Raw genomic sequence first — 57671 nt, 5'->3', positions numbered from 1 at the left:
ATGACTGGCGGATAATTCTTTAATATATTGAAATAACCCTTCGCCTCGAATCCCTAATGGATATATTTGTGATGTTTCTTCAAATTTTCTCAAACTACTTTCCTCAGGTGAATAAATTATAAAATTTGAGATTTCATCATTGAAGTATCTATCTTTTAGATAATAATTATTAAATATAAAATTAAAAAAATCTTTACTTTCTTTAGGGGTCCCATTTTTTTTTGCAATTTCAGTAATTTCTTTTGTGAATTTTTCAATTTTTAACACATTTTCTGGTGAACCTAAAAAACTCAAGAGTTCTTCGTCCCGACTTACGGATTTTTTTTTAAAAAGAATATCTGCTAATTTAGTTCCAAGAGATTTTTCTACAATTTCTTTAGATTCATTTATCCATTTTTTAGGGTTTTTTATATCATTTGTTAATACAAAATTTACTTTTGAAAAAATATTACTGTCTGTTTCGAAATTAATTTCAATTTTTTTGCTTTCCAAATCTGGAAAAGCCGAAGTCATAAATTCTGGATTCGTCACACGAATCCCTCTACTTCCTAAAAATTCAAAATCGAGTTTGTCTGCACTTGCTGCGGCACCAAAAGCTAATGCTTCCAAAATATTTGACTTGCCACTACCATTTTCTCCTATTAGAATATTTAAGCTTCCAAGTTCTAGAGATAGGTTGACAATTGATTTAAAATTTTTAATTTGAACCTCTTTAATCATTTTTAAAATTTAGAATTTCAAAGATACAATTTTGTTTTTATGTTTAACTTAGTTTTTTTTGTAAGTAGCATGTCTATATGTGCCTGAAAAAATTAGACGTATTAGCTTGTTTGGAATGGATAAGTATAAAAAGTATCATATTGAATTTCGAATCAATATGTATTGTATAATATTTTAGGTTAGATAATTCTTTGTCCAAATAATTTAATATGTTCAAAGAACTAATCATTAGTCCTGATAGCAGCGGCATCCTTTTTAGGTAAACGAAAAGGTCTAAATTAAAACGAAAACAATTTGCCTAAAAAGATATAGCGGATCCCGAAGTCTCGGGAGGAAACAGCTCCTAAAAACCATCATAATTCCACCAAACAATCTCAAGAAACCAACCCTAAAAAACTCAAAAAGTTAATGATAGAATTTTCAACAAAAATTTCGTAATTTTGCAGTCCAATAAAAAGGAATTAAAAAATGTTAGATAGACTTCAAATAGTAAAACAACGTTTCGACGAGATTTCGGACTTAATTATCCAGCCGGATGTTATTTCTGATCAGAAACGTTATGTGCAATTGAATCAGGAGTACAAAAACCTGAAAGCATTGGCTGAAAAGCGTGATGAATATGTGCTTTTGATGGCTAATATAGATGAGGCAAACGAAATTATTGCGGATGGAAGTGATGCAGATATGACCGAAATGGCCAAAATGCAATTAGACGAAGCAAAGGAAAGATTGCCTGAACTGGAGGAAGAAATTAAGTTTATGTTGATTCCGAAAGATCCAGAAGATGCTAAAAACGTAATGGTCGAGATTCGTGCCGGAACGGGTGGGGATGAAGCGAGTATTTTTGCCGGAGATTTGTTCAGAATGTATACTAAATATTGTGAGAATCAAGGTTGGAGAACTTCGGTTGTCGATATGAACGAAGGAACTTCCGGAGGTTTCAAAGAGGTTATTTTTGAGGTTTCGGGAGAAGATGTTTACGGTACTTTGAAATTTGAAGCAGGTGTTCACCGTGTACAACGTGTTCCGCAAACGGAAACACAAGGTCGTGTGCATACATCGGCTGCTACTGTAATGGTTTTACCGGAAGCGGAAGAATTTGATGTACAGATTGATATGAATGATGTTCGTGTAGATTTCTTCTGTTCGTCAGGACCTGGAGGACAATCGGTTAATACAACGAAATCGGCTGTACGTTTAACGCACATTCCAACCGGATTGGTGGCGCAATGTCAGGATCAGAAATCACAACACAAAAATAAAGATAAAGCCTTGAACGTTTTACGTTCTCGTTTATACGAACAGGAGTTGGCTAAGAAAGAAGCTGAAGATGCTACAAAACGTACTTCTCAGGTTAGTTCTGGTGACCGTTCAGCTAAAATTCGTACGTACAACTACGCTCAGGGTCGTGTAACCGATCACAGAGTTGGTTTGACACTTTACGATCTAGGAAACATCATGAATGGTGATATTCAGAAAATTGTAGCTGAGCTTCAGTTGGTGAATAATATGGAGAAATTGAAGGAAGCTTCTGAAGTGTTTTAATTTTTAGACTTCTTAGACTTAAGAGAATAGAGTAAAGAATATAGAAAATAGATTAAAAGCCGGACTACTTTGTAGTTCGGCTTTTTTGTTTTAAAGTTAGGCGCAATACTACATGGAATAATGACGCAGTAGGATAATTAAGATATTTTTAAAACTTAGAGCCTTAGTGTCTTAGAACCTTAGTGTCTTAGAAAAAAAACCTTTTTTTTTCGGATTTTTTTGTTAAATATTTGTAAATATTTTAAACATGACAAAATAAACCTAACCAATTATTTATGAAGAAAACTTTACTTTTATTTTGCTTCTTAGGGAGCTTTTTTTGTGCCCGGGGGCAATCTTATTTTGGATTTCGGGATGATAATTATGCCGGGATTCAGGGGGCGCTTTTTAATCCGTCTGTTATTGTAGATTCTAAATACAAGGCCGATGTTACTATTTTCTCTGCGAGTTCCACCGCACAGAATGATTTGTATGGCGTTAATTTTGCCGAAGTATTAGACGGCGGTTTTGATCTGCAGGCCGATGCCAGCAAAAATATTAAATCGAATAACAGGGGAAACTTTAATGTTGATATTTTGGGTCCATCGTTTATGATGAATATTTCGCCATTGCATAGTATTGCGCTTTTTTCACGCGTTAGAAGTATTACTAATCTTGTAGATGTAAACGGCCAGCTTGTTGATGAGGTAAATAAAGATATCGACATGTCGAATAGTTTTTTGATATCAGGAGGAAATCCAAACGGTGTTAGTAATTCCTGGGCTGAGGTTGGCGCCAGTTATGCAACTGTATTATTAGATAGTGATATGCATTTTATAAAAGGCGGAATCACAGTAAAGTATTTAATGGCTGGAGTAAACGGTTATATCAACGGAAATAACTTAAGCGTAGCTTTCACTAAAAATGAGGCTAACCCCGATTTGAGTCAATATTACTCAACAGGAACGCTTAAAACGTCTGCAAGCTACGATTATGAGAACGGAAAAGATCCGGAGTTTGATGCGACTTCAGCAGGCGTGGGTGTTGATTTAGGTTTTACTTATGAATATCGTACGAACTGCCATACTTGTACAGGAAACCGATATAAACTGAAAGCTGCAGTTTCTGTAACTGATATCGGAAAGCTGAATTATAAAAATGCGATTGAAAACACGTATAACCTTACCGGTAGCGTTTCGCAAGATGATATTGATAGTGCAGATGATATCTTCGAATTTTTTGATGCCAATTATACTAAAACAGCAACCAGAAAAGGAATGCAGGCTAATTTACCAACCGCCTTGCATACCAACTTTGACTGGAATATTGATAATAAATTTTACTTGAATTTAAGCACTGATTTTAGTCTGACAGATGCTAAAAAAATAAATTCAACTGCGATCGCAAATTCAGTAACCTTTACACCAAGATATGAAACAAGACAATTCAGTTTTTATCTTCCGGTAACGTATATGGAATACAGCGGAGTTCAGGTAGGAACTGGTTTTAGGGCTGGTCCAATATTTATTGGTTCTGGTTCTTTGGTTTCGAATTTGTTTTCGAACAATTCTAAAGCTTGTAATTTGTACGTAGGTTTGAAATTGCCGATATATCAAAATTATAAATAAAAAGGTTCTAAGGGACTAAGATGCTGAGGTGCTAAGGTTTTTTTAATTAGAGGAAAGAAGCAAGAAGCAAGAATATAGAATATAGAATATAGAGAAAGCTGGACTACTTTGTAGTTGGGTAGTGTAGAAACTTAGTATCTTTTAAAATAAAAAGAGACTATCTCACCAATGTGAAATAGTCTCTTTTGTTCTTAGAAGCTTAGCGACTTAGAGTCTTAGGATCTAAGAAAATATAGTGAAGTATTAACTGTTTAACCGTTGTTAAAGTAAAAACGTATAAACGAGTTAGATACCTAGGAATACTCTTGTGAATTCAAAACATTTATATAGATTGGAGTACATGTACACACCATTTTTTATTATTATTTCTTCTATCTTTTCCATAATACTAATATTAAGTTAGACAATTACCCCTCTGATGATTCGTGTTGTGATGATTCCTGCGGCGCAGTTTCATGTTGTGGTTTTGCGACTAGGGTGGTTACGGCAAGTTGTAAAATAGATCCCAGAATATTTTTAAATATTGAATCTGTTTTTCCAACAACTAATTTTTTTGCCAGGTAACCAATTCCGATACTGATCGCTGATTGTGCGATATCGCTTTTAAAACCAACAGTTTCATTAATTTCTGACACCGTGTTTCGAATAAGATTAAGAGGTTTTAAATTCTCTTTAATTTCATCGATTTCATCTTTAATTGCAACCCATTCAGCATCTTGTTGTGCTTCTAATTGCTTTATCCTCTGATTTAATTCATCAATAGTATAAACGGCTTCCATAACAGTCTTTTTATTAATTAGTTAAATCAGTTTTTGTTTCTTTTAAAATACTGGAAACAATCATGTTTCCGATAGGCGTTTTAATTAACTTATGTTGTGTTTTAAGCAAAACAATAGCCACAATAAGATAAAAGAGCGCCACTATAAAAAATCCGTAAAAATATTCACCAAGTTCTTTTCCAATCCATAAACTAATCCCAATATTCAGGAACAAAGTGAAAAATGCAACAACAGCGCCAACCGCAATTTTGGATGTTAATGATGATAATACATCTGCTACTGCTGATACCGTTTTGAGTTTGATTAACTCTAAGCTCGTTTTGGTATAGTTTTCAGCTTTTTCATACATATTAAGGTTTTCATTTGTTGTTGCATTTGTTTCCATGATGTAAGGGTATTTTTATGGTTGAAAAATTTCACTATTTAGTAGTTCGTTTTTACAGTTTTTGCTTCATCTTTTGCTGCGTTGAAGTCTTCTTTTACCTGATTGAATTTTGCTTTTCCTTCATCAATGATATCTTTTCCATTTGAAGTAATTGTGCTTAAAATTCCATCAACTTTCCCTTTTAGGCTATCTCCGTAATCTTTTGATTTATCTGAGATTTTTTTTCTTGTGTTTGATCCTTTGTCCGGTGCAAACAATACTCCTAAAAATGCTCCTGCCGCTGCGGCTCCTAAAATTCCTAATAATGTGCTACTCGTTTTCATAATATTTGATTTAGTGATTAATATAAATTGTTTTAATAAAATGTTTGATTTTTAAATTTCTCGACCTTTGATAAGTCTGAATAATATTGCGATAATGGCAATTACTAATAAGATGTGGATAATACTACCCGCGCTATATGCAAAGAACCCAATGGCCCAAAGAATAACTAAAATAACTGCGACTGTGTATAATAAATTTGACATGGTTTTATTATTTAATGGTTAATAATTTGTTTTTATTTTTAGTTCAGTTTATACGAAACGTATAAGGTAAGATTGCTGTTTTTTGCATCTGGAAACGTATAAGTTGTTCCGGCAACAGTTCTTTCTTTACCAACGGTTGTTAAACCATAATTGTAACGTAGTCCAACACTTATTGGGTTAAAATCTACTCCGACACCAGCTGAAAGACCAGCATCAAATTTGTTTAAGTCATCAGTGTCAACTTCTTCTTCAAAGTTAAAATCCCCGTCACCTGTTACTTTTGAACTTACCAGGTATGATGCATAACCACCGGCGTGAACATTAAAGTTTTTAGTGATATTAACTCTTACTAATAATGGAAGCTCAATATAATTTAATTTGAATTTTGCATTTCCGGTTGCAAAAGCATTGTTGTAATCTAATTCAGCACCTTTAGTAGTAAATAATAACTCTGGCTGAATTGCTATAAAATCTGAAACAGGTAGCGTTGCATAGACACCGGCATTAAAACCGTAAAGTACATTCTCGTCATCAGCATCGTTTTGATACAGATTAGACATATTGAATCCTCCTTTTACACCAAACTCGGTATTTACATTATTGTCCTGAGCGTGTAGCATTCCAAAAGAAGCTGTCATAAAAAGGGTTAAGGCGCATAAAAAATTTGATTGCATTTTCATTGTTAAAAATTTTAGTTGTTAAAAAATATATATAAAGGCATTTAATTAAATTCACTCTTAATTTGTTCTGTTTCTCGTAAAAGCTGGTATTGTTCGGGTAAATACTCAAGCACTAATTTCAAAATCAACTGATCGTTTGTTTTTTTTGAAATTTGTTCCAGCATTTTGATTTGTTGGTCTAATGCTATTGTCATCGAACTTAAATAAGTGTTGTTAAAATTGGTACCACTTGTATTATTCAACTCTGTTAACTCATCTTTATGAGAGGCGTTGATGTCGGTAATGATAATGAGCTTTTTATTAGCCATTTCGGTTACTTTCTGCAACAGTTGATTTTGATGATCCGCAATTTTTTTGCTTACTTCCAATATTTTACTTTCAGAACTTTTTTGTTGTGCAACCTGACTTTTTGAAATCATTGAATTGACAATATTTCCCATTTCGATAAAAAAAGAAGTTTCGACTTCTTCAGCTTTACTTTTATTAAAAGCTTCTTTTTTAATAGAGCTTTCCCGTTGACTTTTTTTTCCGCAAAACGGAAAACAAATTATTATAATCAATAAGGAAAGAACTTTAAAAAATGGTGCTTTTATTAGGGGCATTGTTTTCATTATTACTTCATAAAGTATTACATTACAAAGATGCTAACGAATACTTTGTTTTGCTTTACAGCATAAAAAAGAAACGTTATATAATTCCCATAACGGCTTTATATAAGGTTTTTTAAGGTGTTTTGAGAGCATAAAAAAAGCGTTTACTGCAAATGAACAATGTCATTTTTCAGTAAACGCTCTCCTACATTATTGTATAGGTTATTCCGGCAGAAAAACTGTAAAAACAGAACCAACATTTGGAGTACTGTCGGCTAAAATATGTCCTTTATGATTTTCAACAATCTTTTTGCAAATGGCTAAACCAATTCCGGTTCCCGGATAATCTGTTTTCGAATGCAAACGCTGAAAAAGTATAAAAATGGTTTCCTTGAATTGAGGATCGAATCCCATTCCGTTATCTCTAAAAGTTATCTTGTGGAATTTCTTTATTGACTGTTCTAATAAATCAGGATAATCTGCTGATAATACTTTTTCGCTTTCAATAGAAATTTCAGGCGCAATTCCAGGTCTGTTGTATTTTAAAGAATTTCCGATTAGATTGATAAAAAGCTGTTCGATCTGATAAGGTATAACAGAAAGTTTAGGCAATTTTGAAGCTGTAATAATCGCTTTCTTTTCATGTATTACTTCAGTTAGCTCAGATTCGGCATTTTGAAGTAAGTCGTTTATATTCGATTTTATGAATTCTTTTTTAGTCGTATTGGTTCTTGAGAATAAAAGTAAATCATCAATAAGTACACGCATCCTTTTTGCTGAAACTTCAATTTTTGTAATATAATCTCTGGCGCTTTGTGACATAACTGCTTTGTCAGCCTCAGAAACTCTCGAAATAAAAGTTTGAATTTTTCGAAGCGGTTCCTGTAAATCGTGACTTGCCACGTGGTTGAAAGATGCTAATTCTTTATTGCTTTTTTCTAATTCTCTGTTGCGTTCCTGAAGTTCGATATTAAGTAAATGCTCATCAGTAATATCAAAATTGATTCCGAGTAGAATTTTACTTCCCTGCTGATCGGTCAATAATTTTCCGGTTGATTTAAAATACCTGATTTCATTATTTGGACGAACAATTTTATAATAAATAAAGGGAAGATTTTTTTTCGCCATTATTTCGTCCATTGATTTTGAAACAGCTTCTTTATCATCATGGTGTACAAAATCGAGAAAAGTTTCTATTACAGGTACAAAAGAATTTGGTGTAACGCCTAATAATCGAAACTGATTGTCAGAATAAGCAATTTTATTCGAATCTAATTCCCATTGCCAGGTACTGAATTTTCCAATAATTTCAGATTCGGCCATTAAGCCTCCGGAAATTAAAAGTCTTTTGTTAAAAATTTTCAAGCGCTGAAAATCACGACTGATTTGTCTATAGGCTAATAAAATAAAAAGTAGTGCGGTTAAAAATAGAGAGATTGAAAAAATAGGACTTAACGAAATTTCCTGATCATAAATTTCCAGTCTTTTTTTAAGGTATTTTTTCTCGATATCATTCATTTTATCCACTTGAAAACGAATGTTTTCCATTAATATTCGCCCGCCAAACATATGATTGTCGAGTTTGCGTTTATCGTATGTTTTTGGATCGCTGTATTTGAGGCAATTTTCGAACGAAACAAATCGCTGAATAATTAACTTGAAAAGATTTTCGAGATTTTTTTGCTGGACCGCATTATCAACAGTTAATTTTTTGAGCGTGACAAAGGAAGCATTTACTTTGTCGCGCGAATAAAGATACGGAGTTAAAAACCTGTTGTTTCGTGTAATGATGTATCCACGCTGGCCAGTCTCAGCATCTTTAATCGCTGACATTAGTCGTTCTAATTGTAGATTTATTTCATATGTATGCATTGCCAGCTTACTGGATTCATTTAAATCCTGATTGTGCTTATAAGCAATGGAAGATAGAAATAACAGAATGAAAACTGCGATGACAAAAATAACTCTCAAAGAGTTTGAAGAATTAAAATTTGGTATCCATTTCATTTAGCATGCGTATTATTTTAGTCGTAACAAAAAGTTATCACGGTTTAAACCTGATGTATGATAGTGCCAGTTAACGGTCACGACTTCATTTATAATTTTTTTAAGCGTATTAAAATCGCTTGGTTTTTTAATATAAATATTAGCTCCTTGTACAAAAGTATCTTCAATATCTTCTTCAGATGATGAAGTGGAATAAATGGCAATAATAATGTTTTTTAGACGATCTGTTTTTTTAATTTCGATCAAACATTCCTTACCTGTTTTTTTTGGCATATTCAAATCCAGAAACAATATATCCGGTAATTTATTTTCAGGATCCATCAAATGATCCATTAACTGCATTCCATCATGAACAAATTGTACTTTGGTTTGTATTTTGATTTCTTCAAAAGCGTCTTTGAAAAAAAGACGATCATCTTCATCATCATCAGCCAATAAAATATTTAATGCGTTTTTTTGCATTTTAGTATAGTATTTAGATTTTATTTTAAATTTTCTCTTCGTTTTTTAATAATTCTCTGAAAAGCCGATGGTGTAATTCCAGTAGTGTTTTTAAACTGCGTACTTAAATGTGCCACACTTGAGTAATTTAGTAAAAAAGCAATTTCGGTCAAACTCATTTCATTAATAATAATTAATTGTTTGGCTCTTTCAATTTTTTGTAAAATAATAAAATTTTCGATAGAAGAGTAGGTTACTTCCGAAAAAACATTGGACAAGTATCCGTAACTGTGGTTTAATTTTTCTGCCAAAAAAACAGAACTTTTGTAATTGTTACTGTCTTCCAGAAAAACAAGTTCAATTATGGCATCCTTAATTTTTTGAACTAAAACACTTTTTTGATTTTCAACAACTTCAAAACCATGTGGAGCTAAGTTTTCTTTTAAAGCTTCGAGTTTTTCAACATCCAGATTATCTTCAATTTCGATCTCACCAAACCCCAAAGTTTTAAAATTTATATTTTGCTCTTCAAGATTTTGCTTTAAATAAAGAGAACAAATGGTGTTTATGTCGAACTTTATAAATAGTTTCATTTTTAAAAATTTCGTTAAAGATAATTAATTTATTTTTGGTTCTGGGGGTAATTCCCATCGGATACGTCAAAGTATCATAACAATATAGCAAAAAAAATCAAAAAAATACCGTCTAATGTTTTTTTTATTAGACGGTATCCTGGCTGACTTAGAAGATTTTACAAATCTGAAATGATTTGTTGAACTTCTTCTTTAGTCTTGCCTAATTTTTGCTGAAGTTTTCCATACATTTCATCTTCTTTACCTTCAGCGTACAATAAATCATCATCTGTAATATCTGCGTATTTTTGTTTAAGTTTTCCCTTCAACTCGTTCCAGTTCCCTTTAATTTCTGTATTATTCATGATATTTTTATTTTGTATTATTTGTAATGTAAAATTGCAAAATGTCAGTTAGTTCTTTGTTACACTTATTCACCTAACTGTTGTATAATTCACATTTGAATATTTTTTAAACTTGATAACGTCTTAAAATCCAGGCCATCTTTTCATGTTGTTGTAATAGGCCTGTAACAAAATCGGCTGAACCGATATCATTATTCTCATTTTCAAAAACAGGAATGTAATCTCTAAATTCAGTTACTAATTGTTCATGATTTTCTAAAAGCTCTTCTAACATGCTTTTTTGAGATGTATATTGTTTTGGAGATTCTTTTAAAGTAGAATTTTCAATAAATTCGTTCATGGTGCCGATCGTTTTTTCACCAAGTTGGCTAATACGTTCTGCAACTTCGTCAATATTAGCTTCTAAAATTCGATACTGATCCTCAAACAATTTATGTAATTCCATAAAGCTGTTTCCTGAAATGTTCCAATGAAATTTTCGGGTCTTAACATACAAAGTCATTTCATTTGATAAAATTGTGGCTAATATGCTCGTGCTCTTTTTCAAATTCTTTGGACTAATTCCGATATTTGGGCTCATAATTGCTTGATTTAAGGTTGTTTTACAAAAATAGCTGAGCAGTTACTTTCTATTCTTATACAATTTTAGAAAGATGTTATAGGAATTCAATGTTGTTTTGAAATTCGTAAACCAATAATATTATTTGTAATTTTGCCGCACTAGTAAACTACAATATGACAACACAACAACTACACGAACAAATTCTTCAAAAAAAATCATTTTTATGCGTTGGCTTAGATCCTGATTTAACCAAAATACCACCTCATTTATTAGAAACGGAAGATCCAATTTTCGAATTCAATAAAGCTATAATCGATGCGACACATGATTTGACTGTAGGATACAAACCGAACACTGCTTTTTTTGAAGCATATGGTATAAAAGGGTGGATGTCATTGCAAAAAACAATCAATTACATCAATGAAAATTTTCCTGAAATGTTTACCATCGCCGATGCAAAACGTGGTGATATTGGAAATACATCAAGCATGTATGCAAAAGCCTTTTTTGAAGATTTAAATTTTGATAGTGTAACCGTTGCACCTTATATGGGGAAAGATTCAGTTGAACCTTTTCTGGCTTTCGAAAACAAACATACCATCATGTTGGCCTTAACGTCTAACGAAGGGGCTTTCGATTTTCAAACTTTAACTACAAACGGAAGAGAATTATACAAACAAGTTTTAGAAACCTCTAAAACATGGAAAAATAGTGAAAATTTGATGTATGTTGTGGGCGCTACCAAAGCCGAATATTTTGCAGACATCAGAAAAATTGTTCCGGACAGTTTTTTATTAGTTCCGGGAATTGGCGCTCAGGGCGGAAGTTTATCAGAAGTATGCAAATACGGAATGAATGATAAAGTAGGTTTATTGGTAAACTCAGCAAGAGCAATTATCTATGCATCAAAAGGAACTGACTTCGCTGAAAAAGCAAGAGAAGAAGCGTTGAAGGTACAACAGGAAATGGAAGGAATTCTTAGTTTAAAGTTTCAGGTTTAAAGTTTCAGGTTGCCTTACTTTGAACATAACTTAACCGCAAAGTTCGCAAAGTTTTTTCGCAAGGCTAGCAAAGAAAAATAGCTTTGCGTTCATAGCGTAAACCTTAGCGAACTTTGCGGTTAAATAAACACCCCAATAAACCTGAAACCTGAAACAAAAATCAAATGAAACAACTCATAGATCAGCTCGGTACCATACATTCTTTTGAGACGGCTCCAAAACGAATTATTTCGTTGGTTCCTTCTCAAACCGAATTGCTATTTGATTTAGGTTTAGAAGAAAAAATAATCGGGATCACGAAGTTTTGTGTGCATCCTTATCATCTCAAATCAACGAAGAAAATTATTGGCGGAACCAAGAAGATTCATTTTGAAAAAATAAAATTATTGCAGCCCGATATTATCATCTGCAACAAAGAAGAAAACACACTCGAAATCGTAGAACAATTAAGCACCATTTGTCCGGTTTGGGTAACGAATATAGTTTCTGTTGAAGATAATTTTCAGATGATTTCGGATTTCGGTCAATTGTTTAATTGCAGAACCGAAGCCCAAAAATGGAATGATAAACTGACTTTCGCCCTGAGCGATTTCAAAAAATACATTCAGGATATTCTAGAAAAAAAAGCAGCATATTTTATTTGGAAGAATCCCTACATGGTTGCAGGAAAAGATACTTATATAAATGAATTATTAAAGCTGAATCATTTTCAGAATATCTACGAAAAGAAAGGCCGTTATCCTGAAATTGAACTTAAAAAAATGCGCTTAGAAGGCGATCCGGATTTGGTTTTCCTTTCGTCAGAACCATATCCATTTAAAGAAGAAGACGCCTTCGAAATAGGACGTTTTACACATCATGCCAAAACTGTATTCGTAGACGGAGAAATGTTCTCCTGGCATGGCAGCCGACTTTTAAAGGCCTTTCCATATTTCAAATTACTCCATGAAAGATTGAAAAATTAGTTTCAGGTTTTCTTTGTTTCAAGTTTTGTTGGAACGTTTTTTTAACCGCAAAGTGCGCTAAGATTTTACTTAACCGAGATGTTTTAAAAGCAAAGTTCGCAAAGATAGATTAACACAAAGCTTTGCGAACTTTTCGTTTCTATAAAACCAAGAGAATAAAAATCTTAGCGCACTTTGCGGTTAAAATTTATGTTCAAAGCAAGTCAACCTGAAACTTGAAACCTGAAACTAAAAAAACAAATATTCCACAAAAAAAGAATGCCGGCATCTCGAAGACGCCGGCATCATTTAACTAACCAAAACCAAAATAATAAATAACCAGTTTATTACATTACAAAGATCTAACATATATGAATGTTTTGCTGTTAAGGTTTTGTTATTACTTTGTTGGACATAAGTTAAGATTTTTTAAAACCTCATTTTGAGGATTTTATTGCTATATATAAGTTTTGGTTATTAAAATATAATACTTATCAATTTTGTTTATGAATATGATAAGGTTTAGTTTGTATATTTGGTAAAACATTAAATATCAGCAAGATGGAATCAAGCAAAAAATTAACAACTGCAACCGGAACTCCGGTTCCAGACAATCAAAACATTCAGACAGCCGGGCCTCGCGGACCTGTTTTATTACAAGATTTTTGGTTTTTAGAAAAAATGGCGCATTTTGATCGTGAAGTAATTCCGGAACGACGAATGCACGCCAAAGGATCCGGTGCTTACGGAACTTTTACGGTTACTCATGATATTACAAAATATACGAGAGCCGACTTATTTTCAGAAATTGGTAAAAAGACGGATATGTTTGTACGTTTTTCAACTGTTGCAGGTGAAAGAGGTGCCGCTGACGCCGAAAGGGATATTCGTGGCTTTGCCATGAAGTTTTATACCAATGAAGGAAATTGGGATTTGGTAGGAAATAATACACCGGTTTTCTTCTTTCGCGATCCAATGAAATTTCCCGATTTAAATCACGCCGTAAAACGTGATCCAAGAACCAATTTGAGAAGTGCTGATAACAATTGGGATTTTTGGACTTTATTACCGGAAGCCTTACACCAGATTACGATTGTTATGAGTGACAGAGGTATTCCGAGATCGTACAGACAAATGCACGGATTTGGCAGTCATACTTTTAGTTTCATAAATCATCAAAATGAAAGACATTATGTGAAATTTCATTTTGTAACACAGCAAGGAATTGATAATCTTTCTGATGAAGAAGCGGCTAAATTAGTTGGAGGCGACAGAGAAAGTCATCAAAGGGATTTGTATGATGCCATAGAAGAAGGAAACTTTCCAAAATGGAAAATGTTCGTTCAGATCATGACCGAAGAACAAGCGGAGAATTATCGTTTTCACCCTTTCGATCTAACAAAAGTTTGGTTAAAAGGCGATTTCCCTTTAATTCCGGTTGGTGAATTCGAATTAAACAAAAATCCGGAAAACTATTTCGCGGAAGTAGAACAAGCTGCTTTTAATCCGGCGCATGTAGTTCCGGGAATTAGTTTCTCTCCGGACAAAATGCTGCAAGCCCGTTTATTCTCTTATGGAGACGCACACCGTTATCGTTTAGGAGTTAATAATTATCAGATTCCGGTTAATGCCTCAAGATGTCCGTATAATACTTTTCATCGCGATGGCGCAATGCGTGTAGACGGAAATAACGGAAGCCGTAAACATTATGAGCCAAATAGTTTTGGAGAATGGCAGGAACAACCTGAATTTAAAGAACCACCTTTAAAACTTCATGGCGATGCCTATGCACATAATTTCAGGGAAGACGATAATGACTATTTTACTCAGCCAGGCCTACTGTTCCGTTTATTAACAGAAGAGAAAAAACAATTATTGTTCAAAAATACTGCAGGACAAGTAGGAGGAGCGCAACCCTTTATTCAGATTCGTCACATTAGAAATTGCTACAAAGCCGATCCTGCATACGGAGAAGGCGTAGCACGCGCTTTGGGATTAACAATGGAACAGGTAAATAACTTTGATGATCCAAGATTGTCGATTGTGGTTAGGTAAGGTTCTGAGATGCTAAGCTACTAAGGTTCTAAGTTTTTTTACTCAGCTTTAAAATAATAAACCCGATAGGTTTTAAAACCTGTCGGGTTTTGTTTTATAAAATAATTTAATTTATAATTGGTAATATTTTATTTAAACTGGACTGAAGTCCAGCCCTACAATATAATTCGTTCCTCCGGAACTATAGGAGAGAACCTTTGGTTCATGTTTTATAGGCGGATTTCGGTGCGTTTTAATTTTTTAAAGACAAGCTTTGCGAACTTTTTTAAGGTTTAGTAAAAGCCAAAAGAAAATAACCTTAGCGTACCTTGCGGTTAAAAATCTTCGGTTAAAAAAAAACTTTGAGCCTTTGTTCCTCTGCCACTTTGAACCTAAGAAAAAACAACCGTTTTATTGCTATAAACCATCGTCTTACGTTCAGCATGCAATTTAATAGCACGAGCCAAAACAATACGCTCCAGATCACGTCCTTTCATGATGAAATCATCAACAGAATGGATGTGTGAAACCCTTGCAATATCCTGCTCAATAATTGGTCCTTCGTCTAATTCTTCCGTCACATAATGACTCGTTGCGCCAATAATTTTCACTCCGCGTTTAAAAGCCGAATGATATGGTTTTGCCCCAGGAAAAGCAGGTAAGAACGAATGATGAATATTAATAATTTTATTCTCGTAAAGCGAAATCAAATTGGGTGTTATAATTTGCATATAGCGCGCCAGAACAATAAAATTGATTTGATATCTTTTCAGTAATTCAATTTGTTTGGCATCACCTTCTTCTTTATTGTCTTTCGTAAAAGGTACACAATGAAACGGAATATCAAAGCGTTCTGCGATAGATCGTAAATCATTATGATTGCTAATAATTACCGGAATTTCAACATTCAGTTCACCTGCACTGTAACGTCCTAAAATGTCAAACAAACAGTGATCGTATTTAGAGACAAACAAAGCCATTTTTGGTTTTTGTTCCTGATTGTACAAATCCCACGACATATTAAAATCGGATGCAATAGTTTGGTCAAAATCAGCTTTTAGTCCGTCAATAGTGATGTGGCTATTGGTTAATTCACATTCTAATCGCATAAAAAACACATTTTGCTCGACATCAACATGCTGATCAATGTAGGTGATATTTCCATCTACTTTGGCGATAAAAGTGGTCACTGCAGCTATAATTCCTTTTTGGTCTTTACAGTGAATCAGAATGGTAATTTTTTGCATTTTTTAGTTACTTTTTTATAGTTTTTAGTTTTGAAATCTAACCGCAAAGTTCGCAAAGGTTTACGCTATGTTCGCAAAGAAAAAATATAGCGTTTCTTTGCGTAAACCTTTGCGAACTTTGCGGTTAAATAATTTTACTTTCCGTCCTGCATCGCAAAAACACTTTTTAATAAAGGTGTTGTTCTTTCGCTAATATTATTTCGGATCTCTTTTTCTTCAACGGCAATCATTTTAAAAACACCTGCCAAAGCTTGATTGGTTGTATAATCAGTCAAATCAGGGTTTACCTTTTTGACTAATGGAATCGTATTATATTTTGTAATAATCTTTGTCCAAACCACATCGGCACCTACTTTTTCAAACGAGCTTTTAATCACCGGATTAAATTTTCCGTACAAAGCTGTTGTTGTGCTTCCTTGTAAATAACTTGTTGCAGCACTATCGTTTCCTAACAAAATATTTTTAGCATCGGCAAAAGTCATATTTTTTACAGCTGATACAAATATCGGAGTAGCTTCTTTTACCGCATCTTCAGCAGCGCGATTCAGCATTTTAACACCTTCATCGGCAAGAGAACTTAAACCAATTTTTCGCAAAGTTGCATCTACTTTTTGCAATTCGGCAGGCATTAAAATCTTTACGGCTTCATTTCTATAAAATCCATCAACGGCAGTTAATTTACTTACTTGTTGCGTAATTCCTTTATTTAAGGCTTCTTTCAATCCGCCCGCAATATCTACACCGCCAATTCCAGGGTATTGTGATGCTATTTGCGGCAATTGATTCAGTGTTTGCTGCATCTCAGCGCAAGATGTAAGTGAGAATGTAAGGGCTAATAATAAAATCTTTTTCATGATTTGGGTTTTATGAGTTTCAAAAATACTACTTATTCAAAAACAAAGCCACAATTTTATTTTAGGAGCACAAGTAATTTGTTTCAGAAATAACTTTTTCTAAGATTCTGAGGTTCTGAGATGCTAAGGTTCTGAGATTTTTAGAATATAGAATATAGAAAAAAGAGCAAAGAAGAAAGAAATAAAGAATTTCCCGAAATCTGCTAAAATCCGCATCAATCTGCTTGAAAAAATCTATAGGCAAAATCAGTTTGCTAACAAATCAATTTCTTCATCTGTCGCTTCAACATAAACAGACATTTCGCTGTATTTCCATTTGCCTTTTTTCTCGGCGACTACAAATAAGGTTCCTTTGCCTTTAGATCCTTTTATTGGAATTTGTAAATCACAGTTTCCTTTATCATTATTTATATTGATATTTCCACTGACCATTCCATCACTTTCAATATGATTTCCAAGTCTGTCGTTTACTAATTTATCATGTTGTACTATGGTCATCGCTCCTTTATAGGCATCAGAATCTTTCATCATCGAAGTGACTCCAAAAAATATTCCTGCCATAAACAATCCAAAAAGTACTAAAAGGCTTAAGCATCCCGTTGGTACAAACCATTTCCAGTTTCTGTCCCACCAACTTTTTTTAATTTCTGTATAATCTTCTTTCATAATAAAAGGGTAATTTTAGATTTGAGTTTAACGTTTTGAAAGATATTGTTTTTCTTCCAAATTCTAAATCAAATTCTAAAATTACCCTGATTCTAAAAAAGGTGTTTTTTATTAATTGCTTACAACAGTTTCTTGTGGGAAAAGGATTTTATTTAAATCTCCATCTTTGTCATAAACATCCTGAAAGAAGCTTATTTCGCCGGTTTCTTTTACCCATGTTGTAAAATAAGTAATATAGATTGGCACTTTAGTTGGCAATTTAAAGGTTGTTTCTGCCTGACCATCCATAGCTTTGTCGATTCGGTCAGCAGTCCATTCCGGATAATCTTTCAACAGTGCAATAGCAAGTTCTTTGGCTTTGCTTACATTAATACAACCGTGGCTGAAAGTTCTTTGCTCAAAATCAAATAATGTTTTGGCAGGGGTATCGTGCATATAAATATCATCTGGATTTGGAAAAATAAATTTTACTAAACCTAATGAGTTATTAGCACCTGGTTTTTGTCTTACCTGACCGTTTACCATTTCCATATTATGTTCTGCCAAATAATTAGGATCACCAGCTATTTTCATTTTTAATTCATTATCGACAATACTTTGCGGAACCGTCCAGTAAGGGCTAAAAACAACTTTTTCAATGTTTCCGCTAAAAATAGTAGTTTTAGTTAACGGAGAACCAACAAAAACTTTTGATTGCAATTCGATTTTACCGTTTTTCACATACACTAACTCATAAGAAGGAACATTAACCATTATATATTCTTTGTCCGTTAATAATGTTGGATAAATCTCTTTACAACGTTCCATGTTAATGGCGATCTTTTTTATTTTTTCCTGTATTGACTCGTTCATGTCTTTAATGTTAGCTTCAGAGATAATGTAATTTGGTTTCAAACCGTTACGTAATTTATATTTCATTACACCATCCATTAATTCCTGATCATAAAAATCACTTTTAGAGTCATTTTGCAAATCTCCCATTACAAATAATCGGTTTCTGATTTGGGCAACTGTAACTGATTTTGCGTCTGGTCTGATGTCTTTATAAGGAGTTTCTACTGTTATAGGTGTCCAGGTATTGTCTTGCTCTATTTTTTTATATTTTTTTAAAACATCCTGAAGTTTGTAGTATTGATCAAATTGTACTACTCTGGTTTTCTCCGCTACAGGTTTTGTTGTTTCCGAACCTGATAAAATTTCGCCAGATATTTTTTTCTTAGGTAATAACCATTCTGATTTTTTAACTGTTTCAATATCAACTCCTTCAAATGCATAATTAGCGTATATAACGTAAGCTGCACTTAAAAGCATATCAGAGTCTGTTTTTGAAGGTTTTTCTGTTGCTGTTTTATCGAAAATTTGATCAATCTCATTTTTATACGGAATTCCTACACCTTCGTCACTAGCGTTATTCAATTTTGCATACAATAATTGTCCATATTGGGTCATTTGTCCATTTTCAAACCAAATAGTTCCGTATGATCTGTTTTTATACAAAGAGATTACGTCTTTTTGATATTTTTTCAATTCAGTATATCTTTTGAAAAAATCAGTTAAAAGTCCACTATCTACTACGTCATCATTATTAGTAGAAGTGTAATTATAAATTAAAGCTCCTTTTCTATTTAAATCACTTTGATCACGTTTATTAAAAGATGAAATAAAGAAACTTGTAACTAAAATTATGGCGATTGGAAATGTTGTTTTCATTTTTTTTAATTTTTACATTATTACTTTAATAAGTAAGTTTTTAGGTAAAAATTTGGGGGCTTTTCTACGATGCTAAATTACTTTAGGATGCTGGTAAACACGTTGTTATATTTTATTTTAATGTTGCGAAATTGCCATGTTTTGTAGGTTTATATACATTATATAAGCTAGTGTATCAAATTGTTACCCCAGTAGAAGAAAAAACTATTCTTTTTTTTGTTAACATAAAGCTATAGCGATGATCAAATATTAAAATATTTTGTAAATTGCTCCCTTAAAATTATCATATTCATAAAATGGAACAACAAATACCATATATTCCTAAAAATAAAGTAAGAATTGTCACCGCAGCCTCTCTTTTTGACGGACACGATGCCGCGATTAATATTATGCGTCGTATTATCCAGTCAACTGGTGTAGAAGTGATTCATTTAGGGCACGACAGAAGTGTTGAAGAAGTGGTGAATACCGCTATTCAGGAAGATGCAAATGCTATTGCTATGACATCTTATCAAGGAGGTCACAATGAATACTTTAAATATATGTATGACTTGCTTCATGAAAAAGGAGCAGGGCACATTAAGATTTTTGGTGGAGGCGGGGGAGTAATCCTGCCAAGCGAAATTTCTGAATTACATGAATATGGAATTACAAGAATTTATTCTCCTGATGATGGCCGTTCTTTAGGCTTGCAGGGAATGATTAACGATTTGGTACAACGTGCCGATTATCCTATTGGTGATAAACTAAACGGAGAAATCGATCATATCGAAAATAAAACACCAACTGCAATTGCCCGTTTGATTTCGGCTGCAGAAAATTTCCCTGAAATTGCAAAACCAGTTTTTGATCAGATTCACACTAATAATGCCAATTCTAAAATACCAGTCCTTGGAATTACAGGAACGGGTGGAGCAGGAAAATCATCTTTAGTAGATGAATTGGTTCGTCGTTTTTTAATTGACTTTCCGGAGAAAACAATCGGATTAATTTCTGTCGATCCATCCAAAAGAAAAACGGGAGGCGCTTTATTAGGAGACAGAATCCGTATGAATGCTATTAATAATCCTCGTGTTTATATGCGTTCCTTGGCGACCCGTCAATCGAATTTGGCTTTATCTAAATATGTAGCCGAAGCCATTCAGGTTTTAAAAGCGGCAAAATACGATTTAATCATTTTAGAAACTTCAGGAATCGGGCAGTCTGATACTGAGATTATGGACCATTCTGATGTATCCTTATATGTAATGACTCCGGAATTTGGAGCTGCAACACAATTAGAGAAAATCGACATGCTTGATTTTGCTGATTTAGTAGCTTTAAACAAGTTTGATAAAAGAGGCGCTTTAGACGCCATTCGTGACGTTAAAAAACAATACCAGCGCAACCATAATTTATGGGATAAAAATCCGGATGAAATGCCGGTTTTCGGAACCATTGCTTCACAGTTTAATGATCCTGGAATGAACACGCTTTACAAAGCGATCATGGATAAAATTGTTGAGAAAACCGATTCTGATTTAAAATCGACTTTCGAAATCACGCGTGAAATGAGCGAGAAAATCTTTGTGATTCCGCCACACAGAACCCGTTATTTATCTGAAATTGCGGAGAACAACAGAAGTTATGATGAAATCGCACTTTCGCAACAAAAAGTAGCACAGAAATTATACGGAATTTTTAAAACGATAGAATCAGTTTCCGGGAAAATTCCACAAATAAATAAAGCAGGAATCGACGATGCAACTGTCATCCTGAGCGCAGTCGAAGCACACGACGAAAACAGAATCTTCTTAAACCTTTTACTAAATCAATTTGATAAAGTAAAAATGGATTTAGATCCGTACAATTGGGAAATTATCCTGAATTGGGATGAGAAAGTAAACAAATACAAAAACCCGGTTTATACCTTTAAGGTTCGTGATAAAGAAATTAAAATCGCGACACATACTGAGAGTTTATCACACCTACAAATTCCGAAAATTGCTTTACCTAAATATGAGGCCTGGGGCGATATTTTACGTTGGAGTTTACAGGAAAATGTTCCGGGAGAATTTCCTTTTGCTTCAGGATTATATCCTTTTAAACGTGAAGGAGAAGATCCGTCAAGAATGTTTGCCGGAGAAGGCGGACCGGAGAGAACCAACAAACGTTTTCATTATGTAAGCGCAGGATTGCCGGCAAAACGACTTTCGACGGCTTTTGACAGTGTGACTTTATACGGAAATGATCCCGATTTACGTCCGGATATTTACGGAAAAATTGGAAATGCCGGAGTTTCAATCTGTTGTTTAGATGATGCTAAAAAACTGTATTCCGGTTTTGATTTGGTTCATGCTTTAACATCAGTAAGTATGACCATCAACGGACCAGCACCGATGTTGTTAGGTTTCTTTATGAATGCGGCGATTGATCAACAATGCGAGTATTATATTAAGGAGAACGATCTAGAAAAAGAAGTTGAGGCAAAAATCAACAAAATATACAAGGAAAAAGGAACTGAACGTCCAAGATACCAAGGCGATTTACCAGAAGGAAACAATGGTTTAGGATTAATGCTTTTAGGTGTTACCGGAGATCAGGTTTTACCTTTGGAAGTTTACAATGAAATAAAAGTGAAAACATTATCACAAGTTCGTGGTACGGTTCAGGCTGATATTTTAAAAGAAGACCAGGCGCAAAATACCTGTATTTTCTCCACTGAATTTGCACTAAGATTAATGGGTGACGTTCAGGAATATTTTATTACCAAAAACGTTCGTAATTTCTATTCGGTTTCGATTTCAGGATATCATATTGCAGAGGCAGGAGCGAACCCAATTACGCAATTGGCATTCACGCTTTCAAATGGTTTCACTTACGTGGAATATTATTTGAGCCGTGGCATGAGCATTAACGATTTTGGACCAAATTTATCTTTCTTCTTCTCAAATGGAGTAGATCCGGAATATTCTGTAATTGGTCGTGTGGCCCGTAAAATCTGGGCGAAAGCCATGAAAAACAAATACGGAGCCAACGAAAGAGCGCAAATGCTGAAATACCATATTCAGACTTCTGGTCGTTCGTTACACGCGCAGGAAATTGATTTTAATGATATCAGAACGACCTTGCAGGCTTTGTATGCGATTTACGACAACTGTAATTCACTACACACGAATGCTTATGACGAAGCGATTACAACACCAACAGAAGAGTCAGTGCGTCGTGCCATGGCGATTCAGTTGATTATCAATAAAGAATTAGGTTTGGCGAAAAACGAAAACCCAATTCAGGGATCGTTTATCATCGAAGAATTAACCGATTTAGTGGAAGCAGCTGTTTTACAGGAATTCGATAGAATTACAGAAAGAGGAGGCGTTTTAGGTGCGATGGAAACCATGTACCAACGTTCTAAAATTCAGGAAGAAAGTTTGTATTACGAAACCTTAAAACACAACGGAGATTTCCCAATTGTGGGTGTAAATACTTTCCTAAGTTCAAAAGGTTCTCCAACGGTAATTCCGGCAGAAGTAATTCGCGCCACCGAAGAAGAAAAACAATATCAGATTACGATGCTGGAGAATTTACACCAATTCCACGAAGCAAAAGTAAACGAGCATTTAAACAAACTGCAGGAAGCGGCTATTAAAAACGAAAACTTATTCGACCATTTAATGGAAGCTACAAAGGTTTGTTCTTTGGGTCAGATTACTTCGGCTTTGTTTGAAGTGGGTGGGCAGTATAGAAGGAATATGTAGAATTTACTATTTTATAGATTAGAAAACCTCTCAGAAATGGGAGGTTTTTTATTCGGCCTGAAGAAATATTGTTTAAAATCATCAAAAAAAGCGAATTAATCCTGTTGATTTACTTTTAATAGGTATTTTTGGTTAAATTTGCGAGTAAAACTAAATAAAAAGATAATGATTATTCGACTTAAAATAAAAAACTTTAGATCTTATAGAGAAGAAACAGTTTTTTCATTAGAAGCAAATTCTTCATCTCATAAGCAAAATAATTTTTTTGAATTAACAAATGGAAAACAAGATTTTCGGTTATTGAAATTGGCAGTAATTTATGGAGCCAATGCATCAGGTAAATCGAATATTATCAGAGCTTTATTTGAATTAATTCATTTAATAATAAATAAACCAATTATAGACGAACGAATTAGAATACATGAACCTTTTTTATTTAATATTCTGTCAAGTAACATGCCTACTGAGTTTGAGCTAATTTTTATTGGACCTAATGATATTAAATATGAATATAAAGTTTGTATTCACGGAAATATAGTTTTAGAAGAAAATTTAAATTTTTATCCTAATGGGAAAATTACTAATGCTTTTTCAAGAAAAGATTTTGATCCCAACTCTCCCATACAAAAAGGTGTTTTAGGGGATTCTTATGGAAAAAAAGAAATTAATGTTTTTGAGAACCAGTTAATTTTGTCAAAATTTGGAGATGATGAACCTCATGAAACATTGACAAAAGTTTTTTTATATTTTAGAAATTACAATATTATAAATGCGACTAATAGAAATCATCGTCAATTAATAGAAAGAGAAATAACGGATTATTTATATAACAATGATAATATAAAAGAAAGATTATCTAAATTAATAAAAGGTGCAGATACTAAAATTAACGGTATCACTATAAAAAAAAATAAAGAAGATAATTCGAGAAATAATTATAATATAACCGCTAAACATGATGTTTATGATGATACAAAAATTGATGGTTTTTATGAATTATCTTTAAAAGAAGAATCTGTAGGAACTCAGTCATTATATACTCTTGGAGCAGAAATTCTAAAAGTTTTAGATAAAGGCGGAGTAATGTTAGTTGACGAACTTGACACTAGTCTTCATCCTTACTTGACAAAAATGTTTGTAATGCTATTTCAATCAGAGAAAACAAATCCTAAAAATGCACAATTAATTTTCACTACTCATGATGTTACTTTACTTGATAGAGATCTAATTCGTAGGGATCAGATATGGATTGCTGAAAAAAATGATCATGGAATATCAGAATTATTTTCTTTACAAGATTTTGAGGGATTACGTGAAGATACACCTTTTGAGAAATGGTATTTGGCTGGAAAATTCGGTGGTTTGCCACAAATAAAATCAATTGAATCTTTATTCGAAGAAGATGAGCAAATCATATCGTAAAAACATTTTAATTATCTGCGAAGGAGAGGGGACCGAACCAGATTATTTTAATGAAATTAGAAACATTTTATTAAGTGAGAATGTTGATGTTTTTATAGAAATTAAACCACGCCCAAAGGCAGAAGCCAAAGAGGAAGAATTTAAGGTCAGAATAGGAGGGAAAAAACGTAAAATAAAAAAACCAGAAATAGTATTACCTATCAGTGAAATTGAAGACATTTATAAAGCACAGCCAACTAGATATGTAAGGGAAGCTCAAATTGGGCTAGAAGAAGATCAATATGACGAAGTATGGGCAGTTTTTGATAAGGATGGTCATCCAGATCACGAACAAGCTTTTGAATTAGCTAAAGTAATTACAAGAGGAAAAAAGGTAAATATAGCTTTTAATAGTATTGCTTTTGAATATTGGATATTGTTGCATTTTGAGAATAGCACTAAAAATTTTCAAAAATCAATGTGTCGAAAAGGAAAGGAACCTTTATATTGTGGATCCAGTTTAAATAATGAGGATAACTGCAAAGGAGATCTTTGTGTGTGTGGTAGGATAGTTACACAGGAATATTTAGCTTATGAAAATGATAAAAAAAGTTTTAGTTTTAAAAGTTTTCATCACAATGTTAAATATGCAATTCAGAATGCAATTCAATTAAGAAGAACGATTGGAGACATAAATCCAATTTATGATATAAACCCTTATACAGATACAGATAAGTTGGTATTTAAATTGCTTAATTTAAATCAATTTGATTTGTTTTGGTTTGAATTTAATAAAAGTCAGGTTCATAATGTACTTGGATTAGAAATTGAATTTAACAGCAAAAATCCAATTATTGAAATACATATAACCAAAGTTGTGGAAACAAGTGTTATTTTAAATGAAGATTTATTTTGTTTGTTTAATATAGATGGGGATAAATTAGATGTTATGAATAGAAAAGTGCTACAAGATAATCAATTTGTCTTCTCTTTAGATTTATCTATTATTAATTTTAATTATTTATACTTAGGTGTTAGAAAAAGTGAAAAGGAATACTTAATTACAGAATTACCTATCTAACTAAAATTAAATTTTAGTTGTCTTCTTCTATTTGATTAATTTCCCTACTAGCGCGAGCGTCCCGCTCGTTAACTCAATTAATGCACGAGGAAGATACTCGCGTCAGCAGAAGAGAAAGTTATACTAATAAATTTTTAGCTTCTACTACATTAGGTTCTCTTGCTAATTTCAATGCACTGGCCATTACCTCTAACCAATGTCCTTCATTATGAGTATCATGAAATGAAGCCCCGTAAAATGAAGCCGTTGGTGGATAAGAAACAATATTTTTCTCTTTTGCAATTTTAGAAAATAGTATTGCTAATTTTTCATTATTTATAATTGTTGTTTCAAACCTTTCGGGTAAAATACTACAGGTACAAAATAATGTTAAGCATAAATTTGATAACTCTCCATAGGTTACATTACTTGATATTGATTGATTTAAATAATGAAAAAATTCTGTGGTACTATAATCCATAGCTTTTGTATTTAATTTTAAGTTTCACGAGCGGTACGCTCTTACAAGCAAAAGCTTTTCGACTTTAAAAGTAAAAAAAATATTTAAGACTTTTCATCAACCATCTCCCCAACACAACTCAAAAACTCCATTTCATCCAAAGGAAACAGCTGCAACACAGTTTCTAAAATCAAACTCACATTAATAGATTGTTTCTTCTTTTTTCCAACATTATGCATATCATGATCTAATGCCAAAATGCATAATTTTATCATATCGCTAATAACGCAACCCAACTCAAAATAATTTAAAACCTTAATTGGAACGGTATAGGTTTTAGATTCGTCATTGGCAGGTTTTAAGGTGTGGAAATGTAAGGCAGTTAATGTTCTTAGTCTTTCTAAAGTTTCTGTTTCATCGGTTTTCATAAGGCGTGTATTTTTAATTTGTATCTTGTTAAACGTTTTACAACTTGACCTTTATAATTTTATCGAAAGAAAAATCTTACTTTTGTTTAACCTGGCGAAGAAAGCAATAGAGGAAACGGTATCCAATCATTTTTAGCCGTATTGTACAGCACTAAATATGTTTTTTACATTTTGCCGCTGCCGTTATGACACTTAATTATTATCTTTGAATTATGAGCACACTAACAAAACCAAACCATATAGGGCGAAAAATAAGCCGTATTCGTGAACTTCGTGATATGAAACAGGAAGCTTTGGCACAGGCTTTAGGAACAAACCAACAAGCTATATCAGCTCTTGAAAATAGCGAGACTATCGATGAGGCAAAATTGATTGAAGTGGCAAAAGCACTTGGTGTAACTGCAGAAGCAATTAAGAATTTTTCGGAGGAAGGAGTTATCAATTACTTCAATACTTTTAATGATACAAAAGACAGTAATGTTAATTTTGGAAATAATTGCACTTTCAATCCATTAGATAAATTAATGGAAACTGTAGAAGAAAACAAAAAGCTGTACGAGCGTTTGCTTCAGGCTGAAAAAGATAAAATAGAATATTTAGAAAAATTACTCAAAGGAAAATAATTTCCTCCAGAAGTTTATTGATAAAAAGCATCAGCCCAGGGTTGGTGCTTTTCTATTTTAATGCAAATGTTTCAGAGCATTTATTGTATATTTAAAACCAAATCCTGAAGTTATAATGAATATTGTATTAGAAAATAAAGGAATCCAAACAGATTATTTTTATGTGCCGCCTTTTGTTTTGGAAGAAGGTGAAGTTGTTGTTTTGTTTTTATATAATGGAGGTTATTATTATGATACAGAAGTATTTCTCAGGGATATTTTTTGCGGTAAAATCAAGCACGAGAATGTGATCCTGCATCGAAAAATGAGTTTTGTTGATTATTTTAGAAGATCATACTTTAGAGATACATTTTTTCCTTTAACTGTTGGAAGGTATCTTAAGAAAAATGCAGATCTTAAAAGTCCTTTTTCCGGTAAAATATATGAAGAGAAATGGATTAAAAAAGAAACGAAAATAGAGAAGCTGCCAGGAATTCTAAGAAAGCTTTTAAGTTTATATGTGATGCTTTCAAAAACAAAAGATATAGTGTTTGACTTAGCAGGACTTGATGCGCAAGGTGCTGAGTTCACTTTTAAGATGGTAAAAGATGCAGTAAAAGATGAAGGGTCAGCGATTTTACTTGATCATTTTAAGGATATGAAAGAACATGCATCAAAATACCTAGAAGTAGAATGGAATAAAGATATGTTGCCACCTGTAAAAGAATTCAAACTAAACTTAAATAAAAAATAATTCGAGACTGCTTAGGCTTTGTTTGAGGTTGGCGGACAGTATAAAGGAATATGTAGATTTTATATATAGATTTAGAAACCTCTCAGAAATGGGAGGTTTTTTTTATTTATAATTATGTCAGGATATTTCAAAATTGGCTAAACATTGTAAATAATTTAGCGTTAAAAAAAATGTCTTATATTAATATTTGTTAGTCTTTAAGTGGTAAGTGTTTGATTTTTAGTGTCATAATTTGGTTTTAATTAATCTAAAGCCTAAAAATTATGAATCAAAAAATTAAATTTTTAAAGAGAATTGCACTTTTCTTGTGCATTCTTATGCTGTCTGCTAATTGTGCCAGCGATGACAACCTGGAAAAACAAGGTGGGAATTCAAATGCTAAATTAAAAGAAACTCAAAAGTGGTTTAGCAAATATGAATCTGATGGAGAGAATTATTTTTTGTTAGATAATTTACAGTATAACTGGGATGAAGCGAAAATCATAAATTCAGAAGATGGCACGGAAACGACAATTGTACCTATAGTTGAATCCAAAAAAGATAACAGGGAATTTTGGGAGCAAAGATTATATATTTACAAGACAGGCAAGGAAGATTACAAGGCATTAGTTTATGAAATAGCTACTAATAAGTATGTTCCGCTAAGCAGTCAATCTATAGATGGCGGTGAGTTTACTGGTTTTATTAGTGTTTGGGATTTAAAGACTGGTTTTGTCAGAGCAGCCAGATTTGAGAACAATCAGGTTATAGAAACTGGTGTTGTAGAAGTTATAGATTATACTAAGAGAAATTCAACAAATAAAGCTCCAATTGAAGCTCCTTGTGTTTACACTGATTTTGGCGATGGTGGATGTGGTGGTAAAGGTGGTAGTGATAATTCAACACCAAATCTTCCTGGAACAGTACTAAGAGAAGTTCCTGTAATTGCTCCAAGTAAAGGGAGTCCGGTAGAATATTATGGACCTCGCTCTCCTGTAGTTGGTGGCTCAACAACGGGAGGTTATACCTCGCCAAACGGTGGTGGGGCGAGTAGTGGAGGAAGTGGATCAGATACTGCGGCAGTTTCTCCTCCTCCAAGTTGCAAAAGTTTTGTTTTTAAAACTAAGGCAGGAGCAAATTGGCAGGAAGCCTTAGTAAAAAACATTCAATTCAAGGTTGTTTTAATTACCGAAGCAGGAGTAGAATTTAATCATTATATTAGCTATCCTCAGGCAGTGTCTTTTGGGATAGCAGTTAACTTCAACAAGGGTAATGGAGATGTAACAGCAGGTGTTGCGGCAGAAATTTCTGCGGAAATTCTTCAAGAGAGCATGCGAAAAACAGTTGCGTTATATGGGAAAACAAATGCATCTGAATTAACAATTAGCTTGTTTTTTCAGAAGCAATTAAAGCAAGACTATAAAGAATATACTAATGGGGGTATAGTAAATTTTAATTCTACTTCCACTCAAGCCGCAACAAATTATATAACAAATGCACAAGGCACAGGGTTCTGTAATTAAACATATATATGATAGAAGATGTTTTACTAAATTTAGTTTATTTGTATTATCCTAAGAACATATGTCCTTGGGATCAAAAAGAACAATATTTACAATCTTTCGAATATAAAAGATTGCAGTCGACATTAGATTTTTTTGAGTCCGATGAGAATCGGAAAAAAAGATCTATAATTTTAAAAGAATTTAAAGATGATTTAGTTTTGAAGGATTTTCAAGATTTTTCAAGATTAGATTTCAATCAGGATAGATGTTTTACATTTTTTTTAAATGTTATTGAAGAAGGCGAAGTGTATTCTATTTCTTTACATCTTAGTGTCTTAATACCTTACTATGTGATTAGAAAAGGATGGCATACACCTTCTCCTTTTTTTCCTAAATCACTAATTGTGAAATTGGAGAGAGAAAAAGTTGACATGAGAAAAATAGATGAATTAATTCTTGATATTGAAAAGATCGTCGAAGAGAAACTTTTATATAAAAAATTTCCGTCATCACTAATGAACAAACTAATTATTGATAGAAGTTTCGGAGATGTCTATTTGGGGTATTTTACTATCTTTAATGCATTTTTTAACAACGATAATATAAATGAACACAATCACTAAATATTATATTTTATTTTTAATAATATGTACCTTTTTTCTTGCCTATCTCTGTTTTGATAGATATTATTATATAATGTGTTTTTATGATACTTTTTATTTAATAAGTTATTTTTATTTTGCTTTACTTTTTTTAATAATTGGGAGTGTATTTTATTTGGTAAATTTTCTAAAACTGAGAGTGAGGAATAAAAATAATTGAAAGTATGGATATTAAAATAATTGCCCAGTTTGAAATTGGAATATTCCTATGGCAAATATTTATTTTTGTCATTTTTGCAACAGTATTGTACCTTATTTATAAACTGGATAAAGCAATTAGGAAATTTTAAAAGTTTTTCTGATGTTACTAAACCTCGAAATCATTTTCGGGGTTTTTTATTGGAAAAAACATAAATGATTGCGGTCACGTAGAAGTACCTGTTTTAAGATTTAAAACAGCAGAAAAATTTATAATGAATTCTTTATTAACAATGAAAGTATCACGGCTGGCGGGAGCGAAAATAATAATTAATGTGATTATGGATAAATTAATTGACCAGTTTGAGATTGGCTTATTTCTATGGCAAATCTTTCTGCTTATTGTTTTTATAATGGGAATGTATCTTTATATAAACTCTATCAAAAATTAAGTAAATAATAGCATATTAATAATGCTAAACCTAAAAAATTACTCCGCCACTGGCGCGAGCGTCTCGCTCGTGCACACAAAGTTTAGTTTAGTACAGAATAAATATATAGTTTTAATTATATCTAAATCTCTCAGCAATGAGAGGTTTTTTTATATTTTAGTATTATGAAAAATACCATCTATTATATTCTGTTTCTTTTTGTTACGGTTTTTGGTTATACTCAGGAAAAGCAATTATTACAAACAGGAGTTATTATCGATTCGCTGAAAATTACAACTACTCCAACGGAATCCTATGCCATATATTTGCCTAAAAAATACGATGGTAAAACCCCATTGGCAGTGGTCTTTATTTTTGAACCAGCCGCGAGAGGTAAAAAGGGGATTGCGCCCTTTATTCTGGCTGCAGAAACGTATCATTATATTTTGGTATGCTCTAATACTTCAAGAAATGGATCAACCCAGTATAATGTCGCTATTGCGAGTAGATTATTTGATGAGGTATTACAAACCTATACTATTGATACTTCACAACTTTACATAGCAGGTTTTTCGGGTGGTGCAAGATTAGCTAGTTTTTTCGGGATATCCACGGACGCTTTTCAAGGGGTTGTAGCTTGTGGCGCTTCTTTTAATGGTATGGATAAGTTTATACCTCCGTCTAATAATTTCTCCTATGTAGGTATGGTTGGAGATAAGGATATGAATTATCAGGAAATGATAGAAAATAAAGAAGGACTGGATAAAGCAAAGATTGTAAACACGCTTTTTATTTCTCATGAAAAACATGCCTGGCCTAAACAATCTGAAATGCTTCGCGCTTTTGAATGGTTAGAAATTCAGGCCTACAAAAAAAAAATAAGACCAAGGAACGATACAATTGTTAAAAGAATTTTTGATGCCAATTTACGAATAGCCGATAGTTTAAAGGCGAATAAAGAAATGGTCCTTTCATTGAATATTTATGAAAAAGGAATTACTTTTTTTAATACAAATGAAGACAATTTTCTAAGAGCTAAGATTGCCGAAATCAAAAAATCCAGAGAATATAAAGATGAAATAGCACAAATGGAGAAAATAAAGGTTTTGGAAAATGAAATTTTAGATAAACTTTGGCTTCGTTTTGACCAGGAATTAAAATCGACTAAGAGCAATACTAATTTTAAGTTTTGGAAATCTGAAATTAAGGATTTGAATGCTATGAAGTTTGATGACAAAAATCCTTTAATGCAGAATATGGCAATTAGGGTATTAAATTGGTTTCAGGTTTCGGTTTATGAAACTGGGCAGGAAAATAAAAGAAATCAAAATGACAAGTTTACTTTTTGTGAAGAATTGTATAAAATTATTACTGAAGCAAATTAAAGAAAAACAATATCAATTACTTAACAACATATATTTTTAAAATTATAAATTTCAAATATTATAAAGGTGGTAACTATTTCTCAATACTTTGAAAGAATAAAAGACTTCTACATTTCAAAGGAAATGGAAGAAGATTATGATTTGAAAAGTAGTATTGAATCGAATATCTTAAATAGTAATGAAAAGTATTTTAATCTTCTTCATCTTTTTGAAGAATATCCAAAAGAAGAAAATCATGAAATTATAAATAAAATTGTAAGTACTTTGGGGCTACTATTCATAAATCAAAAAGAAGGGGAAGGAAACGTTTGCTTCGCCAATAGCCAGGATTTACGCCCTGAATTCAAACAAAGTTTTACTTTGATGGATGTATTAGATTATAGTTGTGCTATTTTGCATTCCAAAGTTTACCATCGGTCTATTAAAGATAAAGATTTTATAAAAATTCCATTTCCTTCAGATGCTGCTCTTTTTTGGGAATTGGTGCAGTCTGGAAGTGATTGGCGAAACAAATAAAATCTATAAACAAAAAAAGCAGCTCCTGGTTCGAGCTGCTTTTACTTTTTTTGGCAAAAAGAGTGATTAACGACGAAATGCAGGACTTTCGTTTACAGATGCGTCTAATGCAGCTTTTTTAACTTTTTTAGCTACAACTTTAATGTCATGTTTGGCAAGTTTGCCGTTTTCCTGTACTTCTAATACATAAGTTCCGGTAGGAAAACCTTCTAAACTTATTGTTTTAGAAATTTCTAATTTGTCTTCAGCAGAGTCTCCTTTATAAACCAAATTATGGCTTTCATCATAAATAGAAAAAACTGATTTTTCAACGGTGTTTAAAGTAAAGCTAACTACTTTTCCGTTTCCGGTAATTATATTCAAAATATAATCTCCTTTTCCATCAATTGCGTAGGTAAAAATAGTTGTTAGAAATAAGGCTACAACTAAGCCGATTTGGGAAATTTTTTTCATGTTTTTTTAAATTGTTTTAAATTATTTAATACTAAGTAGTGGAACGGTAAAACTAACGAAAAAAATTAATTTTGTGCAAAAAAATACCGTTTTCAAATGGATAAGTTGCTGAATTAAAGATCTTTCAATGTTTTTCTTAAAGTATGTACGTAAAAACTTAAAGATTGGATGTTTTTTTTGCTTTATTTTTAAAAGTTTAAAAACCAGACATTTAAAATTATTAAGAATAGTTTTTCAAAAATGATAGATGATTCAAAATTTTGCTAAAATTAAGGCATAAAAAAACAGCTCTATAACCACAAAGAGCTGTTTTTAAAAAATCACGTTTTGATTTTACTAACTATCTAACTTCATTTTATACTTTTGAGAGCATAAACTTTTTAACGGGTTGCTACGCTTGTATTTTTATTGTAGAAACCAGCTTTGTAAACTGATGAAACTGCTTTTCTTGATAAAACAGTAGTTTCATCAGTAATAGTAATTTCATGTTTTACTTTTTTTACATTATCTTCAACTTCTAAGTAGTAAGTTCCTTCCGGAAATTCCTCTAAGCTAAAAGTTCTCAAAATTCCATCTTTACCTGAAGCATATTCAGAATAAATTAGATTACCATCTTTGTCATAAATAGCCAAGCTTGCTTTTTTTACCTGATTAAGGGCAAATGTGATACGCTTTCCATTTGTTTTTAAAACATGAAGATTAAAATCTTCATTCCCGTCGATTGCATAAGTACTCATTCCGGTGAAAAGTACTGCACATACTAAACTCAATTTTAAAATCTTTTTCATGGCATTAGTTTTTAAATTAATAGTTCTAATTCTCTGATGCTAAATTACTTCAGTTATATGATTTTTGCCACAACTCTATTTTCTAATTTAGATGCTATATTCTCATTTACGAAACCGTTATAGGTTAAAATTTAAATTATTTTTATCGTTTTTGTTAATTCTATTATTATTTTTTAATGTTTCGTTCGAATTGAGAAAATGTAAATTTGTCCGTATTTCTTACAAAATATGCTGATGAAAAAAATCTTAACCGCAAAGTGCGCAATGAAATAAAACGCAAGGTTCGCAAAGCTTTAATTATTAAACTTTGCGAGCTTTGCGTAACTCTTAGCGTTCCTTGCGGTTAAATAAGGCACAAAAAAAACAGCTCAATAACCACAAAGAGCTGTTTATAAACAATCACGTTTTTACTTTACTAACTATCTAACCTCATTTTTATACTTTATGAGAGTATAAACTTTTTTAGCGTACTGCTACGCCTGTATTTTTTGCAGAGTCTGCTTTATAAACTGATGAAATTGCTTTTGATGACAATACAGAAGAATCTGCTGTTATTGTAATTTCATGTCTAACTTTTTTCACGCTGTCTTCTACTTCTAAGATGTAAGTTCCTTCCGGAAATTCTTCGAAACTAAAAGTTCTTAAAATTCCTTCTTTACCAGAAGCGTTTTCAGAATAAATTACTGAACCATCTTTTTCATAAATAGTTAAACTCGCTTTCTTAACCTGGTTAAGGGCAAAAGTTACTATTTTTCCATTTCCTTTTAATACATGAAGATTAAAATCTTCATTCCCGTCAATTGCATAAGTACTCATTCCTGTGAAAAGCACTGCACATACTAAACTCAATTTTAAAATGTTTTTCATGGTATTATTTTTTAAATTATTAGTTCTAATTCTCTGATGTAAAATTACTTCAGATCTACGTTTTTAAGCACAACTCTATTTTCCAATTTATATGCTATATTCTCATTTACGAAACCGTTATAGGTTAAAATTTGAATTATATTTACCGTTTTGGTTAATTCGTATATTATTTTTCAATATTTTGTTTGAATTAAGAGAATGTAAATTTATCTGTATTTCTTACAAAAACAGGTTTGTGAAAAAAGTTTAACAGCAAAGTGCGCAAAGGTTTTTTTGCACTAGGTTTTTTATAAACACAAAGTTCGCAAAGCTTTGTGTTGATAAAGCTTTGCGAACTTTGTGTTTGCAATAAGTCATCTGGAATAAAGACCTTTGCGCGCTTTGCGGTTAAATTATTAAGTTAAGAGCAAAAAAAAACAGCTCAATAACCACAAAGAGCTGTTTCTAAAACTATACAGTTTTTAAACTTTACTAACTATCTAACCTCATTTTTATACTTTATAAGAGTATAAACTTTTTTAGCGTACTGCTACGCTTGTATTTTTTGCAGAAGAATCTGCTTTATAAACTGATGAAATTGCTTTTGATGACAATACAGATGAATCTGCTGTTATTGTAATTTCATGTTTTACTTGTTTAACACCGTCTTCAACTTCTAAGATATAAGTTCCTTCCGGGAATTCTTCAAAACGAAAAGTTCTTAATATTCCGTCTTTACCTGAAGCATTTTCATGATATAATACTGTACCATCCATATCATAAATAGTTACACTTGCTTTTTTAACCTGGTTAAGAGCGAATGTTACCACTTTTCCGTTTCCTTTTAATACATGAAGGTTGAAATCTTCGTTACCATCAATTGCATAAGTACTCATTCCTGTAAAAAGTACTGCACATACTAAACTTAATTTTAAAATCTTTTTCATAATCATTATTGCTTTAAATTATTAGTTCCTTTTTCTGATGCTAAATTACTTCAGTTGTAGATTTTTTTTCACAACTCTATTTGCCGATTTATATGCTATATTCTCATTTACGAAACCGTTATAGGTTAAAATTTAAATTATTATAGGTGTTTTGGTTAATTATGGAATTATTTTTCAAACATTTTTCTATTTTTAACATTTTTAAAATTTTCTAATATTCTTACAAAAATGCTTTATACATATAAAAACACGTGATTAAATACGATATATAAAAAAAATCATGGATAAAAATAAGGGTATTGAAAAAAATGGCTAAATGCGCCTGTTTTTTACTTTATTCAGAAATAAAAAACCGTGATGAATTCTCAGTTACGAAACCGTTATAGGTTAAAATTTAAATTATTTTAGGTGTTTTTGTTAAATTTGCTATTATTATTTAAAGATTTTATCATGAAGACTATTGCCCCAGCTCTTGAAGTGATATCAAACTCATACGGAAGTTCTTTTACCTACACTAAACACGCCGAAAAGTCCAATAGCAAAGCTCATTTATGGCATTATCATCCTGAGATTGAGTTGGTTTATATTAATGGCGGGGCAGGGAAAAGACAGATAGGAAGCCATGTTTCTTATTATACAAATGGTAGTTTGATGCTGATAGGAGCAAATTTGCCTCATTGTGGTTTTACAAATGAGCTAACAGGAAATATAAACGAAACGGTTATTCATATTAAACCTGAGTTTTTAGGCAGCGACTTTTTTGTAGCTCCGGAGATGAGAAGGGTTCAAAATGTCCTGACTCAGTCTAAAGGAGGAATTGCTTTTGGAGGGAAAACTAAAAAGCAAATTGGCGATAAAATCGAAAAGATGGAAAACCAACTTCCGTTTGAGCGTCTGCTGACCCTTTTGAGCATTTTAGATGAACTTGAAGCATCAGAAGAATACACGATTCTTAATGCAGATGGTTTCTCACTCGAATTGAACACTCAGGATAATGATCGAATGAAGATGATTTTTAATTTTGTAAAAGATCATTTTCAAGAATCAATTGCCTTAGATGAGGTTTCGAATCTGGTTAGCATGACAACACCATCCTTTTGCCGATATTTCAAGAAAATTTCTAATAAAACTTTTACCGAGTTTGTCAACGAATATCGTTTGGTTCATGCCTCAAAACTTTTAGCAGAGAAACCAATTAGCATAAATGAGGTTTGCTATGAAAGTGGTTTTAATAACTTCAGTCATTTCAGTAAATCCTTTAAGCAATATACTGGTGTAAGTGCATCGCAATATCGTCACGAACACAAGATTATAATTCGCTAAGACATAAATAAAATAACATAATTATAATGATAACCATTCGTTGCAACGAATGGTTATTTTTTTGCCACGAATTACACAAATTTTCACAAATTATTTTCTTTATAGTTTGTAGTTGAAATTTGAACTTACTTAAGTATTATTGTGGCAAAGGATTTGGCACAATCCTACTAAAAAATAATTTGTGAAAATTTGTGGTAGCCTTTTTATCGCAAAACATAATAAAATCAATTCGTGGAAATTTGTGTAATTGCTTCGTCAGTTCGCTATCGCCGTGGCAAACTTTTTATCACAACAAAGGGTCGGATTTTTCATATGATTTATTCTGAAAAAACTATATTTACAATCCCTAATCAAAAAAATATCAATATGAAAAACTTTAAAATTTTAGTATTTGCAGCTTTTTTGTGCATTACCTCTATGAGCTATGCGGCAAAAGTAGATACTTTGCAAATTGCCAGTACAGCAATGAGTAAAACCTACAAAGCTGCAGTTGTATTGCCAAATTCTTATGCTAAAAGCAAATCGGCATTCCCAGTGATGTATTTATTGCATGGTGCTTACGGGCATTTTGGAGATTGGCTGAAAAATACACCGAATAAAAAATTAGTTCAGGGATTGTCTGATCAGTACAATATGATTATTGTGATGCCTGAAGGTGAAACTTTTAGTTTTTATCTGGATAGTCCTGTAAACAAAGAAAGCCAGTTTGAGACTTTTATTACTCAGGAAGTTATTCAGAAAGTAGATAAAACATACAGAACGATTAGTAACAGAAACGGAAGAGTAATCACCGGACTTTCGATGGGTGGACACGGAGCGCTTTATTTGTCTACAAAACATCCGGATCTGTTTTGTGCCGCCGGAAGTATGAGTGGAGCAGTAGATATGAGTACAATGCTGAATCGCGAATCATCTGCTCAGGTGGTGAAATTGATGCAGCCTGTTTTTGGAGACAAAAGCGATAGCTCTGAAATGTATGCAAAATATGCCGTTATGAATATGCTGGATAAAATCAAAGAAAACAAATTGCCTCTAATTATAGATTGTGGTGTTGATGATTTTTTAATAGAACCAAATCGAGAATTGCACCGAAGATTGGTTTATAATAAGGTAGAACATGATTATACAGAACGACCTGGTGCTCACACTTGGGATTATTGGGAGAACTCGCTTCCATATCATGTGTTGTTTTTTAACAAAATACTGCTTAAAAATCAGCAGGTTGCGAAAAAATAGTATTTTTTTTTAGAAAGAAGGGTTAAAAAACTTTTTTTGGTTTAATTTTTGAAATACCTTTATGTATAAACCTTAAAAAAATAAATATGAAAAAGATATTGACACTTTTCGCAATTGTTGGATTAGTTGCGTTTTCAAGTTGTGAGGGACCGGAAGGGCCTCCGGGACAGGATGGATTGATTGCTGAAGTTTTTGAAGTCCAAATGGATTTTAACTCTGGTAATAATTTTGGAAAAACTTTCCCTTTAAGTCCAAAAATATATTCAGGAGATAATTTATTAATTTATGAATTAGTAAATACTAATAACGGAATAGATACATGGGCATTACTACCACAAATCTATTATTTTTCAGGTGGCACCGCTCAGTATAATTATGAATTCTCATATGATCAATTTTCTATTTTGATCGATGCTAGTTTTCCTTTAACTCAGTTACCATCTAGTTTTACAACAGCAAAAATTTTTAGAGTTGTTATTGTACCTGGAGATGATGGAGTTAATACTGGTGGTCCAAATTCTAAAACTGTAAATAAAGCTGATTATTCAGACTATAATGAGGTTATCAAAAAATACAATATTGATGATAGCAATGTTAAAAGATTAAATTAATAATTTGAATAATATAATAAAAAAAGGAGATCAATTTGATCTCCTTTTTTTATTATCTATATTAGCGACGCCCTGGAGGAATAGGAACAATTATAGAGGCATCAAATGGTTTTTCGGTAATGGTTACCGATCTTAATGCCATTGTGTATGAATTTGTAGGTATTTTTGCGTCAACACCAACTTCTTCACTACGTGCAGGATTTATTGCAATTAATAGCGCTTCTTTAGTTACTGTTGGTGAAAATTTAAAATTTAAAATCTTTCGATCTTTAATATTATTTTCAAGAGTGTATGATTTAAGATTATTTGGGTCGAGTTCTACAATTCGAGCAATGCTACTATCATTACAAGCATCTTGACCATCAACAATAATTGGAGAATCTTTCAATTGAACTGATACTGTTGGAAAACCGTCGCTAGGTATTTTATCAATTGTGAAACGAAAGTCGTGGAAATCAGTTACTAATGATATTTCATATGTTACATTTGCTTTGAATGGGAATTCAATAGATATTGAAGATCCTTTACTATCATTAGTGTTAATAAGTTGTCCTCTGGAAATTGATTGTTTCCCTCGATTATGTGTCATTAAAACTAATGAATTGTGATAAAAGTTATGATGCGGTATACCGTATCCTCTCACTAAATATCCATTTTCCTGTGGTGCAGGATTGTAGCCATAAACTCCGGCATCTGTTGTGGTATATGTTCCTGAAGATTGATTATATTTATCAATTGTACAGCCGCTGTTTGTTTTGTCAGCAATGCCATAATTAAAATTAATTGTAACAGATTGTTCTGAAGTTTTGGAGGCTATCTTTTGAAGTGGGTCGTTTTTTATTTCTTCAGGAATGTCATATATAAATATTGGCTTTTTTGGTTTTGAGCCATCAGTAATCTCGGAGGTATATTTAATATCTCCATTAATAATGTAGGTTTGTGTCGGTTTATTAAGTGATTGACTTTTTGAAGATACCTCCTCTTTATTGTCACAACTAGCAATAAGAAAGGTTAAGAACAAGTAAAAAGAAATTTTTTTCATAATAAAAAGTTTTAAAAGATTTATAATGAGATAAATATATTTATAAATAACGAATAATCTTATTTTTAAAAGTCAAATTATAAGATAAATATTACATATATTAAAAAATGACAAATTTATGTTCAATAAAAAAAGGAGATCATTTTGATCTCCTTTTTTATATATGTATCAGAAAATTAATCCAGATCTAAATCTGTAAGTTCTTTTTCTTTACCAAATTTAAGAGAAACCATAATTCCCACTAAAAGTGAAAGTGCAATAAATCCTAAAGAAGCCCATTCCGGTACGTGGATAAAATCATGAAGAAGCATTTTTAATCCAACAAAAGCTAAAATAGCAACTAAGCTGTATTCTAAATAGCTGAATTTTGCCAGCATATTGGCCAGGAAAAAGTACATAGAACGCAATCCAAGGATCGCAAAAATATTAGAACTGAATACCAAAAACGGATCAGAAGTAATAGCAAGGATAGCAGGAACACTGTCCACAGCAAAAAGCACATCCATAACTTCAATTACAATCAGCGCTACGAATAAAGGAGTAGCGGCTTTTTTCCCTTTTTCAGTTAAAACGAAAAATTTCTCATGCTCCATGTGAGAGGTAATCGGAATAATTTTTCCAAGTGTTTTATAAACAAAAGAATCTTTTGGCTGGAAATCTTCATCTTCACCAGAAAATAGCATTTTTACAGCGGTAAAGAGTAAGAACAAACCAAATAAATAGGTAGTCCAGGTAAATTTATTGATTAACATAACCCCGAAGAAAATCATCAATCCGCGGAAAACGATTGCTCCTAAAATTCCCCAGAATAAAACACGATGCTGGTATTTTTGCGGAATCTTAAATGACGCAAAAATAATGGCAATCACAAATATATTGTCAACACTTAAAGAAAGTTCTATTAAATAACCCGTAATAAACTTCATGGAAGCGACAGCAGGTTTAAGACCATCTGGATTGGCAATATAATCTGTAGTATAAAGCCAGTAAATAACTCCTGAAAAGGCAAATGACAGTGTCACCCAAATCAATGTCCATTTGCTTGCTTCTTTTGTGCTAATAATATGAGGTGTTTTATTAAAAACTCCCAAATCTAAAGCAAGAATAATTATGACGGCTAATAAAAAGAAAATCCAAACCATTACGATATTTTTTAAATGATTTACAAAGATAAGTTTTGAAGTTTAACTTAAAAATTAAATTATTAGAAAATTACCTTCAAATTAAATATAGTTTATAAGATTGAGCCAAGTCGGTAAACGCTCTGTTTAACGTTTCGTAAACCCGACAGGTTTTAAAAACCTGTCGGGTTTAATTGCGCGTATCGACCTTTGTCAAAGTTTTAAACTTTAACAAAGGTTTCGCACAGTTAGGTACAAAAAAAAAGTGCCATCAATTGAGATGGCACTTTTAAATATAATATAAGCTTTGAATTATAGTGCTGATTTAACAGTTTTGATAATTCTTGCAGCAATTTTGTATGGGTCTCCGTTTGAAGCTGGTCTTCTGTCTTCTAACCAACCTTTCCATCCTTTTTGAACAGTCATTAAAGGAATTCTGATAGAACATCCTCTGTCTGAAACTCCATAAGAGAAATCGTGGATAGATGCAGTTTCGTGTTTACCAGTTAAACGTTGGTCGTTGTAAGCTCCGTAAACAGCGATGTGCTCAGCAGTAACAGGACGGAAAGCCTCACAAATTCTTTCGTAAGTTGCTTGGTCCCCACATGTTCTTAACACCTCGTTAGAGAAGTTAGCATGCATACCTGAACCATTCCAGTCTGTATCTCCTAGTGGTTTTGGGTGATATTCAATATAGTAACCATATTTTTCAGTCAAACGATCTAATAAGTAACGAGCAACCCAAATTTCGTCTCCGGCTTTTTTAGCACCTTTAGCGAATAATTGGAATTCCCATTGTCCGCAAGCAACCTCTTGGTTAATACCTTCAAAGTTAATTCCGGCAGCGATACATAAGTCAGCATGTTCTTCTACTAATTTTCTTCCGTGAGTGTTTTTTCCACCAACAGAACAGTAGTACATACCTTGTGGAGCAGGATAACCTCCAACAGGGAAACCTAATGGCAATAAAGTTTTAGTGTCCATGATGAAATATTCTTGTTCGAAACCAAACCAGAAATCACCATCGTCATCAATAGTAGCTCTACCGTTAGAAGAGTGTGGTGTACCATCAGCATACATAACTTCAGTCATTACTAAATATCCATTGATACGTGTCGGATCCGGGTAAATTGCAACAGGAACTAACAAACAATCAGATGATCCACCTTCGGCTTGTTTTGTTGATGAACCATCAAATGACCAATTTCCAAGTTCTTCTAACGTACCTTTGAAATTTTCGTGTTCTTCAACTTTAGTTTTACTTCTAAGATTTTGAGTTGGTTCATATCCATCTAACCAAATGTACTCTAACTTAATTTTAGCCATAATAATATAAATTTATTTTTTTGTTTTTTTTCGCTGGGTCAAATATAGATTTATTTTTTTAGTCCTAAAAATTAGGGGGCTATTTTGTTTTATGGAGTATAATTTTTTAGAGAAGCGCAATTTAGATGGGGGTATATTTTTAAAAAAGCAATTTTTAACACTATAAAAAAATAAATTCGTAATAATTACGAACTATTTTTGAATTTATGGGTTAAGAAATTATGAAAAAATGTTTATTTAATGAATAATACCGATGTATTTTGTTACATTTCTTTAAATTGAATTAATTATTCTTGGAAAAAGTAACCTTCTGTTGAAATATTACTACATAAATTTTCAGAATTTATCTTTTAACAAGGCTGTTTTATTGTTTATATTTGTTCCTCTTTTTTTAGTGAAATTTATTACGAATCTTTAAACTTACATACATGTCAACATTACGTTTCCAAGCTTTGAAAGAAGCTTCTACAAGAAAGCCAGTACATTTTGAAGAAATTGATAGAAAGTCTAACATTTTTGGTTCAAATGTGTTTAATGAAAAAGCAATGAAGCAATATTTAACTTCTGATGCTTTAAAAGGAGTTAGGGATGCGATTCAGCACGGAACTAAAATAGACAGAAAACTGGCAGACTATATCGCCATGGGAATGAAAGAATGGGCATTGGCCAAAGGCGTTACGCATTATACACACTGGTTTCAGCCACTTACCGGAACTACCGCAGAAAAGCATGATGCTTTTTTTGAAACATCTTATGACGGAAGTGATCCGGTAGAAAAATTTGGCGGAGCACAATTGGTGCAACAAGAGCCTGATGCTTCAAGTTTCCCGAATGGCGGAATCAGAAATACATTTGAAGCCAGAGGTTATACTGCCTGGGATCCTACATCTCCGGCGTTTATTTATGGTACAACTTTATGTATACCAACTGTTTTTATCGCCTATACAGGTGAAGCTTTAGATAATAAAATTCCGTTATTAAGAGCATTATCTGCTATGGATGAAGCTGCAACTGAAGTATGTCGTTATTTTGATAAAAATGTCAAAAAAGTAACAGCAACTTTAGGCTGGGAGCAGGAATATTTCCTGATTGATAAATCATTAGCTAATTCCCGTCCTGATTTAATGATGACAGGAAGAACCTTATTAGGGCATACATCTGCAAAAGGGCAACAACTTGATGATCATTATTTTGGTTCTATTCCAACTCGTGCATTAACTTATATGAGAGATTTAGAGCAGGAATGTATGTTATTGGGAATTCCGGTAAAAACACGTCATAACGAGGTGGCACCAAATCAGTTTGAGCTGGCACCAATTTTCGAAGAAACAAATCTCGCTGTCGACCATAACTCCTTATTAATGGATGTGATGCAAAGAGTAGCAGAACGTCACGATTTTAAAGTTTTATTCCACGAAAAGCCTTTTAAAGGTGTAAACGGTTCAGGAAAACACAATAACTGGTCACTGGCAACAGATACAGGAGTTAACTTATTGAGTCCGAGTAAGACACCAATGAGTAACTTGCAGTTTTTGACTTTCTTTATCAATACGATTAAAGCGGTTAACGATTATGAAACTTTATTAAGAGCTTCTATCGCAACAGCAAGTAACGACCATAGATTAGGAGCAAATGAAGCACCGCCAGCTATTATCTCTGTTTTTATTGGAGCACAATTAACAAAAGTTTTGTCTGAATTAGAAAGTGTAACAACCGGTAAACTATCTCCGGAAGAAAAAACTGATTTAAAACTGAATGTGGTAGGTAAAATTCCAGACGTACTTTTAGACAATACAGACAGAAACAGAACATCACCTTTTGCCTTTACAGGAAATAAATTTGAATTCAGAGCGGTGGGTTCAAACGCAAACTGTTCAAACGCGATGACAACGCTGAATGCAATTGTAGCTAAACAATTGAAAGATTTTAAAATAGAGGTTGATAATTTGATCGATTCGAAAGACATGAAAAAAGATGATGCCATCTTTAATGTTTTGAGAGAATACATCAAACAATCTAAAAAAATACTTTTTGAAGGTGACGGTTACAGCGATGCCTGGGAAAAAGAAGCTGCTAAAAGAGGTTTAAGTAATTTTAAAACTACTCCAGAAGCTATTAAAGCTAAGGTTTCTAAACAAGCACTTGACTTATTTGATGAACTAGGAATCTTAAATCACGTTGAAGCGGAAGCTCGCTACGAAATTGAATTGGAAGAATACACTAAAAAAATCCAGATCGAAGGAAGAGTTTTAGGTGATATCTCCAGAAATCATGTTATTCCGACAGCTATTCGTTATCAAAATACTTTAATTGAGAACGTAAAAGGCTTAAAAGAAATTTTCGGAAAAGAGTTTGAAACTATTGCAAGAGAACAAATCGTTTTGATCAAAGAAATTTCAGGTCATATTGAAGGGATAAATTCTAAAGTATTGGCAATGACCAATGAAAGGAAAAAAGCGAATCAATTGACGGATGCCCAAAAAATGGCTGAAGCGTATTGCAATAACGTAAAACCTTATTTTGAAGATATTCGTAATCACTGTGATAAATTAGAATTATTAGTAGACGACGAAAGCTGGACACTTACTAAATATAGAGAATTATTGTTTACTAAATAGTTTTTAAGCGACTAATTACACGAATTTGTTTTTTACTATTTGCGAAAAGTATTTAAAACATGCAAAAATCATCCGATAAGGATGATTTTTGCTTTTTAAGAAAAAAAATAGTAAAAATTAGTGTAATTAGTGGCAAACTTTTTTACAATCAATATACGAATCAATAAAAGAATTAAAAAAAGGGATTATCTTTGCACCACATCAACACAAACTACTATTCATGAGTTCAGATTCTAGCAAAAGGTACGCACAAAGAGGTGTTTCGGCATCAAAAGAAGACGTACACAACGCCATAAAAAATATTGATAAAGGTTTATTTCCTCAGGCATTCTGTAAAATTGTTCCTGATTATTTAACGCAGGACGAGGAGCATTGCTTAATTATGCACGCTGATGGAGCCGGTACAAAATCGTCTTTGGCATATATGTATTGGAAAGAAACCGGTGATATTTCAGTTTGGAAAGGAATTGCCCAGGATGCTTTGATCATGAATATTGATGATTTATTATGTGTTGGAGCAACAGATAATATCCTGCTTTCTTCTACTATCGGAAGAAATAAAAACTTAATTCCGGCAGAAGTTATTTCGGCAATCATCAACGGAACAGAAGAATTAATCAACGAATTAAAATCTTTTGGTGTAACCATTCATTCAACAGGCGGAGAAACTGCCGATGTTGGGGATGTGGTTCGTACTATTATCGTAGATTCTACCGTAACGGCACGTATGAAGCGTAGTGATGTTGTGGATAATGCCAATATTAAAGCAGGAGACGTAATTGTTGGTTTGGCTTCTTTTGGTCAGGCAACGTACGAGAAAAGTTATAATGGAGGAATGGGAAGCAACGGATTAACATCTGCACGTCACGATGTTTTCGGAAAATATCTGGCTAAAAAATACCCTGAAAGCTATGATGCCCTTGTTCCTGAAGAATTAATTTATTCTGGTCAGGTGAATCTAACGGATAAAGTAGAGAACAGCCCAATAAACGCGGGTCAGTTAGTACTTTCTCCAACAAGAACTTATGCGCCAATTATCAAGAAAATTTTAGATACCTATACTCCAAACGAAATTCACGGAATGGTACATTGCAGTGGAGGAGCGCAAACTAAAATTCTTCATTTTGTTCAAAATTTACATATTATAAAAGATAATTTATTCCCGGTTCCACCATTGTTTAAGTTAATTCAGGAACAATCAAAAACAGACTGGAAAGAAATGTATCAGGTTTTCAACTGCGGTCACCGTATGGAAATATATGTTCCTCAAAATATTGCTCAGGATATTATCGCGATTTCAAAATCATTCAATGTCGATGCACAAATCGTTGGTAGAGTAGAAGCTGCGGATGCTAAGAAATTGACAATTACGAGCGAATACGGAACATTCGAATATTAAAAAATATTTTACCATATAAGTAATATAAGTTCATTTTAAACGCAATGAAATAAATATCAGGCTGAGTGAAGTCCAGGTAATCTAATCCTTTTACTTCGATGAGCTTGACACCATTTTATAATTAAGGAATGTAGATTATATTTCTTATATGACTTATATGGTTTATAAAACACAAGCTATGTACGAACTACTTTTTTGGAGATATTTAGATGAGATTTATTTAAATCATCATGAAGTTTACGAAGCACTTCTTGAAAAAGAACAAGTTGACGGACTAGAGATTCTTCCGGTTGAAGTAATCCTAAACCGAATCGCTTCGGTATTCTCAGAATGGGAAAAAGTAGATGAAAACAGTTGGCAAAATACCAACGGAAAAGGTGCATTTCAGGTTATTTCAACACCACAAAGCATCAAAATTGACTGCTACGGTACCGAGGGGAAAACTATGAATAAATTAGTTGACCTGATGGAAGAATTCAAATGTCCATTATACGATCCGCAAGTGCCTGAACGTTACGACGAAATGAGTGAGTAAATCTTTGCGGACCTCTGTGAAACATCGGTGTAGCTTTGTGATATATTCTACAAAGTCACAAAACTTCAAAAGAATATAAAAACATGAATCAAGAATATAATTTCAGTTTCTCAGACAATATTATTTTAGAAGACGATTTGGTTTTATTGCGCCCTTTGCAGGAATCAGATGTCGATAATTTATTAGAAATTTCTATCAATGAACCAGAAACCTGGAAGTATTCTTTAGTAGGAGCAGGCGGAAAAGAAAACCTGATCAATTATATTCAATCAGCTATAAAAGCAAGAGAAGAAAAAAGAGAATTCCCGTTCATCGTTTTCGATAAAAAGTCTCAAAAATACGGAGGTTCAACACGTTTTTATGATATTCAGCTTCCATATAAAACAGTACAATTAGGCTATACGTGGTACGGTTCTGCTTTTAGAGGTACTGGCCTTAACAAGCATTGTAAGTTCTTATTACTTCAATTTGCTTTTGAAACTCTTGGATTAGAAAGAGTAGAATTTCGCGCAGACAACAGCAACGAAAGAAGTATTGCAGCAATGAAAAGCATTGGCTGTAAAGTCGAAGGTGTTTTAAGGAGCCACATGCCAACCACAAATAGCGAAGTTCGTCGCGATTCTATAGTTTTAAGTATTCTTAAAGACGAATGGTTTGATGAGGTTAAGGAAAATCTAAAGCGCAAGCTATAAAAAAGAGCCATAGGCTCGACCAATATTGTAGAGATGGACTTCAGTCCAGTTTACGCGAGTAAAGAATAAAACATTGCCGTAAAGAAAGTATTTAAAATTGGGTTTTGTCATTGATTTTGATTTTGAATCCTTTACCCATCTTTCAATAATAACCCCTGATCCTGTCTTATTTTTTCAACTAATTTATCTACATTGGTTTTTATTTTCTGTGGTAATAAATTCCAGTTGGCATCTTTTTTAAAACTTCTGCAATAATCTAAATCGCATTCGACAGCGCGAATCACATATTTTTTGTTTTTGTAAATCGTAATAATTTTAACGCGTTTTATTTCGTCGTCTTCATTTCGGGTTCCATAAACTAGTATAGGATCAATATAACCGTCCGAATCAAGATCTTTAGTACTGCAATATTTTGTCCAGAACCAAATATTGGTTTCTTTCGGTTCTGCAGTTTCTAACAGATCATTTATTCGCCACTTTTCAAGAAAACCTCCATGATCATTGATGGTACAAATGGCTTGAATTTTTGTGTTTAAAGTATCTTTTTTACTAATTATTTTTTGATTTTCGCATAAAAGCAATTCATAAGCACCGCCTTTATCCCAATATTCAAACGCTTTATAGATTGGAAAATCTGTTGTGCCATCTAATTCACGTTCTGTAATTTGTTCTTTTGTCAGTCTGTAACTTTCTATTTTTTGAGCATAGATAAATGTCGTAGAAAAAAGAACCAGAATGAAAATATAATTTTTCATAATTGCATAGCATTTTAGTCAATCAAAGATATCTAAAACCTTTTTAGCTAAGGGAAATTTATATTTTTTAAAAAGCATATTTTATTGTATTTTTCTAACCTAAAAATATTGATAAAACGTTTTAGTAAATACCTGATATTGTTTTACCAAAAAAATAATGATTAAAAAAACACCCCATGAATAAAATAAATTGCAAAAGTTTTCTTTTTGGACTATCATTTTTAATGCTTGGATATGCCACCAATGCACAGAAAAAAACAACCGAAAAACGAAATTTGACTCAGTATGTCGATCCAATGATTGGTACTGCCAAAATGGGGCACACTTATCCTGGTGCTACTGTACCATTTGGAAGTGTGCAATTAAGCCCGGAAACGGATACGATTGCCTACGGTTTAAATGGAAAATATAATGGTGAGGTCTATAAATATTGTGCAGGATATCAATACGAAGACAAGACAATCGTAGGCTTCAGTCACACCCATTTTAGCGGAACCGGGCACTCTGATTTAGGTGATTTTTTAATCATGCCGACAACCGGTAAATTGCAATTGAATCCGGGAGTAGCTTCAAAACCGCATTCGGGATATCGTTCAGTATTTTCGCATTCTACAGAGAAAGCGGAACCTGCCTATTACAGTGTCCTTTTAGAAGATCATAAGATTAAGGCAGAACTTACAGCTACAACGCGTGTCGGAATGCATCAATACACTTTTCCAAAGTCAGATGAAGCGCATATCATTTTGGATTTAACTTCCGGAATTTATAATTACGATAAAAAGAATGTTTGGACATTTGTTCGCGTTGAGAACGATACTTTAATTACCGGATACCGTCAGACAAATGGCTGGGCGAGAACGAGAACGGTTTATTTTGCCATGTCTTTTAGTAAACCAATTAAGAGTTACGGACAGGCTGCACAGGAAAAAAGTGTGTACAGAGGTTTTTGGGGGAGATTTGATCAAACCAAAAATTTCCCTGAAATGGCAGGTCAAAACTTAAAATTATTTTTTGATTTTAATACTGAAGAAGGAGAGAAAATCAAGATAAAAATGGCTTTGTCTCCTGTGAGTTCTGCCGGAGCTTTAGAAAATATGAAAAAAGAAGTTCCAGGCTGGGATTTTGAAAAGGTAAAAAAACAAAGCCAGGAAGTGTGGAATAACGAGTTGAATAAAATTCAGATTGATGCTATTCAAAAAGAAGATTATGTAAATTTTTATACCGCAATGTATCACGCCTTTTTAGGTCCGACAGAATATATGGATCTTGATGGAAATTATAAAGGTTTGGATATGAACGTTCATAAAGCCGAAAACTTTAAAAATTACACTAGTTATTCGGTTTGGGATACTTATAGGGCTTTGCATCCATTCTTCAATATTGTACAGCCAACGAGAAACGCAGACATGGTAAGTTCTATGCTCGCACATTCAGATCAAAGTGTGCATAAAATGTTACCGATCTGGTCGCATTATGCTAATGAAAACTGGTGCATGATTGGGTATCATTCTGTTTCTGTAGTGGCAGATGCTATTGTAAAAGGTAATACCAGTTTCGATCCTGAAAAGGCGCTTCAGGCTTGTGTAAACACAGCAAAAGTTTCTTATTATGACGGATTGGAATATTATATGAAGATGGGTTATGTTCCGGAAGATAAAAATGGTTCTTCGGTTTCAAAAACTTTAGAATATGCATATGATGACTGGGCGATTGCTCAGGCAGCCAAGAAATTAGGTAAAACCGAAATTTATACAGAGTTCATCGAAAGATCTAAAAATTATAAAAATGTTTACGATGCCAAAACAGGTTTCATGCGTCCTAAATTAAATGACGGAACTTTCAAAAAAGAATTTGATCCATTAGATACACACGGGCAGGGTTTTATCGAAGGAAATTCATGGAATTACAGTTTGTACGTGCCTCAGGATCCAGCGGAAATGATTAAAATGATGGGAGGAAATGATAAATTTAATGTTCGATTAGATTCGTTGTTCAACATGCATTTGCCAGACAAATATTTTGAAAACACAGAAGATATTACCAGAGAAGGAATCATAGGGAATTATGTCCACGGAAACGAACCTTCACACCATGTAGTTTATTTGTACAATTGGACAAATTCACCTTGGAAAGCACAGGACAAAATCAGGATGATCCTGAAAAAAATGTACCGAAATGGTGCCGATGGTTTAGGCGGAAATGATGATTTTGGACAAATGAGTGCCTGGTATATTTTTAGCAGTTTAGGATTTTATCCGGTAGCACCGGGTTCTGATGAATATGCATTGGGAAGTCCGTTGGTTAAAAATGCTGTTTTCAATTTAGAAAACGGAAAGAAATTCGAAGTGGAGACTGTAAACCAATCCGATAAAAATGTGTTTGTGAGTAAAGTGCTTTTAAACGGAAAGGAACTTTCGAAACCTTTCTTAAAACATGCAGATGTTATGAATGGAGGAAAAATAACATTTTATATGAGCAGTAAACCGAATAAGAAGAATTATCTTAATTAGTTTACAGATTGTCATCCTGAGCGGAATCGAAGGGCCTATACGTTAAAAAATGCTTCGACTCCGCTCAGCCTGACAAATACTCAGAATTCGAGAAAATTAGTGTAATTCGTGGCAAACAAAAAACAAAAACTCCAAACATAACAGAGTTTAAAAAAACTTCACGAAATTTGCACTTCAAAATTTAATGAAATCCATATGAAAATAAATCTAAAATCGGGAATTGATAAATTGCTTTTCGGAATGAAGCAAAATGATGTTACGGCTGTTTTTGGCAAACCTGATAAAAATTATATAGACGAAGATGACAATGTTATTTTTGTGTATAATTCACATAAAATCAGATTGACATTTTATCAGGAAGAAGAATTGAAATTAGGTTATTTAGTAGCATCAAGCAACGATCTGGAAGTTTTTGGATTCAAAATAATCGGAAGAAAAATTGCTGATGTAAAGAAAGATTTAGCAACAAAAGGAATTACAAAATACAATCAGGAGACTTTTGATACTTTCGAAAATTACTTTAATGAAGACAATTGGTTTATTCTTCAAACTGAATTTGATGAAGTAGTGAAGTTTGAAATCGGTGCGATTATCAATGATAAAGATGAATTTGACTGGAAATTTCCAGTTAAAAAGTAAACGCAATATATGATCCTTCCTTCGTCAGGATGACAAAAAACAAAAAAACCGACAATCACTTGTCGGTTTTTTATTATATAAAAAGGAAATTACCCTTTCAACCATGCATTTTTAAGCTTCTCTTTTGAAGCATCTGTAGCTTTAAAAGTTTCTGTTTCTTCAAATGGTACTTTTACAGTTCCTTTGATGGTTTGTTCAACACCGGCACGCTTTATTTTAACCGTTATAGGATCGTTTTCTTTCCAGTTTTCACTTTCTCCAATTAAATCATAAATATTGTCTAAGTTGTAAGCTTTATCGTTAATAGAAACAATTCCATCGCCAGCTTTAAGATTTAAACTAGTAAAGAATACGTTTAAGTCAATATCAGGACGTACACTTATTGCTTTAGTTGCTTTGTCTACACCAATATATGGAGTTTGCCCTTTAATGAAAATTGATCCTGCTTTTTTCTCAGAAGATTTGGTTACACCTACTTTTGCCAAATAAAAATCGTAAGGAATTGGTGTTGTTCCGGCAACATATTTAGTTAGGAATTCACCAACTTCAGGATAAGTCAATTGTGTGATTTTTGCAAAAAGTTCGTTATCATTAAATGGTTTTTCGATACCATACTCATCAGATAATTTATGCATTAAATCAAGAATTCCTCTTTCTCCGTTGCTTTTTTCTCTGATAATAATATCAATGCACATACCAATTAAAGCTCCTTTTTGGTATACATTTAAATACTGATCTTTATAAGGCTCTTGTAGAACATTCGCACTCATTTTTGTAAATGACATAGTATCATCTAATGTTTTTGCCTGTTCAATTTTATCTGCAATTCGAGTGTAAAATTCTCCTTCGTTAATTAAGCCTTGATTGATTTGGAAAAGGTTTGCAAAATATTCTGTTACACCTTCATACATCCATAAATGCTCTGACATTTTTGGATCATTGTAATCAAAAAACTGAATTTCTTTGGAGTGAATAGTTAATGGCGTTACAATATGGAAAAACTCATGAGAAACCACGTCTTTCATAGATTCTACCAATTTTTCTTTTGGCATAGATTCTGGCAAGACAACAGTTGTTGCTGTTGGATGCTCTAAAGCTCCAAACCCATGTGCATCATCTTTAGCCATGCTTGATAAATACAATAAAACAGTATATTTTTTAGTAGAATTTACTTTTCCTAAAAAGTTTTTCTGTGCCGTCATCATTGTTTTCATTTCCGGAGTAATACTTTCTGCGGTAAATTTTCCTGTTGGAGAATAAACAGCAATTAAGATATCCATTCCGTTAACGTTGAATGTAGTGTAATCTGGTTTAGAATACATAATTGGATTTTCTACCAAAACAGCATAGCGAGAAGTTTTAAAAACGTCACTTGTTTTGCTTGCATCTTCATCAGTCATTGAAGTTGCTCCCCATAATGTTTCAGGATGTGTAATGGTAACATTATAAGGTACATCTAGCTTATCTTTAAAATAACCTACAAAACCATGAGTATTCACCATGAAGTTAACTCCTGCATTGATATTAGTTCCAGCCGGAGAAAAAACATCTCCTCCTCCAAAACCAGCACCTTTTTCAGTATCAAAAGTATCTCCAACTAAATAAGTGATCTTTTTTAATGTTTTAGCATTAGAAATTGACCATGAATTATCATCAATTCTTTTTACAGTTAGTTCATTTCCTTTAGCATCAAAAGCTTTAAAACCATCTGAATATTTACCGTAATTATCAGTAGAGTAAGTTCCCGGAACTGTTTTTGGAATACTGTAGATGATTTCGTCTGTTTTAATTGCAGGTGGAGTAACAGTTACCAGGACTTTATCATCCTTTACGTCAGTAAGATTAATGTTTACATCTACAGTATTGCTTTTTGCAGCGCCTGATGTACTACCCGTTTTACAGCTCCATAGTGTTACAGCTAGAGCTAAGGTGTAAATTATTTTTTTCATTTGTTCGCGTTTAATTATTTGTATTTGACTGATAAAATATGAAATTGTTACAGTGCTGATATAAATATAAAAAAAACTCCTGAATTTCAGGAGTTCTATCTTAGTCTAGTTTGTTCTTTATGTAATATTTGCCATCCAGATCTTCATCAAAATCATCTATTTTTACGGGTTTTGGTTTTGGTTTATTTGCAATAGCCTTCTTTTTCCACATTTCAAATTTTTCAAGCGGCATTTTCTTTTTCATGATTTCCAAAACTTCTTTTTCTGCCAATCCAAATTCTTTTTTAATAATTTCAAATGGATTTCTTTCTTCCAAGGCTAACGAAACAAGTTTTTCCGTTTGTTCCCAGCTCAACTCTTTGCGGTTACTCTTTTTCATCACGTGAAAATTAATTCAAAATAGGGGTTAATGATTAATAGATTGATTTTCAATTTAAGTATCAATATTAATAAAAAAAATAATTAGTTGGTTCGATCTGTGATGTTTTTTTAATGATTTTAAGTGTTTTTTATTGATTTTGATTTTTGAAACGGAATTTGCAATAAATTTTTCAATTTGTTATGCTCTTCAGTTGCCATATGTGTATCAACTCCGTAAATTAATTCTTCTTTAGGTAATGTGGTAAAAGTGCCAAAAAGCCGATCCCAAACAGAGAAAATATTTCCATAATTACTATCTGTATAAGGCAAAACATAATGATGATGCACTTTATGCATATTAGGAGACACTATGAAGTAACTCAGAAAAACATCTAGTTTGTGAGGGAGTGAAATATTGGCATGATTAAACTGCGAAGCTACAACGGATAAGGATTGATATAGAAAAACCATCCACATTGGGCTTCCCACAATTAAAACACCGGCAGTTGTAAATAAAAAACGAATAATACTTTCACCGGGATGATGTCTGTTTGCGGTTGTAGTATCAATCCAGGTATCAGTATGGTGAATAAGATGAAAACGCCAAAGCATTTTTACTTTATGCTGAACAAAATGCGCCAGATAAGCACCAATTAAATCTAACAGAAGTAATCCAATAATGGTATACAGCCAAATTGGAATTTTAGGTAGCCATTGCAGAATTCCGAAATGATTTTCAGTTGTCCACGCAGCGGTTTTAATTAAGATAAAGGCCAAAACAAAATTGACAATAATCGTAGTAAATGTCAGGAAAAAGTTGATTCCGGCGTGATGCCATTTTTTGTATTGCATCTGGAATAATGGAAAAGTATTTTCGATTAACCAAAAAATCGTAATTCCTCCCACCAGAATTAGACTTCTGTGTGAGGAAGGAATCGTACTAAAGTATGCAATTATTTCATTCATAACAGTGTAGAGTATAATGTCAAATTTAAGTAATTTAATGAAATACTAATATAGATTTTAATAGGTATGTGTTTATTTAAGAGACTTTTAGCTTTGTTAGGTTAAAAAAAAAGGAGAAAAGTAAAAATGGAATTTTACTTTTCTCCTTATACTTATAGCATGTCATCGTAAGTATGATCTATTTTAATATTACCTTTTGATCAGACTGATAATAAACAACAAAAATTACCAGGAAGGCCCGAAACCGCCGCCTGAGATTGCTTCTATAAGTAAGAAATAAAACTCCATAGTTTATGTTTTAAGGGTTATGTAATAGTTGATTTGTTTATTTGTGCTTCTTCGGAATGCTTTTGTAATTCCATGAGCCTCTGCCAATGATACCAACAGCGATATTACCAGGAAGGCCCGAAACCGCCGCCTGAGATTGCTTCTATAAGTAAGAAATAAAACTCCATAGTTTAATGTGTTAAGGGTTATATAATAGTTGATTTGTTATTCTTCAGAATGATTTTGTAATAAAGTTTTATAGATAAATCCACCCAGGAGAGCACCTGAAATAGGAGCAACCCAAAACAGCCAAACCTGAGATAAGGGTCCGCCACCCACAAAAAGCGCCTGAGAAAGCGATCTCGCCGGATTTACAGATGTATTGGTAATTGGAATACTAATTAAATGAATTAAAGTCAAAGCCAAACCTATAGCGAGACCAGCAAATCTTCCGTTTGCAAATTTATCGGTTGCTCCTAAGATTATCAGTAAGAAAAATAAGGTTAGAACAAATTCAGCAATAAAAGCTGATGTTAGTGAATATCCATCTGGAGAAAATGCTCCAAAACCATTAGATGCAAATGCCCCTGCTTTAGTATTGTCAATGACAAAACCGGCTTTTCCTAAAGCAATGGTGTACAAGGTTCCCGCTGCCGCTACTGCGCCAATACATTGAGCAATGATGTAAGGAATAAGGTCTTTTGCCGGAAATCTTCCGCCAGCCCATAAACCAAAAGACACGGCTGGATTAAAATGTCCGCCCGATATATGCCCAACAGCATACGCCATTGTTAAAACCGTTAAACCAAAAGCTAAGGCTACACCTGCAAATCCAATTCCTAATTCAGGAATTCCGGCAGCAAAAATAGCGCTTCCACAACCTCCAAATACCAGCCAATAGGTTCCGAAAAATTCTGCAAATAATTTTTTCATAATAAAATAATTTAATGGTTAATGTTAGAATGTATATTGGTAAGCCCAATAAATCAAAACAATTTGTAAGGGCAAACGTACAAATAAAATCCATCTTGGCAAGCCGAAACCAGCTTTTTTATCTTGAAACATGAATAGGTTAGCAGGAAATATAGCGATCAACAACGCTATAATTCCCCATGCAGCAAATCTTTTTGAAAAAGGAAATAGTAGAAGTATGCCCAAAAGTATTTCGGCAACTCCGCTTAAAGTATTTATTAATTTAGGGTTTTTAAATAGGGGAGGAATGATTCTGATATACATTCCGGGTTTTCTAAAATGATTAATTCCAGCAATTATATATAGAAAAGCCATTAAATATAAATGCCAGGGTAAATTCATGATATCGTATTGTTTATCACGAATTTATAAAAAAATTAACAATTATAACATTACAAGAAGATTTTTTTTAATTCTATATAAACGAACTAATTTTTACGTTTAAAATTTACATTCATAATAATAATAGCCAGGATAATTAAAACAATTCCAACCCATTGCGAAAAAATTACCTTTTCATTTAAAAGTACATAAGCCATCATTACAGAAACGGGTAATTCTAAAGCAGAAACAATACTTCCCAAACCAATTCCGGTTAAAGGGAAACCTGCATTCATAAGCATTGGTGGAATAATAGTTCCAAATAATGAAAGCACAATTCCCCATTTCATGAAAATTCCCAGATTAAATGGTGTAACCTGAGTAACAAATGCAAATGAAAACACAATTACAGCACCTCCTAAAAGCATATATAAACTTCTTTGTGCCGATGAGATTTCGGTGGCAACACGATTTGCGGTAAACATGGTTGTAGTAAAAGAAGCTGCAGCCATAACGCCCCAGGCAATTCCACGCCAATCTAATTTTATGTCATTATTGATGATATTAGTTGCCAAAACAGTTCCGATAAGGACAATAAAAACTGCAATTACTTTTTGTTTTGAGGGTAATTTTTTTTCTAAAATCATCTCCAATAAAACGCCCATCCAAACGGTTTGCATCAATAAAACGATACCAATTGAAACCGGAATGTATTTTACAGCCAAATAATAAAACAAACTTGTCATCCCTAAAGAGGTTCCAGCCAGCATTAAGCTAAAAATATTTTTAGGAGTAGCTTTTACAACATTGTCTTTGTGCTTTATTTTTTGGAATGCATTGATTATTAGAATTCCAATAATCCCCAAAACAAATTGAGAAGTTGTTACTTCGGCAGTTGTATATCCCTCAGAATAAGCCATTTTTACAAAAGTGGCTAACATTCCATAAGTTGTAGCTCCTAAAGCAACAAAAAATACTCCCTTTAATACATTGTTTTGTGACATCTGAATTTATTTTTTAAAAAATTAAAGCCGGCAAAGGTAAGGTATTTTGTTTGTGATTTATTATAAAATTGAGGTAAACGTTATTCTTTATCTATTTTTATAGATCTGATTAAAGTATAAATTAAAGATTTATCAGAATGCCAAAAATCAATCAAAATAAAAAAGCCATCAAAATCTGTGATTTGATGGCTTTGTATTTTTACTTAAAATAATCAGTATTAATTACTTTACAGGCTGATTTGTATAAGTTTCAATTTCAAAAATTAAAGTAGCGTTTGGTGGAATTACACCTCCGGCACCTTTTTCTCCGTAAGCTAAATTAGAAGGAAGAAAGAAAATTGCTTTTTCCCCATCAGTCATCATTCCAAGAGCTTCTATGAATCCCGGAATCATTCCGTCTTTTTTGCCCACAGTAAAAGGAAAAGCTTTGTAGCCACCTTGTGCATCTCTGTTCGCGTCATATTTACCATATGCTTTTGCTACACTTGGCATGCTGCTGTCAAAAAGATTTCCATCCTCAAAATAACCGGCATAGTGAAAATAAATGTTAGAACCTTCAGCACCTTTTACACCAGTTCCTTTTTGTGTTACTACATATTTTAAACCAGATGCTGTTGTTGTCGCTTTAGCTTTTGTTGCTGCAAAATAAGCAGCTTTATCCTTAACAACTTTTTGAGATTCTGATTTTTTTGCTTCG

At 32.8% G+C, this 57671-nt stretch carries 56 protein-coding genes (2 of these 56 running past the window's edge); 23 read left to right on the top strand and 33 right to left on the bottom strand.

The window, feature by feature from the left end; translation table 11 throughout:
* Nucleotides 1-720, bottom strand: the 5' portion of a protein-coding gene (locus AC6CH4_RS18270) for an AAA family ATPase (protein WP_498105474.1). 516 nt of this gene lie to the left of the window's left edge; only the first 720 of its 1236 coding nucleotides appear in the window; its start codon is at nt 718-720; its stop codon lies beyond the left edge, outside the window.
* Between the two features lie 468 nt (nt 721-1188).
* On the opposite strand from AC6CH4_RS18270, the gene prfA reads away from it, so the two are divergent.
* Both prfA and AC6CH4_RS18260 read left to right on the top strand, forming a co-directional pair.
* Nucleotides 1189-2265, top strand: a complete 1077-nt coding sequence (prfA, locus tag AC6CH4_RS18265) for a peptide chain release factor 1 (protein WP_026981929.1) — start codon at nt 1189-1191, stop codon at nt 2263-2265.
* 275 nt (nt 2266-2540) lie between these two features.
* Nucleotides 2541-3872 carry a DUF5723 family protein gene (locus tag AC6CH4_RS18260; protein WP_498105472.1) on the top strand — a complete coding sequence of 444 codons (1332 nt, stop codon included), beginning with the start codon at nt 2541-2543 and terminating at the stop codon, nt 3870-3872.
* Nucleotides 3873-4279: 407 nt separating this feature from the next.
* Here the strand turns inward: AC6CH4_RS18260 and AC6CH4_RS18255 are convergent, their stop codons facing one another.
* From AC6CH4_RS18255 to AC6CH4_RS18205, 11 genes are all read right to left on the bottom strand, one after another.
* Nucleotides 4280-4651, bottom strand: coding sequence for a hypothetical protein (locus tag AC6CH4_RS18255; protein ID WP_498105470.1), 372 nt, complete (start codon nt 4649-4651; stop codon nt 4280-4282).
* Nucleotides 4652-4664: 13 nt separating this feature from the next.
* Nucleotides 4665-5036 (bottom strand): phage holin family protein, encoded by a 372-nt coding sequence (locus AC6CH4_RS18250; RefSeq protein ID WP_498105468.1) that lies wholly within the window; start codon nt 5034-5036, stop codon nt 4665-4667.
* A gap of 38 nt (nt 5037-5074) precedes the next feature.
* Complete coding sequence (locus tag AC6CH4_RS18245) at nt 5075-5359, bottom strand: YtxH domain-containing protein (RefSeq protein ID WP_498105466.1); 285 nt, start codon at nt 5357-5359, stop codon at nt 5075-5077.
* A gap of 51 nt (nt 5360-5410) precedes the next feature.
* Nucleotides 5411-5563 carry a lmo0937 family membrane protein gene (locus AC6CH4_RS18240; protein ID WP_139257033.1) on the bottom strand — a complete coding sequence of 51 codons (153 nt, stop codon included), beginning with the start codon at nt 5561-5563 and terminating at the stop codon, nt 5411-5413.
* Nucleotides 5564-5601: 38 nt separating this feature from the next.
* On the bottom strand, nt 5602-6243 hold the full coding sequence (locus AC6CH4_RS18235) for a porin family protein (RefSeq protein WP_498105464.1): 642 nt from the start codon (nt 6241-6243) through the stop codon (nt 5602-5604).
* A 41-nt stretch (nt 6244-6284) separates the two neighbouring features.
* The gene (locus tag AC6CH4_RS18230; RefSeq protein ID WP_498105462.1) at nt 6285-6845 is read right to left on the bottom strand and encodes a DUF4142 domain-containing protein; all 561 of its coding nucleotides are present in this window, start codon (nt 6843-6845) and stop codon (nt 6285-6287) included.
* A gap of 210 nt (nt 6846-7055) precedes the next feature.
* Nucleotides 7056-8840: a sensor histidine kinase gene (locus AC6CH4_RS18225; RefSeq protein ID WP_498105460.1), complete on the bottom strand. Its 1785-nt coding sequence runs from the start codon at nt 8838-8840 to the stop codon at nt 7056-7058.
* 12 nt (nt 8841-8852) lie between these two features.
* Nucleotides 8853-9302 (bottom strand): response regulator, encoded by a 450-nt coding sequence (locus AC6CH4_RS18220; protein WP_192185399.1) that lies wholly within the window; start codon nt 9300-9302, stop codon nt 8853-8855.
* A 20-nt stretch (nt 9303-9322) separates the two neighbouring features.
* The gene (locus AC6CH4_RS18215; protein ID WP_056186413.1) at nt 9323-9874 is read right to left on the bottom strand and encodes a helix-turn-helix domain-containing protein; all 552 of its coding nucleotides are present in this window, start codon (nt 9872-9874) and stop codon (nt 9323-9325) included.
* Between the two features lie 158 nt (nt 9875-10032).
* Nucleotides 10033-10218: a CsbD family protein gene (locus AC6CH4_RS18210; RefSeq protein WP_498105458.1), complete on the bottom strand. Its 186-nt coding sequence runs from the start codon at nt 10216-10218 to the stop codon at nt 10033-10035.
* A gap of 106 nt (nt 10219-10324) precedes the next feature.
* On the bottom strand, nt 10325-10798 hold the full coding sequence (locus AC6CH4_RS18205) for a Dps family protein (RefSeq protein ID WP_498105456.1): 474 nt from the start codon (nt 10796-10798) through the stop codon (nt 10325-10327).
* Between the two features lie 155 nt (nt 10799-10953).
* On the opposite strand from AC6CH4_RS18205, the gene pyrF reads away from it, so the two are divergent.
* The 3 genes from pyrF to AC6CH4_RS18190 all read left to right on the top strand — a co-directional run bounded on the left by pyrF (nt 10954) and on the right by AC6CH4_RS18190 (nt 14780).
* Entirely contained in the window at nt 10954-11781 is an 828-nt protein-coding gene (gene pyrF / locus AC6CH4_RS18200; RefSeq protein ID WP_498105454.1) for an orotidine-5'-phosphate decarboxylase, read from the top strand.
* A gap of 164 nt (nt 11782-11945) precedes the next feature.
* Entirely contained in the window at nt 11946-12746 is an 801-nt protein-coding gene (locus AC6CH4_RS18195; RefSeq protein WP_498105452.1) for an ABC transporter substrate-binding protein, read from the top strand.
* Nucleotides 12747-13286: 540 nt separating this feature from the next.
* Nucleotides 13287-14780 carry a catalase gene (locus AC6CH4_RS18190; RefSeq protein ID WP_498105450.1) on the top strand — a complete coding sequence of 498 codons (1494 nt, stop codon included), beginning with the start codon at nt 13287-13289 and terminating at the stop codon, nt 14778-14780.
* 371 nt (nt 14781-15151) lie between these two features.
* On the opposite strand, the gene purU is transcribed toward AC6CH4_RS18190, so the two are convergent.
* From purU to AC6CH4_RS18170, 4 genes are all read right to left on the bottom strand, one after another.
* Nucleotides 15152-16006 carry a formyltetrahydrofolate deformylase gene (purU, locus tag AC6CH4_RS18185; RefSeq protein ID WP_498105448.1) on the bottom strand — a complete coding sequence of 285 codons (855 nt, stop codon included), beginning with the start codon at nt 16004-16006 and terminating at the stop codon, nt 15152-15154.
* Between the two features lie 134 nt (nt 16007-16140).
* Nucleotides 16141-16860: a DUF4197 domain-containing protein gene (locus AC6CH4_RS18180; protein ID WP_498105446.1), complete on the bottom strand. Its 720-nt coding sequence runs from the start codon at nt 16858-16860 to the stop codon at nt 16141-16143.
* Between the two features lie 246 nt (nt 16861-17106).
* Nucleotides 17107-17526 carry a cytochrome c oxidase assembly factor Coa1 family protein gene (locus tag AC6CH4_RS18175; RefSeq protein ID WP_498105444.1) on the bottom strand — a complete coding sequence of 140 codons (420 nt, stop codon included), beginning with the start codon at nt 17524-17526 and terminating at the stop codon, nt 17107-17109.
* 111 nt (nt 17527-17637) lie between these two features.
* On the bottom strand, nt 17638-19236 hold the full coding sequence (locus AC6CH4_RS18170) for a L,D-transpeptidase family protein (protein ID WP_498105442.1): 1599 nt from the start codon (nt 19234-19236) through the stop codon (nt 17638-17640).
* Nucleotides 19237-19532: 296 nt separating this feature from the next.
* Between AC6CH4_RS18170 and AC6CH4_RS18165 the strand changes: the two genes are divergently transcribed.
* The 3 genes from AC6CH4_RS18165 (at nt 19533) to AC6CH4_RS18155 (ending at nt 25455) form a co-directional block, all read left to right on the top strand.
* Nucleotides 19533-22973, top strand: a complete 3441-nt coding sequence (locus AC6CH4_RS18165; protein ID WP_498105440.1) for a methylmalonyl-CoA mutase family protein — start codon at nt 19533-19535, stop codon at nt 22971-22973.
* Nucleotides 22974-23138: 165 nt separating this feature from the next.
* Entirely contained in the window at nt 23139-24395 is a 1257-nt protein-coding gene (locus AC6CH4_RS18160) for an AAA family ATPase (RefSeq protein ID WP_498105438.1), read from the top strand.
* A complete protein-coding gene (locus tag AC6CH4_RS18155; protein ID WP_498105436.1) occupies nt 24376-25455 on the top strand; it encodes an RloB family protein in 1080 nt (359 codons plus the stop codon). The genes AC6CH4_RS18160 and AC6CH4_RS18155 overlap by 20 nt, the downstream gene beginning before the upstream one ends.
* Before the next feature lie 118 nt (nt 25456-25573).
* On the opposite strand, the gene AC6CH4_RS18150 is transcribed toward AC6CH4_RS18155, so the two are convergent.
* The gene (locus AC6CH4_RS18150) at nt 25574-25915 is read right to left on the bottom strand and encodes a hypothetical protein (RefSeq protein ID WP_498105434.1); all 342 of its coding nucleotides are present in this window, start codon (nt 25913-25915) and stop codon (nt 25574-25576) included.
* 83 nt (nt 25916-25998) lie between these two features.
* Nucleotides 25999-26322 (bottom strand): hypothetical protein, encoded by a 324-nt coding sequence (locus AC6CH4_RS18145; protein ID WP_498105432.1) that lies wholly within the window; start codon nt 26320-26322, stop codon nt 25999-26001.
* A gap of 212 nt (nt 26323-26534) precedes the next feature.
* Here AC6CH4_RS18145 and AC6CH4_RS18140 point away from each other — a divergent pair, with 212 nt between their 5' ends.
* The 6 genes from AC6CH4_RS18140 (at nt 26535) to AC6CH4_RS18115 (ending at nt 32294) form a co-directional block, all read left to right on the top strand.
* Complete coding sequence (locus AC6CH4_RS18140; protein ID WP_489234513.1) at nt 26535-26945, top strand: helix-turn-helix domain-containing protein; 411 nt, start codon at nt 26535-26537, stop codon at nt 26943-26945.
* A 115-nt stretch (nt 26946-27060) separates the two neighbouring features.
* Nucleotides 27061-27678, top strand: coding sequence for a hypothetical protein (locus AC6CH4_RS18135; protein WP_498105430.1), 618 nt, complete (start codon nt 27061-27063; stop codon nt 27676-27678).
* Nucleotides 27679-27941: 263 nt separating this feature from the next.
* Entirely contained in the window at nt 27942-29180 is a 1239-nt protein-coding gene (locus tag AC6CH4_RS18130) for a hypothetical protein (protein ID WP_498105428.1), read from the top strand.
* Nucleotides 29181-29188: 8 nt separating this feature from the next.
* Nucleotides 29189-29785, top strand: a complete 597-nt coding sequence (locus AC6CH4_RS18125; protein ID WP_498105426.1) for a hypothetical protein — start codon at nt 29189-29191, stop codon at nt 29783-29785.
* A 793-nt stretch (nt 29786-30578) separates the two neighbouring features.
* A complete protein-coding gene (locus AC6CH4_RS18120; RefSeq protein ID WP_498105424.1) occupies nt 30579-31778 on the top strand; it encodes a hypothetical protein in 1200 nt (399 codons plus the stop codon).
* Between the two features lie 66 nt (nt 31779-31844).
* Nucleotides 31845-32294 carry a type ISP restriction/modification enzyme gene (locus tag AC6CH4_RS18115; protein WP_498105422.1) on the top strand — a complete coding sequence of 150 codons (450 nt, stop codon included), beginning with the start codon at nt 31845-31847 and terminating at the stop codon, nt 32292-32294.
* Nucleotides 32295-32360: 66 nt separating this feature from the next.
* On the opposite strand, the gene AC6CH4_RS18110 is transcribed toward AC6CH4_RS18115, so the two are convergent.
* The 4 genes from AC6CH4_RS18110 to AC6CH4_RS18095 form a co-directional block, all read right to left on the bottom strand.
* Nucleotides 32361-32747, bottom strand: coding sequence for a secretion protein (locus tag AC6CH4_RS18110; RefSeq protein WP_498105420.1), 387 nt, complete (start codon nt 32745-32747; stop codon nt 32361-32363).
* A gap of 380 nt (nt 32748-33127) precedes the next feature.
* Nucleotides 33128-33535, bottom strand: coding sequence for a T9SS type A sorting domain-containing protein (locus AC6CH4_RS18105; RefSeq protein ID WP_498105418.1), 408 nt, complete (start codon nt 33533-33535; stop codon nt 33128-33130).
* A gap of 462 nt (nt 33536-33997) precedes the next feature.
* Entirely contained in the window at nt 33998-34402 is a 405-nt protein-coding gene (locus AC6CH4_RS18100; protein WP_498105416.1) for a T9SS type A sorting domain-containing protein, read from the bottom strand.
* A 518-nt stretch (nt 34403-34920) separates the two neighbouring features.
* Nucleotides 34921-35328 (bottom strand): T9SS type A sorting domain-containing protein, encoded by a 408-nt coding sequence (locus AC6CH4_RS18095; RefSeq protein WP_192185374.1) that lies wholly within the window; start codon nt 35326-35328, stop codon nt 34921-34923.
* 450 nt (nt 35329-35778) lie between these two features.
* On the opposite strand from AC6CH4_RS18095, the gene AC6CH4_RS18090 reads away from it, so the two are divergent.
* The 3 genes from AC6CH4_RS18090 to AC6CH4_RS18080 all read left to right on the top strand — a co-directional run bounded on the left by AC6CH4_RS18090 (nt 35779) and on the right by AC6CH4_RS18080 (nt 38498).
* The gene (locus AC6CH4_RS18090; RefSeq protein ID WP_498105414.1) at nt 35779-36651 is read left to right on the top strand and encodes an AraC family transcriptional regulator; all 873 of its coding nucleotides are present in this window, start codon (nt 35779-35781) and stop codon (nt 36649-36651) included.
* A gap of 366 nt (nt 36652-37017) precedes the next feature.
* Nucleotides 37018-37887, top strand: a complete 870-nt coding sequence (locus AC6CH4_RS18085; protein ID WP_498105412.1) for an alpha/beta hydrolase — start codon at nt 37018-37020, stop codon at nt 37885-37887.
* Nucleotides 37888-37973: 86 nt separating this feature from the next.
* Nucleotides 37974-38498, top strand: a complete 525-nt coding sequence (locus tag AC6CH4_RS18080; RefSeq protein WP_498105410.1) for a hypothetical protein — start codon at nt 37974-37976, stop codon at nt 38496-38498.
* Between the two features lie 61 nt (nt 38499-38559).
* On the opposite strand, the gene AC6CH4_RS18075 is transcribed toward AC6CH4_RS18080, so the two are convergent.
* The 3 genes from AC6CH4_RS18075 to AC6CH4_RS18065 all read right to left on the bottom strand — a co-directional run bounded on the left by AC6CH4_RS18075 (nt 38560) and on the right by AC6CH4_RS18065 (nt 41987).
* Complete coding sequence (locus AC6CH4_RS18075) at nt 38560-39540, bottom strand: hypothetical protein (RefSeq protein ID WP_498105408.1); 981 nt, start codon at nt 39538-39540, stop codon at nt 38560-38562.
* Nucleotides 39541-39716: 176 nt separating this feature from the next.
* Nucleotides 39717-40682: a TerC family protein gene (locus tag AC6CH4_RS18070; protein ID WP_498105406.1), complete on the bottom strand. Its 966-nt coding sequence runs from the start codon at nt 40680-40682 to the stop codon at nt 39717-39719.
* Nucleotides 40683-40973: 291 nt separating this feature from the next.
* Nucleotides 40974-41987, bottom strand: coding sequence for a glutamine synthetase beta-grasp domain-containing protein (locus AC6CH4_RS18065; protein WP_026981957.1), 1014 nt, complete (start codon nt 41985-41987; stop codon nt 40974-40976).
* A 428-nt stretch (nt 41988-42415) separates the two neighbouring features.
* On the opposite strand from AC6CH4_RS18065, the gene AC6CH4_RS18060 reads away from it, so the two are divergent.
* The 4 genes from AC6CH4_RS18060 (at nt 42416) to AC6CH4_RS18045 (ending at nt 47231) form a co-directional block, all read left to right on the top strand.
* Complete coding sequence (locus AC6CH4_RS18060) at nt 42416-44605, top strand: glutamine synthetase III family protein (RefSeq protein ID WP_498105404.1); 2190 nt, start codon at nt 42416-42418, stop codon at nt 44603-44605.
* A 220-nt stretch (nt 44606-44825) separates the two neighbouring features.
* On the top strand, nt 44826-46004 hold the full coding sequence (locus tag AC6CH4_RS18055; protein WP_498105402.1) for an AIR synthase related protein: 1179 nt from the start codon (nt 44826-44828) through the stop codon (nt 46002-46004).
* 178 nt (nt 46005-46182) lie between these two features.
* Nucleotides 46183-46539 (top strand): hypothetical protein, encoded by a 357-nt coding sequence (locus AC6CH4_RS18050; RefSeq protein WP_498105400.1) that lies wholly within the window; start codon nt 46183-46185, stop codon nt 46537-46539.
* Between the two features lie 83 nt (nt 46540-46622).
* The gene (locus AC6CH4_RS18045) at nt 46623-47231 is read left to right on the top strand and encodes a GNAT family N-acetyltransferase (RefSeq protein ID WP_498105398.1); all 609 of its coding nucleotides are present in this window, start codon (nt 46623-46625) and stop codon (nt 47229-47231) included.
* Between the two features lie 131 nt (nt 47232-47362).
* Here AC6CH4_RS18045 and AC6CH4_RS18040 read toward each other — a convergent pair whose 3' ends face one another.
* Nucleotides 47363-47986, bottom strand: a complete 624-nt coding sequence (locus AC6CH4_RS18040; RefSeq protein WP_498105396.1) for a M949_RS01915 family surface polysaccharide biosynthesis protein — start codon at nt 47984-47986, stop codon at nt 47363-47365.
* Nucleotides 47987-48162: 176 nt separating this feature from the next.
* Between AC6CH4_RS18040 and AC6CH4_RS18035 the strand changes: the two genes are divergently transcribed.
* Together AC6CH4_RS18035 and AC6CH4_RS18030 are read left to right on the top strand one after the other, a co-directional pair.
* On the top strand, nt 48163-50496 hold the full coding sequence (locus AC6CH4_RS18035; RefSeq protein ID WP_498105394.1) for a GH92 family glycosyl hydrolase: 2334 nt from the start codon (nt 48163-48165) through the stop codon (nt 50494-50496).
* 195 nt (nt 50497-50691) lie between these two features.
* Nucleotides 50692-51135, top strand: a complete 444-nt coding sequence (locus AC6CH4_RS18030) for a hypothetical protein (RefSeq protein ID WP_498105392.1) — start codon at nt 50692-50694, stop codon at nt 51133-51135.
* An 89-nt stretch (nt 51136-51224) separates the two neighbouring features.
* Here AC6CH4_RS18030 and AC6CH4_RS18025 read toward each other — a convergent pair whose 3' ends face one another.
* The 7 genes from AC6CH4_RS18025 to AC6CH4_RS17995 form a co-directional block, all read right to left on the bottom strand.
* Complete coding sequence (locus AC6CH4_RS18025) at nt 51225-53084, bottom strand: M61 family metallopeptidase (RefSeq protein WP_498105390.1); 1860 nt, start codon at nt 53082-53084, stop codon at nt 51225-51227.
* 100 nt (nt 53085-53184) lie between these two features.
* Nucleotides 53185-53463, bottom strand: coding sequence for a DUF2805 domain-containing protein (locus tag AC6CH4_RS18020; RefSeq protein WP_042563191.1), 279 nt, complete (start codon nt 53461-53463; stop codon nt 53185-53187).
* Between the two features lie 119 nt (nt 53464-53582).
* Nucleotides 53583-54410, bottom strand: a complete 828-nt coding sequence (locus AC6CH4_RS18015; protein ID WP_498105388.1) for a sterol desaturase family protein — start codon at nt 54408-54410, stop codon at nt 53583-53585.
* 492 nt (nt 54411-54902) lie between these two features.
* Nucleotides 54903-55610 carry an aquaporin Z gene (gene aqpZ / locus AC6CH4_RS18010; RefSeq protein ID WP_498105386.1) on the bottom strand — a complete coding sequence of 236 codons (708 nt, stop codon included), beginning with the start codon at nt 55608-55610 and terminating at the stop codon, nt 54903-54905.
* 24 nt (nt 55611-55634) lie between these two features.
* Nucleotides 55635-55991: a DoxX family protein gene (locus AC6CH4_RS18005; RefSeq protein ID WP_498105384.1), complete on the bottom strand. Its 357-nt coding sequence runs from the start codon at nt 55989-55991 to the stop codon at nt 55635-55637.
* Between the two features lie 86 nt (nt 55992-56077).
* Entirely contained in the window at nt 56078-56974 is an 897-nt protein-coding gene (locus tag AC6CH4_RS18000; RefSeq protein WP_498105382.1) for an EamA family transporter, read from the bottom strand.
* A gap of 222 nt (nt 56975-57196) precedes the next feature.
* Nucleotides 57197-57671, bottom strand: partial view of a peptidylprolyl isomerase gene (locus tag AC6CH4_RS17995; RefSeq protein WP_498105380.1) — the 3' portion only. The gene runs 665 nt beyond the window's last position; only the last 475 of its 1140 coding nucleotides appear in the window; its start codon lies off the right edge, out of view — the gene reads right to left on this strand; it ends in the stop codon at nt 57197-57199.

The sequence above is a fragment of the Flavobacterium sp. GQ95 genome, assembly GCF_059758655.1.
The sequence above is the reverse complement of the archived record's forward strand: the minus strand, read 5'-3'. Positions and strand labels throughout refer to the sequence as shown.

What these genes read in the sequence shown, in the direction of transcription:
- prfA (WP_026981929.1), top strand. Translation starts at nt 1,189, where the DNA reads ATGTTAGATAGACTTCAAATAGTAAAACAACGTTTCGACGAGATTTCG.
- AC6CH4_RS18260 (WP_498105472.1), top strand. Translation starts at nt 2,541, where the DNA reads ATGAAGAAAACTTTACTTTTATTTTGCTTCTTAGGGAGCTTTTTTTGT.
- AC6CH4_RS18255 (WP_498105470.1), bottom strand. Translation starts at nt 4,651, where the DNA reads ATGGAAGCCGTTTATACTATTGATGAATTAAATCAGAGGATAAAGCAA.
- AC6CH4_RS18250 (WP_498105468.1), bottom strand. Translation starts at nt 5,036, where the DNA reads ATGGAAACAAATGCAACAACAAATGAAAACCTTAATATGTATGAAAAA.
- AC6CH4_RS18245 (WP_498105466.1), bottom strand. Translation starts at nt 5,359, where the DNA reads ATGAAAACGAGTAGCACATTATTAGGAATTTTAGGAGCCGCAGCGGCA.
- AC6CH4_RS18240 (WP_139257033.1), bottom strand. Translation starts at nt 5,563, where the DNA reads ATGTCAAATTTATTATACACAGTCGCAGTTATTTTAGTTATTCTTTGG.
- AC6CH4_RS18235 (WP_498105464.1), bottom strand. Translation starts at nt 6,243, where the DNA reads ATGAAAATGCAATCAAATTTTTTATGCGCCTTAACCCTTTTTATGACA.
- AC6CH4_RS18230 (WP_498105462.1), bottom strand. Translation starts at nt 6,845, where the DNA reads ATGCCCCTAATAAAAGCACCATTTTTTAAAGTTCTTTCCTTATTGATT.
- AC6CH4_RS18225 (WP_498105460.1), bottom strand. Translation starts at nt 8,840, where the DNA reads ATGAAATGGATACCAAATTTTAATTCTTCAAACTCTTTGAGAGTTATT.
- AC6CH4_RS18220 (WP_192185399.1), bottom strand. Translation starts at nt 9,302, where the DNA reads ATGCAAAAAAACGCATTAAATATTTTATTGGCTGATGATGATGAAGAT.
- AC6CH4_RS18215 (WP_056186413.1), bottom strand. Translation starts at nt 9,874, where the DNA reads ATGAAACTATTTATAAAGTTCGACATAAACACCATTTGTTCTCTTTAT.
- AC6CH4_RS18210 (WP_498105458.1), bottom strand. Translation starts at nt 10,218, where the DNA reads ATGAATAATACAGAAATTAAAGGGAACTGGAACGAGTTGAAGGGAAAA.
- AC6CH4_RS18205 (WP_498105456.1), bottom strand. Translation starts at nt 10,798, where the DNA reads ATGAGCCCAAATATCGGAATTAGTCCAAAGAATTTGAAAAAGAGCACG.
- pyrF (WP_498105454.1), top strand. Translation starts at nt 10,954, where the DNA reads ATGACAACACAACAACTACACGAACAAATTCTTCAAAAAAAATCATTT.
- AC6CH4_RS18195 (WP_498105452.1), top strand. Translation starts at nt 11,946, where the DNA reads ATGAAACAACTCATAGATCAGCTCGGTACCATACATTCTTTTGAGACG.
- AC6CH4_RS18190 (WP_498105450.1), top strand. Translation starts at nt 13,287, where the DNA reads ATGGAATCAAGCAAAAAATTAACAACTGCAACCGGAACTCCGGTTCCA.
- purU (WP_498105448.1), bottom strand. Translation starts at nt 16,006, where the DNA reads ATGCAAAAAATTACCATTCTGATTCACTGTAAAGACCAAAAAGGAATT.
- AC6CH4_RS18180 (WP_498105446.1), bottom strand. Translation starts at nt 16,860, where the DNA reads ATGAAAAAGATTTTATTATTAGCCCTTACATTCTCACTTACATCTTGC.
- AC6CH4_RS18175 (WP_498105444.1), bottom strand. Translation starts at nt 17,526, where the DNA reads ATGAAAGAAGATTATACAGAAATTAAAAAAAGTTGGTGGGACAGAAAC.
- AC6CH4_RS18170 (WP_498105442.1), bottom strand. Translation starts at nt 19,236, where the DNA reads ATGAAAACAACATTTCCAATCGCCATAATTTTAGTTACAAGTTTCTTT.
- AC6CH4_RS18165 (WP_498105440.1), top strand. Translation starts at nt 19,533, where the DNA reads ATGGAACAACAAATACCATATATTCCTAAAAATAAAGTAAGAATTGTC.
- AC6CH4_RS18160 (WP_498105438.1), top strand. Translation starts at nt 23,139, where the DNA reads ATGATTATTCGACTTAAAATAAAAAACTTTAGATCTTATAGAGAAGAA.
- AC6CH4_RS18155 (WP_498105436.1), top strand. Translation starts at nt 24,376, where the DNA reads ATGAGCAAATCATATCGTAAAAACATTTTAATTATCTGCGAAGGAGAG.
- AC6CH4_RS18150 (WP_498105434.1), bottom strand. Translation starts at nt 25,915, where the DNA reads ATGGATTATAGTACCACAGAATTTTTTCATTATTTAAATCAATCAATA.
- AC6CH4_RS18145 (WP_498105432.1), bottom strand. Translation starts at nt 26,322, where the DNA reads ATGAAAACCGATGAAACAGAAACTTTAGAAAGACTAAGAACATTAACT.
- AC6CH4_RS18140 (WP_489234513.1), top strand. Translation starts at nt 26,535, where the DNA reads ATGAGCACACTAACAAAACCAAACCATATAGGGCGAAAAATAAGCCGT.
- AC6CH4_RS18135 (WP_498105430.1), top strand. Translation starts at nt 27,061, where the DNA reads ATGAATATTGTATTAGAAAATAAAGGAATCCAAACAGATTATTTTTAT.
- AC6CH4_RS18130 (WP_498105428.1), top strand. Translation starts at nt 27,942, where the DNA reads ATGAATCAAAAAATTAAATTTTTAAAGAGAATTGCACTTTTCTTGTGC.
- AC6CH4_RS18125 (WP_498105426.1), top strand. Translation starts at nt 29,189, where the DNA reads ATGATAGAAGATGTTTTACTAAATTTAGTTTATTTGTATTATCCTAAG.
- AC6CH4_RS18120 (WP_498105424.1), top strand. Translation starts at nt 30,579, where the DNA reads ATGAAAAATACCATCTATTATATTCTGTTTCTTTTTGTTACGGTTTTT.
- AC6CH4_RS18110 (WP_498105420.1), bottom strand. Translation starts at nt 32,747, where the DNA reads ATGAAAAAAATTTCCCAAATCGGCTTAGTTGTAGCCTTATTTCTAACA.
- AC6CH4_RS18105 (WP_498105418.1), bottom strand. Translation starts at nt 33,535, where the DNA reads ATGAAAAAGATTTTAAAATTGAGTTTAGTATGTGCAGTACTTTTCACC.
- AC6CH4_RS18100 (WP_498105416.1), bottom strand. Translation starts at nt 34,402, where the DNA reads ATGAAAAACATTTTAAAATTGAGTTTAGTATGTGCAGTGCTTTTCACA.
- AC6CH4_RS18095 (WP_192185374.1), bottom strand. Translation starts at nt 35,328, where the DNA reads ATGAAAAAGATTTTAAAATTAAGTTTAGTATGTGCAGTACTTTTTACA.
- AC6CH4_RS18090 (WP_498105414.1), top strand. Translation starts at nt 35,779, where the DNA reads ATGAAGACTATTGCCCCAGCTCTTGAAGTGATATCAAACTCATACGGA.
- AC6CH4_RS18085 (WP_498105412.1), top strand. Translation starts at nt 37,018, where the DNA reads ATGAAAAACTTTAAAATTTTAGTATTTGCAGCTTTTTTGTGCATTACC.
- AC6CH4_RS18080 (WP_498105410.1), top strand. Translation starts at nt 37,974, where the DNA reads ATGAAAAAGATATTGACACTTTTCGCAATTGTTGGATTAGTTGCGTTT.
- AC6CH4_RS18075 (WP_498105408.1), bottom strand. Translation starts at nt 39,540, where the DNA reads ATGAAAAAAATTTCTTTTTACTTGTTCTTAACCTTTCTTATTGCTAGT.
- AC6CH4_RS18070 (WP_498105406.1), bottom strand. Translation starts at nt 40,682, where the DNA reads ATGGTTTGGATTTTCTTTTTATTAGCCGTCATAATTATTCTTGCTTTA.
- AC6CH4_RS18065 (WP_026981957.1), bottom strand. Translation starts at nt 41,987, where the DNA reads ATGGCTAAAATTAAGTTAGAGTACATTTGGTTAGATGGATATGAACCA.
- AC6CH4_RS18060 (WP_498105404.1), top strand. Translation starts at nt 42,416, where the DNA reads ATGTCAACATTACGTTTCCAAGCTTTGAAAGAAGCTTCTACAAGAAAG.
- AC6CH4_RS18055 (WP_498105402.1), top strand. Translation starts at nt 44,826, where the DNA reads ATGAGTTCAGATTCTAGCAAAAGGTACGCACAAAGAGGTGTTTCGGCA.
- AC6CH4_RS18050 (WP_498105400.1), top strand. Translation starts at nt 46,183, where the DNA reads ATGTACGAACTACTTTTTTGGAGATATTTAGATGAGATTTATTTAAAT.
- AC6CH4_RS18045 (WP_498105398.1), top strand. Translation starts at nt 46,623, where the DNA reads ATGAATCAAGAATATAATTTCAGTTTCTCAGACAATATTATTTTAGAA.
- AC6CH4_RS18040 (WP_498105396.1), bottom strand. Translation starts at nt 47,986, where the DNA reads ATGAAAAATTATATTTTCATTCTGGTTCTTTTTTCTACGACATTTATC.
- AC6CH4_RS18035 (WP_498105394.1), top strand. Translation starts at nt 48,163, where the DNA reads ATGAATAAAATAAATTGCAAAAGTTTTCTTTTTGGACTATCATTTTTA.
- AC6CH4_RS18030 (WP_498105392.1), top strand. Translation starts at nt 50,692, where the DNA reads ATGAAAATAAATCTAAAATCGGGAATTGATAAATTGCTTTTCGGAATG.
- AC6CH4_RS18025 (WP_498105390.1), bottom strand. Translation starts at nt 53,084, where the DNA reads ATGAAAAAAATAATTTACACCTTAGCTCTAGCTGTAACACTATGGAGC.
- AC6CH4_RS18020 (WP_042563191.1), bottom strand. Translation starts at nt 53,463, where the DNA reads ATGAAAAAGAGTAACCGCAAAGAGTTGAGCTGGGAACAAACGGAAAAA.
- AC6CH4_RS18015 (WP_498105388.1), bottom strand. Translation starts at nt 54,410, where the DNA reads ATGAATGAAATAATTGCATACTTTAGTACGATTCCTTCCTCACACAGA.
- aqpZ (WP_498105386.1), bottom strand. Translation starts at nt 55,610, where the DNA reads ATGAAAAAATTATTTGCAGAATTTTTCGGAACCTATTGGCTGGTATTT.
- AC6CH4_RS18005 (WP_498105384.1), bottom strand. Translation starts at nt 55,991, where the DNA reads ATGAATTTACCCTGGCATTTATATTTAATGGCTTTTCTATATATAATT.
- AC6CH4_RS18000 (WP_498105382.1), bottom strand. Translation starts at nt 56,974, where the DNA reads ATGTCACAAAACAATGTATTAAAGGGAGTATTTTTTGTTGCTTTAGGA.